We start from the raw sequence: 46298 nt of genomic DNA, 5'->3' as shown, positions 1-46298 counted from the left end.
ACGAAGCTTATCGGTGATCATCACCCGCGGCGATCGTCCCTGGCCCTTCAAGAGCTTGCGCATCAGGCGCTTGGCCGCGCGCGTGACCCGGCGCGGCGGGAAAGCCTGTGTGGCGACATGGCGTAGACCGCCGGGCGGCGGTCCGTTCATGGTCATGGCGCAAGCGCTACGCTTGGTGTTTCCCGAGATGCGACCGCCTGCGCCTCCCGAGGGGTTTCTCCTGCTTTCCGAACCCGATCGGTTGGCCAAGGAAATGGCTCACGCCCACCTTTCCGCGATTGACGTCGAAGAGATCGAGACCGTCTGGGAAGGCCCCGCCGGGCACGCTTATCTTGACGAACTTCGTGACTTGCACAGCTATATGGGCGTCTACGCGCAGCTTGATAGCGATCAACGACGGCGTGTCGACGCGGCAATACTTGAGGTGATCGACGGATTGGCAAGCGGCAACACGGTTATCCTCCGCGCAACCGCCGTTCTGGCCGTGGGAACGAAACGATGAAGCGAGTTTGTTTCTCGGCTTGAGTGCGGTGGCCAAGCCGCTTCAGGCTGGCTCCCGATCCGAGGCTGGGCCTGACCTCCAGAGGCCCAGTCTTTGCCTAAACGTCCGATCAATCTCTCCATGAGTGCTCCAGCTACCTGGTAATACTGATGCAGCTGAAACCTGAATGCCTGCCGGCGGTCGTGGCTGTAAGATCGTAAGTGGCAAAAGCACACCCGATGCAATCTGTCCGGAGGTAAAATGGCAGGGAGATCGGCTTCTTCACCCCCCCTCCACCTCGTTGGTCGCGATCGCCATTGTATGCCTGCCACGAGGCAATCTCGCAGATTCGAGCCGATACTCTTTTGTCCACCCGGAAGATGCCATGCCTCCGCGCCGGGAATAAAGCCGGGTGGGCATGCGGATCCTCTTGTAAATGGCGTTCCCCATTTTGCGACAGAGCTTCCCAGGATCGAGCACTATCGCATGACCGGCTGTGGTGCCACTCTCAGACTGTCGGTGGCCGTGCACCCGTGGAGAAAGAAGCTCTGCGCTAAAAATCTTTCAAAGGACCCATAATGGAAATCGGTATCGACAGTTTTGCAGCTATCCTTCCAGATCCGACGACGGGTCAGGTTCCCTCGGCCACCATCCGTATGGCAGAACTGATCGAGGAAGTCGAAGTGGCGGACCGCGTTGGACTGGACGTGTTCGGTATCGGTGAACATCACCGCGCAGAGTTTCTCGACTCCGCGCCGACGATCATACTGGCTGCCGCTGCGGCACGGACCAGCCAGATCAGATTGACGAGCGCGGTAACAATTATAAGTGCCGCCGACCCCGTGCGGGTTTTTCAGGAATTCGCAACCCTCGATCTGATTTCCAGGGGTCGAGCGGAAATCGTTGTAGGTCGCGGGTCCTTCGTCGAAGCTTACCCACTGTTTGGCTTGGACACGCGTGACTACGACGATCTTTTTGCGGAAAAGCTCGATTTGTTGCTTGCTCTGCAAGAGTCGACGAATGTGAGCTGGGAAGGGCGTTTCCGACCGCCGCTCCGCGGACAAGGCGTCTATCCCCGTCCTCATCAACAACGACTTCCGACATGGATCGGTGTCGGCGGCACGCCGCAGTCGTTCGCGCGCGCCGGTGCGCTTGGTCTTCCCTTGATGATCGCCATCATAGGCGGAAGCTTTGAGCGCTTTCGTCCGCTCGTCGATCTCTATCGGGAAGCTGGTAAACGCGCAGGGCACAGCCCCGAGGTGCTCAAGATCGGTGTTCATGCGATGGGCTTCGTCGGCGAAAGCAATGCTGCAGCCAGGGATGCCTTTTTCCCTGGCTGGGCGCATCTGACAGCGAATATCGGTCGCGAGCGCGGCTGGTCGCCGCCGACGCGTCAGCAGTTCGAGACCATGGCGGGACCCGAAGGGGCATTCCTGGTTGGTGATCCAGCGACGGTGGCAGCCAAAATGCTGCGGGCCAGTGAAACACTGGCTGGCGTATCACGCATCACCTTCCAGATGAGCACAGCCGCTCTCGATACTTCAGCAATGAAACGATCAATAGAACTGCTGGGCAATGAAGTGGCGCCGGTGGTCAGAGCAGCACAACACGCTTGACAGCTAGGCTTGATCGCAAAACGGGGACACAAAATGGACATCGAAGATCTGCGGACCTTTGTCGAAGTTGCAGATTCCGGAGGTGTATCGCCGGCGGCGCGCCGGTTAGGGGTTTCCAAGTCGATGGTCAGTCGGCGGCTCGCCCGACTCGAGGTGGAACTCGGTGTTCAACTTCTTGCGCGCACAACCCGGGGTGCGGGCCTCACTGAGGCGGGCGTTACGTTTCGCGATTTCGCGGCAAAGACCTGCAGCGAAATAGACATTGCACGCGAAACGATTTTGCCCGAAGGCGACCTTCGTGGACGCTTGAGAGTTTCCGTTCCGCTGACATCGGGCCCAATGCACTTCGCCTCCGTGCTTGCAGAAATGGCGCGCCGCCACCCGCAGCTTCAGATCCACGCCGAATATAGCGACCACTGTGTCGATCTGGTTGCAGAAGGGTTCGACTGCGCGATTCGAGTCGGCGCGTTGCGTGACTCCAACGTGATCGCGAAGCGCGTAGGCGAGATTTATTTCAAGCTCGTCGCCAGCCCCGACTATATCAGGGTTCATGGCTCACCTGAATCGCCAGACGAAATCGCGACCCATCAAGCTTTGCTAGGTATCGAGGCGTGGCGGTTCCTGGAAGGCGACAGGATCATCACCGTGCAGGCACAGGGTCGCTTCAGCTCCAACAACGGCGCGGCGATAGCCAAAGCCGCAGCTGAGGGGCTTGGCATTGCATGGCTTCCGGACTGTGTCACCCATAAATATCTTGCCTCAGGCGCTCTCGTCCCAATCATGACCCGCTTTCCGCTGCCCGTCGGGGATGTTCATGTTGTCAGGCCATCCAGCATCCATCCACCGCGCAAGGTGCGTATCCTTTCCGAATATCTCATCGCATCTTTCGAAAAACTTCGCGGGGCGTCGGGTGCGGATAACCGATCACCCAATCCTGATCACGAGCTCACATCTCTCAATAGTACGTCGGGCGCGGAACTCCGCCTGAAGAGAAATAACTCCGTCTCAGATGATGCCTTCAGAGAACAGCAGCAACCAATTCACTCCGCGATGTAAATCGCCTAACAGATAAGAAAGGTTTCCTCACATGAGCTGGAACCCCGCAATTGAACCAGGCTGTCCGGACGAGGTCGGAATTGACGCGATCGAAACGCTGATCATTCCGCGCGCCCGCGACCTTGGCGGCTTCGAGGTTCGGCGCGCCCTGCCTGCCCCGAAGCGACAGATGGTTGGACCATTTATCTTCTTCGATCAGGCAGGACCGGCCGAGCTCCTGACAGGCCAGGGCATCGATGTCCGGCCCCACCCGCATATCGGGCTTGGCACGGTCACATACCTCTATCGCGGCGACTTTCATCACCGCGACAGCACGGGAGCGGATCAGATCATCCGTCCCGGTGCGTTGAACTGGATGGTCGCCGGCCGCGGTGTTTCCCATTCGGAGCGTACGACGGCCACGGCCCGAACCGGGCCGAACAGCCTGTTTGGCATCCAGACCTGGCTCGCCCTACCGGAAAAGAATGAAGACATGGCGCCGACGTTCAACCACTACGGCGAGGAGATGCTACCAGTCATCGAGGATCAAGGGGTGTCGGTTAGGCTCATTCTCGGCAACGCCTACGGCAAGACCGCTCCAGCAACCATGTTCTCCGAGACATTCTACGCCGATGTCACACTGGGTCCGAGTGCTCGCCTGCCGATGCCGGACAATCACGAAGACAGAGGCATCTACATCGTCGAAGGCTCGATCTCGATCGCCGGCCAGGAGTTTGAGGCACCGCAGATGATGGTCTTCCGCCCCGGCGACAGGATCACGGTTGCAGCCGGCCAAAAAGGCGCTCGCCTGATGATCCTCGGCGGCGCTACGTTATCTGGACCTCGCTACATCTGGTGGAATTTCGTCGCCTCGTCGAAGGAGCGCATCGAGGAAGCCAAGGCCGAATGGCAGGCGCAGAAATGGGGCGAGGGCCTGTTCGACTTGCCGATCGACGATCGCGACGAGCATATACCGCTTCCGGAATGACGACAGTAGCGTGATCGCCTGGGCGGTCGATCAAACCGAAACAGCATTCACCGCCTCGTCGTGTTTCGGCAGAAAATGGAGTAAATAAAATGAGCAATCAATGGCCACGCCTCGACTACCTCAGCTGGCGTGAAACGTGTTCCGCTCTGCACCTCTACCTGCAGATTGTCGGCAAATACCGGCTGGCTCATACACCCTGGCTCAACCATTCCTGGAACGCGACTTTCTACGTTACCCCTTCCGGCCTGACGTCCTCTCCGATCCCTGATGGCCCTGGCATCGAGATTGTGTTCGACTTTCATGAACATGCAGTCATTGGTTCGAATGGTGACGGACGGCGAGCCTCGTTTGCGTTGGGGACATCTACCGTCGCAGGTTTCCATGCCAATTTCACCCGTCTGATCTCCGAACTCGGCGGCAATCCCGACTTCCATGGCCAGCCAAATGAAGTGGCGGACCTCGTGCCGTTCGATGAGGACCATCGGGAACGCTCGTATGACCGCGACGCCGTCCGGAAGTTTCATGAGGCACTGATGGCGATAGACCGGGTATTCAAAGCGTTCCGGACATCCTTCATCGGAAAATCCAGTCCTGTGCATCTTTTCTGGGGCAGCTTCGATCTGGCCGTTACCCGGTTTTCGGGACGGCAGGCGCCAATCCATCCTGGCGGCGTACCGGCACTGCCGGACAACGTGGCGCAGGAGGCCTACGACCGCGAGGTTTCTTCGGCAGGCTTTTGGCCGGGAGGTGGCGGCATCGATTATCCCGCATTCTATGCCTATGCCTATCCCGCACCGAGCGGTTTCAGGGCTGCGTCTGTCCGGCCTGATACGGCATTCTGGCATGAGGGCCTGTCGGAGTTCATCCTGCCTTATGAGGCGGTTCAGGCTGCGGCCGATCCTGACGAAGGGCTCATGGCGTTTCTCGTCTCAACTTACGAAGCTGCCGCCGATCTTGGACATTGGGATCGAGACCAGCTCGAGTGCACGCACGGTCAGCGCGGCAAAGTTCGGGAACTGAGTGCGAAGGTCCCGGAGAAGGCTACTTCTTCAGTCAGCGAGGAGGTGGAACGGGAAGATGGGGCGTCGAAAGGGCGCTACCGGATCGTGGTTGAGGGCGTCGAAGCGGAGATGACCTACAGTCGAGCTGGTACACAGCTCATCATCATCGACCACACCGACGTCCCCGCGGCTTTACGGGGGAGAAAAGTTGGTGAGAGGCTTGTGCGCCAAGCGGTCGAAGATGCCCGACGCGAGGGTGTTTTTATCATTCCCCTATGCCCGTTTGCGAAAGCCCAGATTGAGCGACATCCTGAATGGCAGGATGTTCTTCGCAAGTGAGCAGAATGCCCGGCGTTGGAGGATAGCATGCAGATAAAAACCGTCCCGATCCTGGAGGCAGATAAGCTCCTGATGGCCGCTGTCGACGAGGCTATCGAAAACGCTACCAGGTCCGCTGGACCTGAACTTCAGGCAGGCGGTTCACGCGTCTCGCCCCGTGATTACTTCGCAGATGGCGTTCTGCGCCACCTGTTCCTGCGTTTGTGCGGAGCCGACCTGAAAACAAACACAGGAGGTGATCCCGACATGGCATGGAAGATTCTGTATGGCGGGCGTAGCGTCGCCCGTCATTGGGAGAGGGAACGCGGCAGCACGGCGACTTTACGGATGAAGAAAGACCGCCCGGAGGATATCGAGAAAGACAAAAGTGAACGACAGCAACTGGCCCTCTCCGCACAAAATTTCGCGTTGGCGACGGTTGTCCGAGCTTTGGTCGATTACGCGCGCGCTTCGGATCCGGAAATCACAGATCGTCTCGAAGCAGTCATCGACGCACGCCACGAGAGGCTTGAGTCTAAATTTTATACCGACCACGAGTTTACCGAAAGAGCAAAAACCTACCTGTCGCTCCTCACCCGCCGGCCGGACTAGGCACAATGCTACGCAGTCGGAACCTCAACAGTTGATGGAGTTAAACATGACAGAACGTTGCACTGTTCTTACCCCCTCTGAAACACAGATCGTCGACGTCATCAAGCGTGCAGACGACGGATTGGCTGCTGCGGTCTCTCTGGCTTTGGAGGAGGCGGTCAAAAAGGCTGCCGAAGACATGAGAGCAATCGGTCAAGAAGAATCCGCGCCGGCGATGCAATATTTTGCGAGCGTCATTCATCAAAGAATGTACTGCCTGATGTGCGGTGCAGATCCGGACACACTCAAAGGCGGCGATCCCGACATCGCCTACCACGTTATCCGCAACAGCCAGAATATCGCCAGGCACTACTGGTCAGCAGATATAGAACCCTACCCATCTAAGTAGGAGGCGGTAGCTCGAAAACCACCGGCGGCGAGGTGTTGAGCATTGATCAGCGCGCCGAACGTGATCTCTATTTTGGAAATTTCGTAGCACTTCTAGGAGGTAAGCCATGGTATCGGACGCGGATCTCACCGGCATCGATTGTGAAGTATTAGACCGGGTAATTCACGTCGGAAAAAACAAATTCCGCGTACTGGAGCAAGGACAAGGGCCAGCAGTTCTTTTCGCCCACGGCTTCCCGGACACGGCCGACACGTGGCGGAGCCAGATGAACGCTGTTGCGGAGGAAGGTTACCGAGCTGTAGCGCTTGACATGCGCGGATTCGGGGAGAGTTATTCACCTTCGGAGGTTGAACAGTACACATCCCCCTACATTGTCGGCGATCTGGTCGGCGTGCTGGACGCGCTGGAAATCCCGAGTTGCACTCTCGTGGGCCATGACTGGGGTGCAGATCACGCCCAGAAGGCAATGCTGATGCGACCTGACCGGTTTACAGCCCTCGTCAGTGTGAGCATCTCCTACGCGCCAAGGGGTGAGACGAGCCTCAACGAAAGCTTGCGTAATCGAGGGCTGGGTGATCGCTATTACGCACTGGCATTTGACAAACCAGATTCAGGCAGGCAGTTCCTGCCTGCGGAGAAGAGCATCGCGAGCGTACTGTACTGGCTTTCGGCGAGCCCGCTGCCGGAGCAGCGCTGGGATCCGATCGACCCGGCAAAGCACATGCTACGCCCTGCACCGGTGGTCGCTCCTGATTGGGCCGGCCCCGACTATGTCGATCGTACGATTGCTGCTTTTGCCCACTCCGGGTTTGAAACAGGTCTGAACTACTACCGCGCCGTTCCCCAAACATTCGAACTCATGTCGGCGTATAATAACGCCGTCATTCGACAGCCCAGTCTCTACATCTGGGGTGCAGCCGATGGGCTTTGCCAGTTCTTCCATCCAGACAACCCAACAGTCATCGACATGCGCGCGAGCCAGCCGGGCTTGGTGGATGTTGTGCGTCTGGAAGACACGGGGCACTGGGTGCAACATGAGGCACCCGATCGCCTGAATGCCGAATTGCTCAAGTTCCTTCGCACCCACGCTCCACGGGAGATCTGAATTGAGCTTGCTTTCTACAATACGCGCCGGCGATCTCGCCGGAGCTAGAGATCTCATTCTATCAGGGGTAGATGTGAATGCCCGTGAAACAGACGGATTTACGCCGCTTATGATTGCTTCCGGGCTGGGACAGCCGCAGATGGTGGAATCGCTGCTGAATGCAGGAGCGAATGTTTTGATCCTTGAGCCGCGCATGGGCACGACGGCGCTTCACAAGGCCGCTCAGTCCGGCAATCGTGACGTAATAGCGCTTCTTCTGGACAGTGGCGCGTTTGTTGATCAGCAGTCACCCGTCTTAGGGAATACAGCATTGATGGATGCCGTCTTACACAAGCAGGAAGATGGTGTGAGGACGTTGCTGTCCTATGGTGCCAAGACTTCAATCCGAAACCACTGGGACCAAACCGCTCTTGACCTCGCCGAGAATGATGGCCTTGATTCAATCGCCTGGCTGATCCGTGATAAAGTCAGCGCTAATGAGGCAAAAGTCCTACGATCTGATCTCGTCCTTGCCGCAAAAGCGGGTGATGTCGTAGAAGTGAAATGGTTGATTGCTGCCGGCGTCAATGTTGATCAGCGGATGGCGATCACCGGGACGCCTGACGACGACTACACTCCACTGGGGATCGCGTCCCGAGAAGGGCACGCCGACATTGTGGGCATACTGAAGGATGCAGGCGCGGACACGCGGCAGGTCGTGGGCCTCATGAAAGGTACACCTTTCCATGAAGCCGCTTATTTCGGACATGCAGATGTAATTGAAATTCTTGCTGAAACCGATTGTATCGGTGCTGCGCAGCCAGAGCTGGATGCGCAGGGGCCCTATAATGGTCTGACAGCACTTCACGACGCTGCGTGGCATGGCCACCTGGATGCTGTACGATCGTTGATCAACGCGCGCGCGCGGCTGGATCTGAAGAGCCATGCAGGCCTGACGCCGAGAAAATTAGCTCTTCTCTACGGATATGACGAAATCGCATCGTTGCTCGCTGAAAGCGAGAATTTTGAAAACACCTGAAACGACGTGGATCCAGCTCCTACCGCTCTTCGTGTCATGCGGTTAGGCTGCTGCCAAAATTACGAGCGTGCAGCTGAACTGGTGAACGATATGCCTTACAACGACAGCCCACTCACAGCGATGATCAGGAAGCACACCCAGACCTATCCATTATCGCCGTCTTCGATATCTGCGTTTGTCCCCGTTCAGGTCGCCGCTCCCAGCAGGGAGTTCGACATTGAGATGCCTGCGGTGGATCGCGAAAAGCGATTGCCGAGAACCGACAGGAACGGTCCTCTTTCCTCTCCAGCGTGAGCGTCCGGTGAGCTGTTTTTGCTGATCGGACAAATCAAGCGATGTTCTGGCATTAGAACGTAAGCGTCCGGCGAGCAGATTTCTCTGATCGGCCAAATCAGGCGATGTTCTGGCATTAGAACCAGCATTAGTGCTGACATTAATTCCAGATCAAAGAGGTTTCATGGCTCGAATTGAGATCATGTCCGGGACTGAGCGCAGACGGCGTTGGTCGGACGAGGCGAAACTGAGGATATTGGCAGAAGCGGATCAACCTGGTGTTCGCATTGGTGATGTGGCTCGCCGGCATGATATCTACCCATCCCAGATCCGTTTGTGGCGGCAGTCCTTCAGCTATGTTGGTCGACCAGCGATGTTTCTTCCGGTGGAAATCACCGAGGAGGTGAACGCTATCCAGGCACCTGATACGCCACCGACGCCAGCGGTCATTGAGATCTCGCTACGAAACGGTCGGGGCTTGAAAGTCCCGATTGATGTTGAGCTGAAGCTGCTTACGTCGCTGGTGGCCTGTCTGGAGGCGGTATGATCGGACCTTCCGGGAATGTGCGGGTCTATCTGGCCTGCGGAGTAACGGACATGCGGCGTGGCATTGATGGTCTATCGGCGCTGGTTGAGACGGCGATTAAGGAGGCACCGGGCTCGGGTGCGATCTTCGGCTTCCGCGGAAAGCGCGCCGATCGGATCAAGCTTCTCTGGTGGGATGGCCAAGGGTTTTGCCTATTTTACAAGGTTCTTGAGCGCGGATACTTTCCATGGCCGACGGCGAAAGAGGGCGTTGTGCACCTGACGCAGGCGCAGCTCTCGATGCTTGTGGAAGGGATTGACTGGCGCCGACCTGCATGGACTTCGGCCCCGGCGAGAACAGGCTAAAACGCTTATTTTGCAGGGAAATCCGGGGCAAAATTCTGGCGCTCCAGGGGCAAATCTGCTACGTTTACGGGCATGGAAACAACGCCTCTGCATAGTCAGGACGAGCTATCTGTTTTGCGCGCACTCGTCGCGGAACAGGCGGCGAAACTTGAGAGCCAGGAAGCCGAAGTCATCAAGCGCGACTCCATTATCGGGCTCCTGCGCGCGCAACTGGAGCTGCTCCGACATCGGCAGCATGGCGCCTCTTCGGAAAAGATCGACCGGAAGATAGAGCAATTCGAACTGATGCTGGAGGAGATCGAGGCCTCCCGTGCCGAGGCTGAAATGCGCTCCGGGAAAACTCCTCTGCCGGAGTTGGACGACGCGCCGGACAAGCCGAAGCGCAAACCATTGCCCGATGGTCTTCCCACCGAAGAGTTGGTCTATGCGGCCCCCTGCAATTGCCCGACCTGCGGTGGCACATCGTTCCTGAAGGCCGCCGACAGGGTGGTCCAGGTGTTGGAGCACGTGCCGGCGTCGGTGAAGATTGTCCGCCATGTCGAAAAGCGCATGATCTGCAGGGAGTGCGATACGACGGTGGCTGGCGAGATGCCGACCCTGCCGATCGAGCGCGGCAAACCCGGACCGGGACTGCTCGCCCATATCATGATCGCCAAATTCGACGATCACATCCCCCTCTACCGCCTGTCCGAGATGTACGATCGGTTGGGGATAGACATCTCCCGATCCGTAATGGCTGACTGGGTCGGCCGCGTATCGGGTCTGCTTGCGCCGCTCGTCTTTGCTATCAGGGCCCATATCGCCGCGCTTGACCGAATACATACGGACGATACCCCCGTCGATGTGCTCGACCCCGGACGGGGCAAGACAAAGACCGGCAGGGTCTGGGTCTATGTCTTCGATGGCAGCGGTTATCAAGATCCCACTCCGGGAGCAATCGCCTACTACTATAGCCCTGACCGAAAGGGCGTGCATCCGGCTGATCACCTCGCAAACTTCAGCGGCGTGATGCATGCCGATGGCTATGGGGGTTACAAGAAGCTCTACGGCAACCAGATCGTCGAGGCCGCCTGCATGGCGCATGTGCGCCGCAAGTTCCATGACGTGATCAAGCTGAAGCCATCGCCGATCGCTGACGAAGCGCTATCGCGCATCGGCGCGCTCTACGATATCGAGGATCGTATCCGCGGCATGCTGCCCGACGAGCGGCGGGCGCTTCGGCAGGAACATGCCAGGCCCGTTCTCGAAGAAATGAAGGTTTGGATTGAAGACACGCTTTCGACGTTGCCGCAGAAGCAGAAGCTGGCCGAGGCGATGCGATATGCCCTCTCTCGTTGGGTGGCGCTGAGCGTTTACATCGATGATGGCCGCGTCGAGATCGACAACAACATAGCTGAGCGAGCGATGCGTCCGCTCGGACTCGGCAGAAAAAACTGGTTATTCGCAGGCTCGGACAAGGGTGGCGATCGCATCGCCAACATCATGACCATCATCGAAACGGTCAAATTGCACGGCCATAATCCGGAGGTCTATCTGACAGATGTCCTGATCCGGATCCAGGATCACCCCAAGGACCGACTTGAAGACCTGTTGCCCTGGAATTGGACACCAGCAAAAGCTCGATGCGAGGCCGCCTGATGGCACGCTCGACCCGCGTATACACGATCAAAGCCGTCGCGGACCTCATCGACGAGGATATGGAGCTGCTCGAAGAGATCACGTATAATTCCGACAACATCGACTACGGCGAGATGATCCACATAGAAGACGGGTCCGAAGATGGCATGACCGGATTTACAGACCGCGGCATCGAATGCATAGAGGAACTCCTGCGCGATGCCCGGAGCTGGAAGGGCGGACTACTAAGCTTCTTGGTCGCGGATCATTGTAACCCGGAAACGATCGAACGCATCATGGCTAAAGAACAGGTTCGAATCGAGGCTCAAAACCGTAAGCAGGCATAAAATCTATTCGCCGGACGCTTACCAGCGATGTTCGACCGTGTTCATCTGTTTGCTTAGGCCTTGACCTGATCGCCTCAGAAAGCAGCGGTCTAGCGAATTCAAAGAAACGCCTGTGCGCTGGGACCCCTTGCTTGAACGAAACAGCATTTGTGCCGGGCATCGGCTCCGAAGTGAGATCGCACCAACCACTGAACCACCGGAATTCAAAAGTTCGACGAAGGCGTAACTCCTTATACTCCGGGCATATTAGGCTCTAAGGCCGGTTCTTTGACATAGACTGGATACCTTGATTTCGCCGCCGCGGTGAGAGTTGTATCGATATCCAGAGTGATCGCTGGCTGTTGGGCAGATGTTACGGCGATCTCGAAGCCGTCGGGATCCACGGTGAAGCCGCCTCCCCCAAACACCAGATTGCTCCCGGGACGAGTTCCGACGCGGTTGGAACTAACGACGCAAGCGCCGCTGGCAATTCCTGCCATGCTGGCAGCAGTCCTCCACATGCGATGGTCGACGCCGGTCGCGCGCGGCACGGCGATCAGATCGGCACCTGCCTTTCCAAGGTGGCGTGCTTTGTCCACGAACATCAACTCGGTGCATATCAACACACCAACCTTGATTCCCGCGATTTTAACCACGTCAAAACCAGGGCGCTGAAGCTCGAACCACAATTCTTCTTCCCATCCTGTTTCTGATGGAAAATAGTGCTTTTGGTGGATGAACTCGTATCGGCCTTCTGTCAGCACAAATCCCTCGTTCACCAGACGTCGGCCGTTAAATACGGGACGCGACGAGATTACTGCCGCGAGCGGTAGACGAGATAAGGTGTCCAAGGCTCGCTCGTGGAGCGCAGCCCATTCACGCGCAGCTTGGACATCGAAAGGACGCCTTGTTGGCTGCCAAAAGCCAAACGGCATCTCATTCGTTATCAGGATGTCATTCCGTGCGTCGACGAATTGCCTGGAGATCTCTTCCCAAGCGGCCTCGCCCGGGAGCAACCCTTCCGGCCATTCAACCGACCATGCCTTAACCATCCAAGCCTCTTTTACAGTTATCGTCGAATAAGTCGTTCAGCGTGAGAGCATTAAGTTGAACTACAACAACCCCACCTATGATTGTGCATCCTCTACCAGGCAAACTTCAGTTCCGCTCGGACGTAGTTGCTGTCACGGCCTCCGGCATTGCGAAGCGTCGAACCGACCTGATAGTGAACTGCTTCTACCGAGCCTGTAAGATTTCGGTTGAACCTGTAGTCGGCCCTCAATTGAACATAGGCGCCCGTCCAAGGATTTCCCCCGCCTGCGGTCCCGGCAACCGGGACGCTCGGCAAGGTATAAACGGCGTCGTCCGTCGTCTGGCGCCAAAGCAGACCGACGCCTGCCAGTAAGGTCAGGTCATCCATCGGCTGAACGGTGATCGAAGGCTTGACGTGGATTAGGTTGGCGTATCCGGTATGCCCGCCGAGCGAGAAATAGAATCCGTTTGGAAACAGCGGATTGAAGGTGCCAAGGGTGCCATCATCCGCATCGCGATCACCTGACGCCATGTCGAACTGCAGACCGATCCTGGGCGACCAGATTACCCCTTCAAAGGTATAGCCGGTCCTCGCCCCCAAGGCCCATCCCACAATGTCGGCCGAACCTACCTGCCCGACCTGACCCATTGCTTCCGCGTCCCAGTCGAAACCGCCATGCGTCCCGGCCAACCGGATATTGAGCACATGCCGTTCCTCCTCGCCCGATGCGGTCAGGAAATTCGCATTATTACGTTGGTAGAGCGCGTAATACGCGGAAGCCTCTGTTGTCGGGGACAGTCGTCGCTCTACCCTGGCGCCGCTGAACCGAAGATCGCTGCTTGATTGATCATCGAAAGGGTCGTCATCCCGATACTGGACGGGATGGCTGACAAGACCATAGAAGCGCCATGTCTCCGTTTCCCACCCGGCCCAGATCGCGTCGAACGACTGGCGGACATTCGGCCCGTCACGGGTCGAGACAAAACGTTCCAGGTCGAACGCGAAGTCCTGCCGACCGATCCTCGCACTGAACGTTCCCGCGTCAGTCTCCTGCGTATATCCGATGAATGCGAGCCGAAGGTCAAATCTGTTTGCATCGTTGGGGCCGACTGCCGTCTTGTCGAAGGCGCGCACATCTTCAAACTGCGTAAACAATTGCCAGTTTTCATTCAGGTGTAGGTCGATATGAAACTGCGCACGCTGCAACCCGTAAGCATCCGTTGGGTTCGACGCTACGGCTCCGAACGCCGGCGCATCGCTGGTTTCAATGATTTCCCGCAGATTGAACCCTAACGAAATATAGCTGTCGGGGTTAGAGGGAAATAACGGGATGTATTTAAGGTGATCCAGCGGTTGCGTCCGCAGTTCTGCATCTGCGAGAGGCGACCAGTCCTCTCTCGAGCGGTCGGGTTTCATCACGGGCCGCTCCGCTGCATTTGCAACGTCGTTGGCGAAGGCAAGCCCGTGCTCCATCTGATAAAGGGTGATGAGAGCCAACGATAAAACAAGCCTCCTTGCCCAGTGCGTGAAGCCAGTGAGGTTCGGCTGCCTCCTCCTGCATCGGTCACCGGCGGCGTGCCATTGGGTGCCTAGGTTTAAGTTGATTAATCCCACGAGGATCGTTTTCGGTAGTTCGATGCGGTACTTTCGGAACGACGAGGATAGATGGATCGTCCGCAGTGTTCCGGTGCCTCCATCGGTTTCCTCGTCATCCCAGCCATCACTAAAGTCCTGCTGGGGCGTTCGTCAGAGGTGTGTGTTAAGCAACTGCTGTTCCCACATGTAGGCGATGCCGCTGCCGGCCATGTGAGATATCAGCACCTCGGTCAGTTCTTCGACATGCTGGGTGCGTGCCCAGTCCCGCTGCCATTCGCTAGCCAAGGCCATCCACGTCATCATGTTGACGCCGGCTGCGATCATGCGCTGTATGGCGACCTGGTGAGACTCGACGGAGCTTCCGCCCGATGCGTCGGTGATTACGGTCACGTCCCAGCCTTCGCCAGCGGCCTGGATTGCAGGCATCGCAACACAGACTTCCGTCCAGAGGCCTGCGATGATGAGTTGCTTACGCCCGGTCGCGTTGACGAGATCCACCACATTCTTGTCTTCCCACGTATTTATCCAAGTCCGGTCGATCACTTCCTGCCCCGGGAAGACATCGGTGATCTGCTTGAAAAGCTTACCGCCGCGATCGGCAATGACACTGGTAAGGATCGTCGGAACATCGAAGGCCTTGGCGACCTTGGCCAGCGCAGTCGTGTTGTTGACGACAGCCTGAGGGTCGTGGCTATTAACGTTGGTCAGCTGATAAGGTTGATGGTCGATAAGTACGAGAACAGAATCTTCGGGACGAAGGAGAGAATCTAGGCCGTTACGAAAGGTCATGGATACATCCTGTATTGCAGGTTAAGAAAGCTTGGTACGAGGACGCCTCGGGAAAGCCATCCACGCGAACCTGCCATTCTCTTTTGTGGCCCGGTAGTCCTCGGTTGTGTCAAGCTGTGTTGCAGGAAGGGGAACTCGAATTGCAAATTGAGGATCTGAGGATATTCGTCGAGGTTGCAGATGCGGGAGGGGTGTCATCAGCGGCCGCGCGGTTGGGCATTTCCAAGTCGATGGTCAGCCGACGGATTACCCAGCTCGAGGCGGAACTTGGCGCACAGTTACTGGCAAGGACGACCCGTGGTATAGCGCTGACAGAAGCAGGTGCTACATTCAGGGAGTACGCGGCCCGGATTTCTGCCGAACTGGATGTGGCGCGGGAAACGATCCTGCCTGCCGGTGAGCTTCGAGGTCGCATGCGCGTAGCCGCACCACTATCATTTGGCCCGACGCATTTTGCTCCGGTCCTCGCCCAGATGGCGCGCCGATACTCGGAACTCCATATCAGCTCGTCCTACACTGACCGCTTTGTAGATCTCGTAGGAGAAGGTTTCGACTGCGCAATTCGGGTTGGCTATTTGCAAGATTCGAATCTCGTCGCAAGACGTGTCGGGCCGCTGTATGGTAGATTCGTTGCGAGTCCAGCCTACATCCAGGCGTACGGCGCTCCCGAACGACCGGAAGATCTTGTGAATCATCAGATCGTGATGCGGGAAGCCGAGACTTGGCAATTCATGGATGGCGAAAGAGTTGTCACGCTGCGCCCTCAGGGACGCTTTGTAGCCGACAACGCGGTATCACTGATGGCAGCTGCTCTCGAGGGCCTCGGGGTGGCCCGTCTGCCGGAACCGCTTGTAGCGGATCATATCTCGTCGGGCGCACTGGTGCCAGTCATTACGGGTTATCCAATCCCACCGGCCGGCATCTTTGTCGTAAGGCCACCTGGCCAGTATTCATCACGAAAAGTGAGAGTCCTCACGGACATGCTCATCGAATGTTTTGGCAACCCGCCTGTTGGCGATGGCGCGCTGAACGTCAGCAGAGAAGACTACCCAACGGCGCAAGGCTAGTGTAAAAAATTCGAAGTCGACCGGTTCGCTTCCGGCTGCTGGCTTGGCGTGTGATTTGCGGCGTCAGCATCGTCGCATATTTGAAGAGCCCGTGATCGGGAGCGGGGCCGTCAGGGTTTCCGAGCGTTTTTCATTGAGCGTACCCCTGCTGAGCTGTGCCACGGGTATTCCAGGATCTTGATGACGCTGACCGCTTGGCATAGGAAAATCCGTCGGAGTACGTCGATAGTCATCCTCGCAGCCTCTGGAGTGCGCATCGACGCCAGCTGATGTAGTCGGAGATGATGCCGAAGTCAGATGCCAGGAACTCCTTAAGTGAGTTCGCGATCACAGCCTGCGTACGTTGCCCGAGCTGATGGACGGCATACGATCGGCTGCTGGCCACGACCACGTCGGACTACACGAAGACCGCTGTCCGACGAGATCGAAATCCAGTTGCCCTACTCTGTGAGCTTATCTGGTGTTACGCGTACCGAGTTACCGAGGAAGTGGGTTCGTCGTCGCGAACGAGTAGCGCGCGATCTTCCACGTGTCGTCATCGCCTTGATGAAATATGAATAGTTCGTGGTTAGCGTCGGGTACGCGCTGTTTGATTGCGTTTACGGTGACGTGCCCGTTCGAGCTCGTCCGGACGAATGCCCATTTCGGAGCGACTTGCACAATCTCCTCGACCGTTAATTCGGTGTCGAAGGTGATCATCTGAAAGATGCCGCTGTAAGCAGCCCGGATTGCATCGTCGCCGACCGCCGAAGGGCTATTAGGAGCCATGAAGACGCCGTCGGGATCGAATACAGTTAGCACCTTGTCAGTATCCGCGGCGTTAAGCGCCAACTCGTAGGTCTGCAATACCTTCTCGATGTCAGCTTGGACTACGTCAGCAGTTTTGCCTGCGGATTTCGCGAGAAATTTCATAAACCTGCATCTCTTTCTTGTTTCAATTGTTTGTTTTGGGCTTCGTATAGCTTCCGGTTTTGCGGGTAATAAGAGGGTCTGAAGCTGTCGCTGTTCCCGCACGCCCTCGTGGGAAGAGCTTAGCGGCACGCAGCCGCGGCGCTTGCCCCGGCCGCGCTAGTGTCGCTTCTCGTGAAACACAGCAATGGAGGAAGAACCTGACAGCTAAATTTACTTCGCCTCGTAGTAGCTGCCAAAGTATTTAATGGGCGACCAAGCAGGAAGAATCTCAGGCAGTTCTGGTGATAGATCGCTATAATCCTGCGCACCGAACACTACCTTGCCGTCCATGATAGTTAGAACAGAAGAAATCCTTTTGATCTGATCTTCCGGCACGGTGAAATAGTCCCGGTCGAGCACAACGAAGTCCGCGAGATTTCCCGGCGCGATTAATCCCATTTCGGATTCTGTATCCATGAACCATGCTGCGCCCCTGGTGAACAGTTTCAGCGCTTCGGCGCGGGAAAGACGATTGTCCTTTGCCAGAACTTCGGATCCCGACACGGACTTCCCGGATACCATCCAGCTAATGCCAACCCAAGGGTTGAACGTGGCCGCACGGAAGGCGTCGGTGCTCATAGCTAGCGGAATGCCACTATCCACGAGCTTACGCAGACGCGGGGTCTGCAAAGCTACATCGCGGCCATGGCTCTTGATAAACGCGTCACCGTGCAGCGCCATTTTCGCATCAAGGGCGATACCGCCGCCCAATTTTTTGACCCTTTCGATATTCTCCGGAGTAATGGTCTCAGCGTGTTCGAGGCTCCATTTAAGGCCATCCAAAGGGATCTCGTCGTTCAATTTCTCCAGAGCGTCGAGAAAAGGGGTGATGTTTTCATTGTAGCTGATGTGTTCGCGGAAGGGGATTCGGTGTTGGACAAGCTTCTTGACATCCTGCTCAACTAGCTGTCGCATCTTCTCAGGCTCGATGACGATGGCCGGACGATCGAAGTTCTCGTGATCGTGCACTTCCGCACTCAAAACTTCCCCTGCTCCTCGATATGCATGTCCATGGGCGAGCGATGGATGCAGGTTTTGCCCGGGACTAATCGGCGCTTTTCTCGTGATCGCTTCGACTTGTGCGTCCACCATGTTCATCGGTTTGCTGCCATCTCCGAGTTCCAGGAGGATGAAGGGCATACGCACGTTTAGACGATTGTCGCGTGCAAGCACCTCGACCGTCGCCTGCGGCTTGGGGTATCCCCATCGGCTGCCCGCATCGATTATTGAGGTAACTCCGAACCGGTTTAAGCCGTGAATGCTGTAGATCAGCGAACTTACTTCTTCTTCGAAATTAAGCTGTGGCACCATGGTTTCGAGGGCAGTAAACGTCCAGGTGTTTCCGTAGACAACGCCGGTATACTGTCCTTGACTATCCTTCTCAAACTCGGTGTCCGGCAACTCAGGAAACCGATCGGTCCCCACACCTAGGACGTCCATCGCGCGTTTGTTCAAGAAGGCATGGTTGTAGGCATATTGAACGATCAACGGACGATTAGGCACGGCCTTTTGCAATTCATCCGGCGTGGGAAGGCGGTTTTCCTCAAATTGATAGGGAGACCAGCCTCCGATCACTTTTACCCATTGTCCATCCGGTGTGCGTTCAGCCTGCTCGCTCAGCATAGGTAACGCCTCACCTAGCCTCGGCACGCCGTCCCACCGTATATTGTAATTATAGCCGCTGTCGTTGAGGACGTGTGTATGAGCATCGCTAATGCCGGGGATGACCCTTCGGCTGCGCGCGTCAATCACCTTGGTCGCTGAATTCTTCAGACTGAGAATTTCTGCATCAGAGCCGACGGAATAGATGCGCCCCTTCGTAACGGCGAGAGCCGAAGCTTCGGGCTGCGCACGGTTGCCGGTGAATATCTTTGCGTTGAAAACGATCAGATCAGCACCGGGCTCGTCCTGGGTCGTTTGTGCTTGAACGGAGGAAAAAGCTGAAACCGTCACAAATGCGATAAGTATTTTTCTGATCATTTTGCCCCTCAAGTGGCTGATTTTTACAAGGTCCGGTCAAGCGGAAGCAGGCGCCTTTCAGCGTGCACCGGGCTAAGAAGTGAGGCGAGGGAGTTACGGAAGGTCACGTAATACATCCTCTGTTGCCCTTCGTCGAAGAGCGCCGCGAAGAGCCCTTTTGAGAAATCCAGCCGCGTTGAGCGTGTCACGCCCCTTAGGTGCCTGGTAGCCCTCATTAGTGCGACGCTGTGTTGCATGAAGAGGAACGCAAATTATTCTGCACGCCCGTCCGATAGCGAGGGCGCGATGAGCCTCAGCCTGTCCCACGTCTGATGGTTTGGACGAGTACGGTCCCGACCTTACCCACGCCAGCTGTGTTCGAACCGATGTTTTACGCAGTCTTGCGCGGGAAAAAGGTATTAATCATGGGTGCCAATCGCTTCGAACTGACGCGAGGTGTTTGCGCGGCATCGTCCTTTGGTCTGCCCTTTATCCATCAACTCACCGACGCTACGCCCGATCTCCCTTACGTCGCGATTAGCCTTCATCTTGATACAACAATGCTTACGCGCGTCATGCTTAATATGCCCAAACACGACGACCGCTGGACCTGCGCGGTTGCGGCGGGAGAATTGAACGGCCTGTTTGGCGATCCACTGGCACGGCTGATTGGGCTCTTGAACAGTCCGGACGACATAGGCGTACTTGCACCGCACTATGAGACTGAATTCTATTACCGCCTGCTCCAGAGTACGATGGGAGATACGCTACGTCAGATCGGTCAGCGGAACGAGCGGTTCCAGCAACTCAAGACGGCGGCGGATTGGCTGGCTTCCAACCACAACGAGCCCGTCAATATCCCCGATTTGGCAGCGTCCGCGGGAATGAGCGTCACTTCTTTTCATCGGCATTTCAAGGGTGTGACGGGATTCAGTCCGCTTGCTTTTCAGCGCCATATCCGCCTTTTGGAAGCTCGAAGGCTATTGGCTTCCGGGTCCGCCAATGTGTCGCGTGTTGCTTATGAGGTCGGTTACGTTAGTCCGTCGCAATTCAGTCGGGAGTACAAGGGCATGTTCGGCAGTCCCCCGGTCACTGACCTACAACGTTAAGCCTCATGAGCCGGAATCTTTCGGAGTTTCCTCAGATCCGCTCTCGAGGACTTCCGCGAAATGCGGATACGTGACACAGGCCGTGAGCGCGACCTCGCCTTCCGTCGTGATGGTCACTGCCTCGCCTTTGGCATATAGACCATCTCGCCCAGCCCGGCGGTCGCCGTTCCCACGCTTGTGGAAACGGTGAGCCTACTTCCAGGACGAACATGACGTCATCGTCCATTGTCTTTGTTAGGCTTTTTCCTGGACCGTAACGACCGTATCCGATGGTTATTGGCACGCCGTCTTTCTCATCGACCAGATTTCGGATTACAATGTCGCCGTCCTCTGCTGGAGATCGCACCAGATTTGCATTAGCGACGTTGAATTTCCGGACCTTCATTGCTTTCGTCGCGTTATCCCAACTGAAGTAAGCGCAGCGACTAGGGTCGCCAATCCCGCTCGAAAATGCTGTCATATGGTGAGCGACCTCGTGGTCCTCAGATGATCTATCATCGCTCTGAAGGCAGGGGCTGTCCTCGCTCTGTTAGGATAGTAAAGACTGAAACCGGGCAGGTCTGGCAGCCAATCCATCAAGACCTGAACCAAGTTTCCCAAATCGATATCGTTGCGCACTTGCGAACGAAACACGTAGGCCAGTCCGAGTCCGTCCAGCGCTGCGGCGCGGATCGCCTCGCCGTCATTGAACACAAGAGTTCCGTCGGTCTCGTACTCGGCTTTCTTTTTGCCCTTCGCCAGCGGCCATTTATAGAGCCTGGTCGAGCTGACAAAACGGTACCCGATACAGGCGTGATGAACGAGGTCCTCCGGATAGGCCGGCACCCCTCGCTTTCCAAGATAGTCGGGTGAGGCGACAATCGAGACAGCGGTGGACGGGGTCAAAGGCACCGAGATCATGTCCTTCTCGATGAGCGTGTTAAACCTAATACCCCCGTCAAAACCTTCGGAAACAATGTCGCTCAAACCTTCGTCGATCGAGACCTCGACCGAGACGTTCGGAAACGTCGCCCTGAACGATTTCAAGGCGGGCCTGAGTATTGTCTCAAAGGCGACAGGGACCATGGTCAGGCGTACCGAACCCGAGATCGTCGCGCGCATCTCCTGAAGACTTGCCAAGCCAGCATCGATGTCCTTGAGGGCAGGCACTAACATATCCAGCAGTCTTTGCCCCGCTTGCGTCAGGGAGACGTTCCGCGTGGTTCGCGCAAGGAGCGCCATGCCGATGCGGCTTTCAAGCTGGCTCACCGCATAGCTGAGAGAGGATTGCGAAATACCGAGTTCTGCGGCCGCGGCGGTGAAGCTCCGGTGTCTCGCGACTGTTTCGAAGACGGCAAGGTCACGAAGGACAAGACGATCCATTTATTCAACCCATCGATATCTTCATGCAAATTGCATGATCTAATAAATAACCACGGCAACGGTTATCTTTCACCCATCATAATCGAAAACACCGAGGCAGAGATGACCATAAAGAAATCCTTGTTCGCCCTCATTGCCGGACTGGCGATCTCCGACCCCGCGTATGCCGATGCGCGGAACGTTGTCCTCGTCCATGGCGCGACCATGGACGGTTCGGGTTGGCGCCAGGTATATGACATCCTGAAAATCAGGGGCCTTTCCGTCAGTGTCGTTCAGTTGCCGCATACGAGCCTAGCCTATGACATTGCGGCGACCCGTTTAGTTTTGAAGCAGCAGATCGGCCCGACTGTGCTGGTCGGGCACAGCTACGGTGGCGCTGTCATCACGGAGGCGGGCAGCGAAGATACCGTGAAGGCGATGGTCTATGTCGCAGCACTTCAACCGGACAAAGGTGAAAATCTCACGGAGCTTTCCCAGCGCTTTCCCATGAAGATCGACATGAAGATGCTCGACAACCAGAGCTTCGTTCCGTCTCCCAACACGTACCACGATAGTATAGGTTCGGACTTGCCCACAGACGTCACTGACTTTATGTCCGCGTCGGCAAAGGCAATGACACTTGAACCCTACCTAACGAGGTTTCAGCATGCCGCCTGGCATGCGAAGCCCACGTTTGGCATCGTGACGACGCAGGACAAAGTGATTCCACCGGCTCTGTTGCGTTGGATGTACAAGCGCGCCGGTACGGAAACAACAGATATTGTGTCGAGCCACATGGTTTACATGTCCCATCCCAAAGAGACGGCAGACGTTATTCTCAAAGCGGTGGCCTCGGTTGATTAACGGGCGAAATGCATGAGAAATGCCTGTCCATGAATTTATTGATCACGTTCGTCTTGGTCACAACCGGCCCCACGGCGCAAACGCGACTTGGACTTGCAATGTCAAGTATAGCCCGGGATAGCACCTTTACCGAAGTCCTGAGCCTAGCTAGGGGTGAGCTGACGAGATCTAACTTGGCTCATGACGGGAGCCGGTTTTACCTCTCCTGCCAGCGACGCAGATGCCAACCCACGGCAAGCACGTAATTTCTACGTAACTATGAAATCCCATAAGCTTACAGCGGGATTGCGTTTCGCTCTCGCAATCGAATGACTTATCTAAATAGAAGGTACATGAAATGAGCAAAGCCTCACCAGATCACGTCTTCATGCGACGCCTGTGCGCCGGAACGATGTTCGCAGGCCTCCTCATCCTGACCGGTTGCCAGACACCTGAACAGGAACGCTACGCCGACCAAGATACCTGCGCTGGAATGGGCGCGCGATACGGATCATCATCTCATACCGGATGCATGCTCCAACAGCAGCAGCGTCGCGACGACGCGCAATTGCGGACCCTTGAATCGGCAAGGTTAAGCCAAATCATGGCGGAAGATGCGCGCCGACAGCACGAGCGCATGAGGAGAGAGAGGCAGCGGGACTAGGTTGAAGTTCGGTGGGAGGCTCGAGCAGATCAAGGCCGACTTAATTGACCAGCCGTCGGGTGATGAAGCCAGTCCTCAGACGTATTGTGCGCCAGCCTCTCACCAATGCTGCCAAACCTCTACTCAGCAAGCGATCACAGCCAAAAATCGGGAGCTCACTCCTCATGTCCAATCCATTGCGCCATGCGTTAAGTCTCATCCGGCGCCATAGGAAAGAGTTCATCGTCGTCAACGCAGCATTTTTTGGCCTGTTTGCAGCAACCATGACGGTGACGCTGCTGAACCCGGAAATCCAGCCAGCCATATTGGATACGGTTGCAGGGATAGTGCGCACCGACCTTGCCGTGAAGGCCTATCTCAGCGGAAACCTCTTCTATGCAGTATCAGCAACATTGGCGGTCAATCTCGGGGTCGCAGTGATGCTCATTTCGATCCCTTCGTTTCTTGTGCCTTTTTTCGGCGTCGTGTTCGCGATGGTGTTTGCTGCCGCTTATGGTGTCACGCTGGCGCCGATTGGTCCTTATGCGGCTGCGATGGTGCCTCACTCCATCACGGTCCTTATCGAGTTCCAGGCCTACATCATCGCTGCCTTCGGCGCCTACCTAACAGGTCGCGCCATTTTCCTGCCTGCGGGAGGCGAAAAGCGGTCCGTCAGCCAAAGATACACGACGGCAGCCGCGCGTGTCGTCTCGCTTTACGCGCTGGTAGTCCCGCTTCTTCTTTTGGGCGCGGTATATGAAGCCTTTGAAATCATCTATCTCGTAGGGTACTTTATTTAGCGACATGAAAATCCTGCTGGTCGAAGACGATCCCGAAATGACTGACGCGCTTCGGACAGCGCTTTCGAGGCATGATTTCGTACTGGCGGCGGTGGCGGGTCTCGCCATGGCGCGAGAAGCGATAGCCATCGAACGATACGATGTAGTTCTCATTGATCGCCAGCTTCCCGACGGTGACGGCAGCACTTTGCTCGCCGAGATCCGGCAAACTGTCAATCCACCGCGCTCGATAATCATCTCCGCGATGGGATCCACAAAAGACAGGATTGCCGGCCTTAACGGGGGTGCCGATGACTATCTGCCCAAACCGTTCGAGGTCGATGAATTGGTCGCCCGCCTCAATGCAGTGGCACGCCGAACGTCTGAGACCAAGGCAGACGTTATCAAGACCGGCAATGTTCGTTATCATCAGGTAACAAGAGACCTGTACGTCGACGGCATCCGGCAGGAACTTGCTCGACGAGAACTACTGATCATTGAGTCGCTTCTCAAAAACCTCGGACGAACGGTGCTGCGATCTTCGTTGGAGGAAAGCGTTTACACCTTCGACGACGAGATCCAGTCAAATTCGCTGGAAGCCAACATGTCGCGCCTGCGGCGCAAACTGGCGGATGCTGGTGCGGATATTGTCATCCGTAACATTCGCGGCGTCGGATACTTCCTCCACGAGCAGAAATAACATGTCTCACCATTCTCTCCGCTGGCGCTTCACACTCGGCTTCATCACGCTTCAGCTCCTCACCATCATCGTCTCGTTCGGGCTCGTTCTATACATCGCGATGTTGAGTGCGCCCCGTGGCGCGGTTCCATCGACGTGGTACCCGCAGGAAATCGCAAAATCCGTCACGATTGACCAAAATGGTGTCGTCGCGGTCAGCCCCACGCAGGCCCTCCGAACCGTGATGGCTGAGCGGCCTACATCGTGGTTTGCGGTTCGTCTTGCAGATGGCACGACCCTCACACACGGAGAGATCCCGACGGATATCGGCGATAACGCTGCTTTCCTAGATAATTTTCGCAGCGTCGAACTCCGTGGTTACGTCGATGCCCCCGATCGACAGGCCACAATTGATAAAATCGAGACAGCAGCTGGTGAAGCAACGGTTATGGCTGGTGGTGTGTCGATGTCTCTTTACCAGCTCGTATTTGTGGTAGGGCAAATAACAATCGGCGTCCCCGCCCTCATACTTCTCCTGGTCACCCTGGTCGGTGTCCCGTGGGTGACAAAATGGTCGCTTCGCTCCCTAAGGAAGCTCACCGACCGATTGAACAATGTCGATTTCGAAGCCCGTGGGGGTGTGGTGGACGAAAATGGACTGCCCAAAGAGCTGTTGCGGGTCGTCAGGGAGCTCAATCTGGCTCTCAATCGGCTCGACGCCGGGTTCGAGAAAACAGAGCGCTTTTTCGTTAACGCTGCCCACGAGCTGCGCACCCCCATCGCCATCTTACAGGTTCGTGCTGACACGTTGCCGCAAAGCGAAGAAAAGCTTCACATTCAGAAAAGCATCAGACGGCTGACGGCTATCACGAACCAGCTGCTGGATATCGAGCGATATCGACAGAATCCGCCGATATCGAAGGAAATCGAATTAATCCATCTCCTGTCAAAAGTCGTTGCCGAACTCGCGCCATTGGCGATTTCCGAGGGCTATGAAATCTCATTCGACACCGACGTTTCCAAAGTATTCATGGAAGGTGACGATGAAGCCTTGGACCGCGCCTTTTCCAATCTCTTGCGTAATGCCATTCAATATGGAGGCGGGCGCGGCGACATCGCAGTCAAGGTGGAGACCGATGGATCCGTCCTTATCTCCGATCAAGGCATTGGCGTAGCGGGCGAACTTCATTCACGCATTTTCGAGGTGTTTTATCGCGTGAATCCGCATGGATCCGGGGCTGGTCTCGGTTTGAGCATGGTCAACGAGATTATTGAAAAGCATGATGGCTTCATAGAGCTCAGCTCAACACCCGGCCAAGGAAGCGTCTTCGCTATTCGCTGGCGCAATGCGTTGCGGGTCCAAAGTGATCGTGAGAGCACTAGACCCGGCCTTTCGTGACGGACGGTACAGGACATCCCCTTGGCTGCGCAAAGTCTCCGAGCTCAAGGCCTCCCGGATAATGGCCGCTCCGGCGCAGTTATGGACAACCCAGCCAAGGGTGATGATGACAGCCAGAGCCGCACCCATGGAAATCTGAAATCCGGATAATGTCATCATACCTCGCCTTTGTTTTTGAGACATCTGATGTTCCGACGGGCAGCTATTCTGCCGGATTTCTGATCAGGCTTTGACGTCTGTTCAGGCGAAGCCTTCAAGCACGACCTTCCCGATCGTTGACCCGCTTTCGAGTTGCTCGTGAGCCTTCTTCAGGTTTGCCGCATTGATCTGACCACAATTGTTCGTAGCGGTTGTGCTGATCCTTCCATCGTCAACGGCGGCCGATATCTCGTTCAAGATACGTGCCTGCTCGTCCATGTCCGGTGTGCCATAGATGGCGCGCGTGAACATGAGCTCATGGTGGATCGATACGGCTTTGCGCTTGAATGCCATGATGTCAAAGCCCGATGGATCGTCGATGAGGCAGAAACGGCCCTGCGGCGCAATCAGTTCGACAATGTTATCGACATGCTGCGCGGTCTGGGTCGTGGAGAAAACGAACGCCGGAGCGCCGATGCCCAGTGCCGCTATCTGGCTGGCGAGCGGCTTCGAATGATCAACAACATGATGCGCACCGAGCGACTTGACAAATTCCTGCGTTTCCGGACGCGAAGCCGTGGCAATAACGGTCAGGTCGGTGAATTGCCGGGCGATCTGGATGGTGATCGACCCCACTCCGCCGGCACCGCCGATGATCAGGACAGCGGGAGCAGCGCCGGAAACCGGCTTCTTCACATCCAGACGGTCAAAGAAGGCCTCCCAGGCCGTCAGCGATGTCAGCGGCAGCGCCGCGGCTTCGGCCCAGTTTAGCTTGGACGGCTTCTTGCCGACGATGCGCTCGTCAACCAGATGGAATTCGGCATTTGCCCCCGGACGGGTGATAGACCCCGCATACCAGACCTCGTCTCCCACTTGGAAACTGGCGACTTCGTTGCCGACCTCCGCGACGATACCCGTCGCGTCCCAACCAATGACTTTCCAATCAGAACCGTCGTCTGGTGAAGCGCTACGACGAACCTTGTAGTCGACCGGATTGACCGAAACCGCTTTCACCTGGACGAGGATATCCCGACCTTCGGGCTGCGGCTTCGGCAGTTCGATGTCGATGAGCGAATCCCGGTCGGAAATCGGCGAAGGTATCTTGTATCCGATGGCTTTCATGTGTGTCTCCATTTCGGTGTCCTAGGCGTCACTTGTTTGTATTCCTGCGTTCCCGCGCGCACCGGGAGGAGCCGACTAGCCCCTTCCTTGCGCTTCTCTGGAACATGCTTCGTTGCTGGCAGAGCGGACGTCGCCTGGGTCAGGCGGCGGCATCTCCAATTTCATCTTGACTTGGGGCAAACGCGTCGCCGTCGAGATGGTAGACAGTGGGTTCCTCCGAGAAGTATTCCTGTAAGCCTTTCATGAATTCCTCATGATCTTCGCTCGCTTCGAAGCCCGGCGTATGGTCCTCAAGCGAGCGCCATCTAACGATCAGGTTGAAGACGTCCGGCGTTTCGATCCCCTTTGCCAGAACGTGACCGCGATAACCCTGCGCACGCGCGAGCAGAGGAACAACACCCTCGAATGCCTGCCTGAATTCTCTGATCTTGTCCGTGTAGACAGGCAGCACAGCGATCTCATAAATCATGATTGCACCTTTGTGTCGGCCGACGGGTCAACGGCGATCGCGATTTTGCCCCGCAAGCCGTTGTTGGGTTTCTCGAGCAGAGCATGAGCAAGCGGAAGGTCCGCAAGCGAATAGACGGCGCCCACGTGCGGCCGCAGCTGACCGCGTTCCACCAGTGTGCTCAGCTCGTCGAGCTTGCCTTGGTTCTGCCTCGTGAAGACGAAGTGGTAGCTCGCGTTCTTGCCCCATGCCTCGATGAGGTTTTGCGGCTGTGCAATGTCCACGATCGAGACGACGCGGCCAAGTTGCGCGAGTACCTTCGGGCTGTGGGACAATGTATCGCCGCCGAGGGTGTCGAACACGACGTCTACTCCGAGGCCCCCGGTTTCCCGCATGATGGCGTCGACATAATCTTCTTTCCTGTAATCAATGACGACATCCGCTCCGACACTTCGCGCAAACTCGAAGTTTTCTTCGCGCACGGTCGTGAAGACCCTGGCACCGATGGCTTTCGCGATCTGGATAGCCACATGCCCTACCCCTCCCGCGCCGCCATGGATCAGGATGCTTTCTCCCACCCTGAGGGCAGCACGCGAGACAAGGGCTTCCCAGGCTGTTCCGCCGACCAGGCTGAGGCTGGCTGCTTCCAGATGGCTGAGCGCGCTGGGCTTTCTTCCAATGATATTCTGGTCTGCGACATGGTATTCGGCATAACTGCCCGGCCCATCGAATATTTGCGGCGTGTACCAGACTTCGTCTCCGGGAGAGAACGTCGTGACGCCCGGACCGACGGCTTCGACTACGCCGGAAACGTCATGACCGGTAATCACCGGCAACGGCACCAGGTCGCGATAGTCGCCTCGCCGAACCTGGTAGTCCAGGGGATTGATCGAGGTGGCATGGACCCGCACCAGAACCTTTCCCACCTTAGGAACCGGCTTTGGCAGGTCGGAAAGCTCAAAGGCTTCCGGACCACCAAAGGAGTTGAGTGTCATCGCTTTCATTGCAAATCCTCACTTTGTTAAACGGCATATCGTGGCTGTTGAAGCTCGTTCGCGAAATTCATCGGTGTTTTTCCTGTGATTTCCGAAGAGCTGAAAATCGGCTCATCGCCTTCGCGCCCTCTTAGCGATTGCTCAATCTCTGGCGGCGAACGAGCTCCAGCGACCGATCTTCCCTGACTTTGTAGGTTTCTTCGTAATGCGCTCCATCGACATAAAAGCGGTGAGAAAACGTACTTCCTATGGGAGACTTCAGCAGCTTCGTTGTCGGCTGTCCCTCAAACGTGATGCTGCCCGGAATAGGTTCGAGTGCACGTGCTTTCGTAGCAAGTGCCGTCTGGACTGCCAGACCGGCCAGTAAAATGGCGGCGGCAATGGCCTTTCGAGTTGTTGCGGTCATAACACTTTCCTTTCTTGACGTGATACCGCGGCGCTTACCGCCCGGTTTGTGTGTTGATTTACTGAGCAGAGGCAGTTGCCTGCCTAATGCGATGTCGGGATACTGTGCGCATGAGGATGCCAGGACCGCCCAGGCTCTTCCTGACGGTGGCTTCGCGCCTCATGTCGCAGCGATCCTGAAATGCGGAATGACTTCAGTTCCGATCTCATCGAGAACATCGGCGACAGGTCTCTTGCTGAACTTGAGGTTCAGTGCGACGTGGTTGATCCCATTGGAGCGCAGCGCGTCCAATAGGTCGGCCAGCCGCCGCCGCCCGACCCGGTATCCGAGATGGATTGAGCTGGCCGGCGTATCCGGATCTGCGGCCAGATCGACATAGAGCGATTGTGCAATCGGTTTGAATTTTGCTCCGGCTCGATCAAGTGCTTCGCGCCAGCGTTTGGCGACCTGCGATTGCTGACCCATGTCGCGCGGGTAAGTGAGCCAGCCATCGCTACGTTGTGCGATCCAGTCCAGCGATTGCTGGCTCTGCCCGGTGACGAGAGTGGGCAGCCGGGGCGAAAACGGTTTGGGCACGAGGTCGCCACCGCCCGTAAGCCGGCCATAGTGTGTAGACGAGTGGACGGGAAAACGCTTCGTCAGCAGCGCCTCCACATAGTCGAATGCGTCGCGGAAGAGTTCGCCACGCAGGTCGGCATCCCGGCGGTATGCTGGGTACTCGACTGGCCGGTCGCCCGAAGCCACGCCAAACACGAAACGTCCGCCGGATAGGCGATCAAGCGACGCCGCCGCCTTGGCGACATCGATCGGGTGGTGAAGCGGCAGAATGACCGCGCCCGTGCCGAGCGCGATGGTGGATGTGCTCGCCGCGATCGTCGCAAGCCAGACGAAAGGGTCGTAAATCTGGCCCAGATCGCCAAAGGTTGGGTCATTCAGCGGGACATCCCGCGCCCAGAGCGCGGCAAAGCCAAGACGCTCGGCTTGCTGGGCGAGCTCTATCTGGTCGCGCATGGCGGGCTCGGGTCCATCGAAAGACTCGATCGGGAAATAGACGCCGACTGTCAAATTCTCCGGTGCAAACGTGGACGCATAGCTGCGGCCGAAAGGATTCGGACCGACACTTACGGCCGGTGATTTGGTGATTGTCATAGTAATTTCTTTCCCGAAACAGGCCGGCCAGGGTAAGCCCCGACCGGCGGGGTGACCGAATTAGGCCCTCGCCTCGCCCGACACATCGATCACGACCTTGCCGCGCAAGCCTCGCGCAGACCCGTTTTCCAACAGCTCGTGGGCTTCACCGATGCGGGCAAGCGGCAGTGTGGCGCCTATTACGGGCTTGACCAGACCGCGCTCGACCAAGTCCGTGAGCGCGTCGAGCTTGCCGCGATTTTGTCGGGTGAACACAAAATGATAGGCTGCGTTCTTCCCCCAGGCTTCAATGAGATTCTGCGGCTGCGCGATATCGACGAGGCTCACCACGCGTCCGGCATCTGCCAGCGCGAGCGGGCTTCGCGTGAGTGTGTCGCCGCCGATCGTGTCGAAAATCACGTTTACGCCTTCGCCTCCGGTCAGCCGGGCGACCTCCTCCACATAGTCTTCCGTGGTAAAGTCGATCGCCTCGTCGGCGCCGAGCGAGCGCACGAAGTCGTGGTCGCGGGCGAGTGCTGTCGTGATCACTCGTGCGCCCATCGCCTTGGCGACCTGCACCGCAATCGTGCCGACGCCGCCCGCACCACCGTGGATGAGGATAGTTTCGCCGGTCCGCAGCTGCGCGCGCTGGCTGAAGGCTTCCCAAACAGTGCCGCCAACCAGTGTTAGGCTTGCCGCCTCGAGGTGCGTTAGATTACGGGGCTTTCGGCCGATGAGCTCGACGTCGGCGATGTGCTGCTCGGCATACGAACCCGCGCCGCCGAAGATCTTTGGCGTGTAATAGACCTCATCACCGACTGCGAACTCGTGAACGCCGGAGCCCAGCTCCTCGATCACGCCCGAGATGTCATGGCCGGTGATTGCAGGCAAGGGAACGTAGTCTTTGTAGTCGCCGCGGCGGATCTGGTAGTCGAGGGGATTGATGGCGGTGGCATGCACCCGTACCCGCACTTGGCGAGGACCGACTTCCGGCACTTCCACGTCGCGCAGTTCGAATGCGTCCGGGCCGCCGAAACGGGTTAGGACGGCTGCTTTCATGGTCTTGGTCATGGCGATATCCTTTCAACAGTAGCTCTGACGGGCTCACCAACCGTGGTGCCGTCTTGATGGCTCTTATTTGATCTATCGAGATTGCTTTCGGTAGCGCCGGCGTTTTAGGATCAGTTTCAACAAAACTTTGAAAGTCATCATATGGATGTCGACGATCTGAATCTCTTTGTGCGTATCGCCCAGCTGCACAGCATCAGCGCCGCCGCCCGTGACCTTGGCCTCACCCCCGCTGGAGCTAGCGCCAAACTGGCCGCTCTCGAGCGAAAACTCCGCGCCAGGCTCCTCCATCGCACCACAAGGCAAGCGACGTTGACCGAGGACGGTCTAGCCTTCCTGCCGCATGCCGAACATGTTGTGTTCGCGGCGGAGGCCGCCCGAGCAGCGCTTGGGCGAGAGCAAGCTGCGCCTCGCGGCACATTGCGAGTAGCCGCCCCCGCCTCATTCGCGCGAATGCATATTGTGCCGGGTCTGCCTGAGTTCTGTGGTAAATATCCCGACTTGGCGCTTGATTTGCGCATCTCGGACAGCATCGTTGATCTGGTCGAAGGTGCCTTCGATGTGGCGGTTCGTTATACCGAGCTCAGCGACTCGTCCTTCGTCGCGCGCCGACTTGCTCCAGACAATCGGGTGCTGGTCGCGTCACGCGAATATCTCGAGCAACGCGGCCGGCCGAGCACACCCGACGACTTGGTGGAACATACCTGTCTCGTCGTCGGCACGCTGGATCTATGGACGTTTCGAGGGAAAGATGCGGAGGTAATCGAACGACGTGTTACTCCGAGCCTGCGCATCAATGACGGTACTGCAGTGCGCGATGCAGCATCTGGCGGGCTAGGCATCGCTCTGATGGCTACGTGGTGCGCATCGGAAGAGCTGCAATCTGGTACCCTTGTTCCAGTCCTTCCCGAATATCCGCTGATTTCAACGCAGACCCTTTGGGCACTGTATCCAAGTTCTCGCGAACTGGCACCGAAAGTAAGAGTGTTCATCGATTGGCTCATCCATCGGTTTGGTCATCAACCGTACTGGGATCGTGGGCTGGAGAGGATCCTTAGTAACTATCGATGACACGTGGTTTACAACGACATGCGAGTATGGCCTGCAATGCGCGCACTCCCGTCGAAAGAACTCGCAACTTCCCTGTAAACATCTCATAGTCTGTCCCCTTGGCGTGGAAGCCGTGGGAAAAGGTGCTTCCTATAAGAGACTTCACCAGCTTCGTTGCCGGCTTTCCTGAAACCTGATGCCCGTAATAGGTTCGAGTGCAGTGCTTTCGTAGCCAGCGCCGTCCGGAGTGCCAGACCGGCCAGTAAAATGGTGGCGGCAACGGCCCTTTGAGTTGTTACGCTCATAACGCGTTCCTTCCATGACTTGATACCGCGCGGCAACCGGCGGGCTCTTTTCGCCCTGTGGAAACCAGCCCTTGAACATCAGAACATTCTGTTCCCTCGGTGGAGATCGCGAGGGCGACGAGACCGGACGACCGTCGGCTTATCGCGTTAGATCGTCCGAAACTCGTCGTTCTGAATAGATCAGTTAGCCCTCGTGGCTACCGGCGTGTTCAGCAACTGCTGTTCCCACAGGTAGGCGATACCGCTGCCGGCTACGTGCTGCTTGAGCACCTCGGTCAACTCACTAGCGTGCTCGGTGCGAGCCCAATCGCGCTGCCACTCAGATGCCAGTGCAAGCCAAGTCATCATATTTGCCCCAGCAGCAATCATCCGTTGGATCGCGACCTCGTGCGCCTCAACTGACGTGCCGCCAGAGGCATCCGTGATGACGGTAACATCCCAACCTTCACCCAATGCGTGGATCACTGGCATCGCAACGCAGATTTCAGTCCACAGGCCGGCGATAATCAGCTGCTTCCGGCCGGTCGCCTTGACGGCGTCGACGACGTTTTCATCTTCCCACGTGTTGATGAATGTTCTGTCGATCACTTCCTGTCCGGGAAAAACATCGGTGATATGGGGGAAGATGAGACCGCCGCGGTCGGCGACGACACTCGTCAGGATTGTCGGAACGTTGAATGCCTTAGCAGTCTTTGCAAGAGCTGCGGAATTGTTGACCAACGAGTGCGGATCATGGCTGTTGAGGTTTGCGAGCTGATAAGGCTGATGATCAATCAATACCAGAACCGAGTCTTCGGGACGAAGAAGCGAGGAAAGGCCGTTACGAAAAGTCATATGAAACATCCTTTGCTGGGGTTTTGGAAAGCCATCCGCCGAATGCGCTGCCTTCGAGACATACTTTCTCATCGCAATTTGCCAACCGATAGCCGCAGCACGAGCGAAGCTGCGTCGCAATATGCGCGACGCCGATCAGATTGATCTATTAAGGATAATCTATTTGAGAGCGGAACTCAGTATAGTCAGGGGCCGATGGACTGAGGTTATAAATGTTCGTTCTGGTGCTCGCCCGAACGAACGCAGGTCCTTCATTCCGGCGAGAACAGCCTTGGCTGAGCGTGTCGCCGCAAGCGACACAGTTTCGCGATTGGGCCGACTATCGGGTCGCGCTTTGGCCTGACAGTTTTGAGCAGCCATCTGACTATCAAAAAATAGATGGGGTTTTCTCTCAGAAAGGAGCTTGCCCTCATGGTCCGTTTCAACGAAAATTCTACGACTGACGAAGTCCTTAACGGACTCGATCTTAACGGGAAACGGGTGCTTGTCACCGGCGTCTCCGCTGGGTTGGGCCTGGAGACGGCGAGGTCTATGGCCTCGCGCGGAGCACATGTCATCGGCACGGTACGTGATGTGTCCAAAGCCAAGGCAGCGATGCAATCAGTCTGCGGCGATAACCGCCACAATGAGAACGTCGAGCTAATACGGCTTGATCTGGCGTCCTTGGCGAGCGTGCGATCATGCGCAGACTCCCTGGTGGCTGCCGGCCGAACTTTCGACGTCATCATCAATAATGCCGGTGTCGCACACCCGCCGTTCGGTCATACAGCCGACGGCTTTGAGATCCAGATGGGCACCAACCACCTTGGTCACTTCGTCTTCACAAATCGTATCGCGCACCTAATTGCACCAGGCGGACGCGTGGTCATTGTCGCCTCTGCAGCCCACCGCTTTTCCGATATCGATCTCGACGACATGAACTATGAAAACACGACTTACGATCCATTTTCTTCTTATGGCCGGTCTAAGACTGCCTGTATCTTGTTTGGGGTAGAGTTCGACCGTCGTCATAAGGACCGCGGAGTTCGCGCTACGTCGGTGCATCCGGGAGTGATCAGCACCAAACTGACACGTCATATCGGCCAGTCGACCCTCGATGGAATGGTAGAGGGCATCAATTTCGAGAGGTTGTCAGCAGGTAAACCTCTGTTTCACTACAAGACCGTACCGCAGGGAGCGGCCACATCGGTCTGGGCAGGATTCGTTGCCCACGCTGACGAAATAGGCGGTCGTTACTGCGAAAATTGTCATGTTGCTGAGGTTGTTGAGGGACCTCTCGATCCTGTCGAAGAAGGACTTTATGCTTACGCTATCGATCCCACGCGCGCCAAGGCGCTTTGGGAGAAGAGTGAGCGATTAGTAAAAGAACGCTTTTGACATGTATGGCCGCCTTTGCTTTCCGGCAGGGGCGGCCATCCAGACGTTTGGCTAATGCCTCCTATCAGGCGCTGACTGCCTCGCGCATCCATTCCGGTTTTTCCCTCGCAAGCGATTCCGCTAGGAATTCTGAAAGAATGCGCACTTTACGGGCGGGATGCGGGCTGTTGGGTCGAACAACATGAACAACCCCTGCCGGGAGCGGATATCGGGTCATGATTGGCACAAGCTCGCCGGATGCCAAGTACTCGTACGTTACACAGTCAGGCAGGTAGGCAAGGCCCACCCCGGCTGCTGCAGCGCTCGCGAGCGCCTTGCTGTTGTCGGCTTTGAAGCGCCCCTGTGGCTGCACGGTGACGACCTCTTCACCATCCATGAACCTCCACGCTTCATTGCCAATAAGCGCTTGATGGGTCGCGAGTTCGTCCGGTGTTTCGGGCGAGCCGTGCTTGGCGATGTAGCTGGGGCTGGCGACGAGCTTGCCATAGATCATCCCGACGCGTTTCGCGATCAGGTTTGAATCCCGAAGTGCTCCCACGCGTATCGCGCAATCGAAGCCTTCAGCGATCAAATCGATAAAGCGATCGCTGTAGGCGGCATCAATTTGAAGCTGCGGATGGGACTGTGCCATGTCCGCGAGGACCGGTGCGAAATGTATCGGCCCAGAGGAAAGTGGAACCGCGACGCGTAACCGTCCACGCAGCTCGCTCTCATGCAAGATCGTTTCTTCCGCCATCGCAATCTCGGCGCTGGCTCGTGCGGCATGATCTCGCAGAGTGACGCCTGCCTCCGTTAACGAGGCGCCGCGGGTAGAGCGCGCCAACAATTGCACGCCTAGTTCCGCCTCGAGCCGAATGAGCCTACGGCTGACAATGGACTTCGAAAGTCCAAGGCGGAGTGCCGCAGCGGAAATACCACCCGCGTCAGCGACTTCCACAAATGTTCGCAGGTCTTCAATATCCAAAAAGCTTCCCTGACCTCAAAATGATTGTTGCATAGCCCTTAGCGCCTACGGAAACATGACCATTGGTTAGATCCATGTAAAGTGACTGGCGAGCCAAAAACAAGCGGATACAGACTGGGGCTTGAATGAGATGCCGTCAACGTCAGACGGATCATTGATAAGCAGACACGCCCTTTCGGCGCAATCAGTTTGACAATATTGTCGACATGCTGCGCAGTATGGTTGTGGAAAAACGAACGCTGGAAACTGATGCCCAGTGCCAGCATCTGGCTGGCGAGCGGTTCAGAGCACCTAGGGCGCGCGGCCCGATCAACCGAACACTTCCAGAACGTGAAGCAAGTCGGTGTATTCGCGCACCTTTGCGATCTTGCCGTCCCTGATGGTGAACAGAAATGCGTACTCGTTTTCGTACACCTTCCCGGTTTTCGTCGTAGCGTGTGAACGCGTTTCGGCTGCCACGATGTCGCCTTCGCCGATAACGCTGACGATCTGCATATCAAGGCCGTCGGTATAGGCTGAAAACATGTTACGGAACATTTTTGCGGCATCCTCTTTAGTTCTCGTGCCCGACGACGGAAAGAGGTGCGGCTTGCCGTTGACCCACCAGGTGGCATCGTCTGTCATCGCATCGATCAGACCGTTGGCATTCGACTTCTTGAAGTGGTCGCAGAACTCGCGCACGACGCGCTTGTTGTCTTCAACGCTCATTTCGTTTCCCAATGTTAGGTGGAGTTGATTTATGAGTTTAAGCAACGGTCGGCCGGCGGCGAGAATTGCGGCGAGGCCGGGCTTTTTGACTAGGCGGGATAAGATTTCCCGATGTCGGCATAAAGGTTTGTCAAAGCCCAAACTGACGCTTACCGCCGCGCCATCCCGAGGTTTGAAGGAACTTTTCCCAGGAGAGCGTCTCCGGGTCCAAGCGCCGGCTCCATTCCAAATCGTGTTCCTTGCCAAAGTAACCATATTCTACGGCATATTCGACCATTCCGATCAGTTCCTGCCCGAGGAGATCGTTGGCACCGAAACCAGGAAAGTAATGCAGGAGTTCCTCACGCTTGAAGGCGCTGCGGTATTCGGCCCTGATGCCCGTTACTCGCTGAAACGTTTCAACCATTTCGCGAGGTGAAATGATGTCACCCACGATCGGAAGTGTCTTACCCTTGAACGTGTCCGGGTCAGACAATACAGCGAGCACAGCTGGTCCCGTCGCCGTCGTCGGATCGACAAACGGTGCACGGCAGTCTTCCGGGAGGTAAATTGGCATCAGGAGCGTGTCCCCTTCCATCTGGGGAACGTAATACTCGAGTAGGTTCGTGTAGAAGAATGCAAGCGATACGAACGAATGCGTAACAGGCAAAGTGCGAATGTACTCAGCAACCAGCGCCTTGTCGGTGAAGTGCGGCGTAAATTTTTTACCTGCGGTAATTCTGTCGACATTCTCTAGAGTGGAAAAAACAATGTGGCCTACGCCGGCCTCGACTGCTGCATCGGCAAGCTGTTTGCCAAGCGCAAGTTCGGCATTGTCTTGAGGTACCAGCTGGGGAGTCATCAGATAAGCACCGTCGGCACCGTGAAATGCCGTAACCAGTTCCTTCTGATGCCCGAGACCGAGTGGCGCGACAACGATTTCCGCCCCCAGATCAGCCAGACGACGGGCTGCCGCCGAAGCGGGGTTTCTGGTCAGAGCGCGGACCCGATATTGGTTGCTTTTGAGGAGCGTCATCGCAACGCTTCGGCCCTGTTTGCTGGTTGCGCCGACAACCGAAATTAGCGGTTTTTGTTCTTGAGGCATCAATACTCAGTTCCTTGTGTAGGTTCAGCCATTGGAAACAGGCACTCTGGTTTCGGTGCATCCGTCTTTCCAAGTGAACTACATAAAGGTAAGCTGCTTGCTCAGTAAGTACGTACAAAGAGAGCATGTAGTATCATGAATGATAGTACCCCCATGAAGCGGACGCGCCGCGCAGCATCGAAAACGGGATGCGCTGTAGAGGCGACGATCTCGGTCATCGGTGGCATCTGGAAGCCCGTCATTCTGTTTCATTTGCTCGACGGCAAAATGAGATTTAACGCAATCTGTCGTCTCACTCCTGCAGCGACGCCGCGAATGATCACGCTTCAATTGAGGGAGTTAGAGGCCGACGGCATCATCAGCCGAACTATTTACCCCGAAGTGCCGCCCAAGGTAGAGTACGAACTCACGGAGCTCGGGTTCTCATTGGAGCCGCTACTGGTTAGCATGTGCGGATGGGGCGAGAGGCTTCAGGCGTTGCATGGCATTACCTGCGACACGGGAAACTGCAGACCTCGGTCCCAGAAGGAGGTTTTGGCGGGTGGGCCTAATCGCTGGACCTCCGCGAAAGATGAGCCGCCTCTGACCTAGGGGCCATGATTTGCGGGCTTGACGCGGTGCGTTCGCGCCAACCAGCTCGTGCTGGCGGCTATGCGCTTCGCAAATCTTGCGCCTTGAGGGGAGCCGAACCAACGACCCGCCATTTCGAAATCTCAACCAATTGAAAACACCCTACAATCCCAGTCACCGGCAGCTTCGGTGCAGAATTGGTACCATAAGCGAACGACTTCGACCATTCGCTACGGGATTGCGCGCTGTGGGGGCCTCGGCTGCAGGCGTGTTCGAACCTGATCGTAGAGGCGCAACTCACCCGGCATTTCAAGTGAAACCGCCAACCCGAAAGGCACTTCCTCATCGACAGAAGCACCTTGGTCGGGATCGCGCTGAACCTGGAGTGTTATCGTCATGCCGTCTGTCACTACGGCCGCTCGATCGCCGCTCCACTGGCGGGTGAAGACGGTTCCACGATTGGTCTGGTTCATGTCGGGCTGCGTACCATGACCTGCGACAGCCAGTCCATCAAGTTGCCCGGGCTCGAGTATCTTCATCCTGACGGACCGGTAAGACTTGCGTCCGGGTAGAACTGGCGTGAACCACGCAAGTGTCGCAGAGATGGAATGGGGTCGGGCCTGCCCACCCATTGCAACTGGTATCGGCACCACCACATCGACAACACGTTCTCGACCCAGATTTCCCACACACCAGAAGGTCGCGCGGTCAGCTGCACAAGCGACCGCGTCATCAGCCTCATAGACGCCGTACCCAAAGAACCTTCGGATGTTATCTTTTTGGCGAGGAGCTTGCCCCTTTCCGACTGGTCCGAGCAATCTCTTCACCAGAACGGCAGCTTCAGAGGGCCAACGGGCGGGATGCACGAGCAATGCTTTGATCAAAACAGCGCGATGCACACCTTGCAACTGCAAGAACTCTTGGCCGTAAGCCTGCTCAAGAGCATCGTGGATGCGATGAGCTGTGCGAGAAGCAAGCGCAGTTGCCGCACTCGTCCCGTTCGTGAAAGCCTCAGCTCCTTCGATGCCTGGCCGTGGTGGTGCCGCGACCTTCAGGCCAGCACCCCGCGCCGGACCAGCAGGACTGACGGTGACACCTCCGCCGCCGCCAATGACACGAAGATGTTCGCGCGCGGCCGGCATGAGTATGTCTGGCTTCACCGAATCGGCAAAACCCGGACCAAGGGCGCTTGAAGGGTTGGCCGTATCAAGGTCTGTGAATGGGTTAACGTTTGCTCTCGCCGACGCGCGGTCGGCCTGCGAAACCCAATCGAGATTTCGTCCACCAATCGTCAGCCCGTTGATTGTCTCCGACGGTGAGAGAAGCCGCCTGTCGGCTACGATTGCTGCAAGGGCATTGACAACGCCCTCTGCTCGCGCAGCGGCGGTTGCGTCCTCGAACGCTATGCGATTGTCGAAGGCAGGAACATGAAAACTCCCGATCACATTGCCCGCGCTTACCAGGAAAAGGAGGCCGAAACGATAAGCGAGACGATCAAGCAGTCGCGCCCAGGGCGATAGTTGACCGTGAAAAGGACGCCGCAGATTTCCGAGCGAGATATTGACGATAATGACCCACGGCGCCGACGGCTGGGCTCCTCCACGCATTTGCAAAACTGCCTGATAGATCAAATCAACGATCAACCGGTCCGGAGGAAATCTGTCAGAGTTACCCATGACAGGTATGCAGTGAACCTGTCGCGGCAGAGGAGGCTCAGGGCGGTTCCTGTCTCCATGAACGATCAGGGAAGCCATTGCGGAACCATGCACACGTTGAGCAACCAGCGCGTCGGGTTCTAGACCGAAATGGTCCTCGACGTTCAAATGCCTCCGTAGTAGTGGATGGGCGGCGACTGGAACCCCATCGAGCAATGCCAGGATCGCGGCGTCGCTTACAGGAGGTTCAGAAGCCGGCGAGGAAGGAGCGAGACTGTCGTTCGCCTCGATGCCGGTTACTACGCTCTGCGGGCGAATATGCATGATCGGTTCAACATACGCCAGGCTTCCGGGCACACCAGCGATCAACATGCGGATCGAGGCAGCTGGAATTCGAGCAAGAACTGCATGATAGGCGATGTCGTCTATGCGAGCGCGATGTACGGCAACGCCGCCTACTTGAGCGATCGCATGTACTACAGCATTCTCGGCCGCGACTCCCACGCTGGCATGAGCACGATAGATAAGCTCTATCTCGACAGTGACGAGATCGGCGTCATTGAGGCCGTCGACTTCATCCTCAAGAATTCCGGCATCCAGTGGCTGTACTCGGTCAGCTGGTCCCCACACCCTGAGATCTCTCAGGCAGGCAAAGACATCGCGCCATGGCGCATACCCTTCCGCTAGTTCTCCAACTGAAACCCAGGTGCCCCATAGTGACAGAATCTGACGAAGTGCGGTGAGGTCTGGTACGAGGAGATATGCGAAGGGAGCCTTATCCTCGTCACTCGGCAGCTCTTCCTCGTCGATCAACTCCAGGCCGGGAACACGATTTACCGCGCGGGCGAAGTTGGCAACGTCACCTTTCACTTCAAAAACAAGAAGACGCTCAGGCGCAAGGGCAGTAGGATCGGCGCGCAGCGATAATCCGGTCGGGTCACGCTGGAGAAGCTGTGCTAACCGCGTGAACTTGGGCGTAAACTCCTGTTCCTGCCTCTGCTTTGGAAAGGGCTCAGGTCTTTGGATGTTTGCCTGTCTGCCTGGTTGTCTTTGGGCGGGCGCGCTTGGGCGCAGCCTCAGCATCGGTCTGTTCGGATCGCTCGCCATTCAAAATTTCCGGTCCCACACGTGTTGCCCAGAGGTCAAGTTCTGAACGCAATGCGTCATCAACCGACATTTCTCCCAAGCCGAGTATTTGCCTTCTTCGCACGTTCTGGCAGAAATCCAAAGCCTCAGCGAAGCTAACGGGGCCTAGTTTTCCACTTATAGTCTTCGACGTCGCTTTAGGAAGATCAGGCCATTGTGCGATAATCTTATTGAGAAAGCCTTCGATACGCTGGCGATCAGGCGCAGGAAAGCTCAGACGCATCTGAAAGCGGCGCCAAACTGCGCGGTCAAGGAGCTCGGCATGATTGGTCGCAGCGATCACGACCACATAGCTCGGGAGCTGATCGAGCTGCATAAGGAGGAAAGAGACGACACGTTTAATTTCCCCAGTTTCGTGGGTATCGCCGCGCTCCTTACCGATAGAGTCGAATTCATCAAAAAATAGGACGCTCGGTCGCGTGCGTACATAGTCAAAAAGCTTCCGCAGACGAGCATTCGTTTCGCCAAGATAGCTGCCAATCAGCGCGTCATATCTGACGACAAAAAAGGGAAGCCCAAGACCTTCAGCAACAGCTTCGGCAAAGGATGTTTTTCCGTTACCAGGTGGGCCGGAAAGCAGGACCCGATGACGCGGCTCGTAGCCATGCGCCCTCAAGACATCCGAGCGCATATGCTCTTCGATTAGCTGCCGCCCACCTTGATCGACGGGAAGTGGCAACATCAACTGTTCCAGCGTGGTGCGTGGCTCAAGCTCGAGGATCGTGTCCTTGCCGGATCCGGACTGGGTAGAACTCGAAGTTAATGCAGGCGGGGTCACGTTTACCGCTGCCAGTGCTCTTTCCAGGCGGTCGGCGACACTGTGATGGTTTTTCGCACGCTCATCCGCGACCAAAGCTTCGGTCGTCGACTTCAAAGTCGCCCGGTCACCGGCGGCGCCGGCTCTTACCAGTGATATTAGAAGATCGCTGCGTGCCATAACTTTTGGTGCTTCTGCGTTTCCTGTTTGTTCACATCTCGAATCTTACCGTAGATAGTTTACAAAGTCTCTAAGCGCTAGTGCAGCATCCACGAAACTCGAGCGGTTATACATGAATTCGCTGCCCTGGCAGCGAGGATGAAACCCACCAAACGTGATGCCGTTCCTCCTATAATCCGAGTTGTCCCGCGTAAACCGAACCGGCGATTCTCAAACTTAAGGGGTCTGCCTCACTTTGTGTGGTTAACAGATCGTTAGCAGGCCCTTCGCTATTGGCGGGCATGAGAACAAAATCAAAATGGTCGCCCGGTCCGGGCATCAAGGTGCAAAGCATCGCAACCAACGGCGACGGTGACTGGGTTGTGTCGGCTTGCGGACCGTCCTCGGGCATTTGTCCAGATTGCCGGAGGCATAGCACTAGTCGGCACGGCTGGTCGTACCGCAGTCTTCAGGACCTGCCAATCCAAGGCAATGAAGTTACAGTAAGGCTTCGGTTGAGCCGCTGGCGTTGCACATATCGGCAGTGCAAACGACGAACATTCTCGGGCCCGATCCCGGATATTGCCTCGCCCTACGCGCGCAGGACAGCGAGGGTCACAAAGATAGTGGCCCTGCTGGGTCACGGCACAGGCGGACGCCCGGGAGAGCGCTTGATGAACCAGCTCGGGATGCCGGTCAGCGACGACACCATCCTTCGGCACTTGAAGCGGAGTGCTTCACGGGCCGACGACGAACCTCCTGCAAGGATCATTGGCATTGATGACTGGAGTTGGAGGAAATCGTGGCGCTACGGCACGATCATCGTTGATCTCGAGCGCCGAAAGGTCATGGACATTCTCGAAGATCGTAGCGTGGCGAGCGTTACACAATGGTTGAAGCGGCATCCCGCCATTGAGGTGGTCAGTCGAGATCGATGCGGGCTATATGCGCAGGCTGCTCGTGAAGGTGCCCCGCAAGCGTCTCAGGTGGCTGACCGCTTTCATCTCTTCCAGAACCTGCGTCTTGCGATCGAGGAACAGATGAGCCTCTCCGGCCGAGCTACAGGCAGAGCACTGCTGCCAGACGAGGACATCGAAACTGATCATGACGATCGAGCTTTGCATGAGGAGGCGCCTGAAAAGCGGTTGCGCAATCAGCTTCGACGGACACATAGGCAGTCCCGGAAGGAGGTGTTCGAGACGGTGCACGCCTTGAGCAAAGAAGGCCTGACCTGCTCGGAGATTGCGCGTCGCACAGGATACGGCCGTCGCAGCATCGCGAAATGGCTGACGTTTGAAACGCCACCCGACCGACGCAGGGGAGCGCTGCAGCCGACATCTCCTCTGTATTTCGAAGCCTTTCTCACCCAGTGTTGGAAGGACGGCAACCGCCGTGGGCGGCATCTGTTTCATGACATCAAGCACCGCGGGTACACCGGCAGCTTTTCCAATCTTGAACGTCTCCTGGCAACCTGGCGCCGGTCGGAGAGGCCGGAAGCGGATGAGGATGAGGATAAAGGTGATGCGGCGCCGGCTCGGACTGGCCTCGTCGATTGCGTATATGACAATGCGCCTGTGCGTGATCCCCACACTGGTCACTGGATCTCACCGGTTGTCGCCGCTGCTCTTTGCATCAAGCCGCGCGGGGCGCTGACCGTCAATCAAGAGCGGAAAGTGGACGCCCTTAAACAAGGCTCCCAGACGTTCGCCACCTTGCGCAGCTTCTCCATGCGGTTTCGCGGAATATTTCGTAGCCGAAAGTCGGCAAGGCTCGAAGAATGGATTGATGATGCCGTTCATTCTGGCCTGGTTTTCCTGGCCCGCTTTGCCCGCGTCCTCCGCCGCGATATCGACGCTGTCTGTAACGCCATCGACCTGCCCTGGAGCAATGGTCAAGCGGAAGGTCAGATCAACCGACTGAAGACGATCAAGCGCGCCATGTATGGCCGGGCGGGTGCAGAGCTTCTCAGAGCGCGGATGATGCCCGTGCAATTGGCCGATCTCCACACAAAGTGAGGCAGACCCCTTTGAAGCGAGAGCAGACTCAAAACCGATCACATCAAGCACGACTTCCTTGTGATCGGTATCAACGTCCAGGCCCTTCTGCGTATTTATAACGACACTGATCGCATGACTGTTCATCATAAGGTCGACGTCGAAGAGAGACGCAACAGGCCCAAGATACGGAAGCGGAAGATCCGCTCCCTCAAGCTCCTCAACATACATCCCGACGCGAACCTGATGCAGCCGTATCCTCTTCTTCATCCTTGCCCCCAAGGTTCCCTACCGAGATAGGAGCAGAGTCATTGGAATATGTTACCAAATTCCCAATACCGCAGTGCAACAAAAAGCGGGTATGTCACGCGGGCGTCAGTTGGAGCTTGTTTACCAAGGGTGGTCTCGTCCGGTGGTCCAACATCAATGCAGAGACATTGCGTTCGGTGTCTCGGACCGTCCAACATGCCTTACTTATGGACTCTGGATTGACGCTGGTCCGGCGGTCAATCCCAGCGAACTCATCCATGAACAGCTTCGAACGCTGCCCGGAAAATGGGGCCTGCCAGCGCGGTAGATACCTAGGCTACGGCTATCCCTCATGGTCGCGATGACGCGGCCGTGGTCGTACGGTTTGCTGAAAAACTTGCCCTCAACCGGTAAAAGCTCATCGCTCAATTGACGGTGGCCAGAAGCCACGATGATCTTGACAGGCGGCCACCTGTCACGAACTGCAGCAGCCAGCTTCAGACCGTCCATGCTGCCCGGCATGTCGATATCGGTGAACATCAAGCGGATTTCGGGATGGGCGTTCAGAATGTCGATGGCGTCGTCTGCATTTGAGGCCTCGAGCACAATGAACCCCTCGTCCTCGAGCGACATAACCATATCCAGTCTTACAAGCGCCTCGTCTTCAACGACAACGACAGTGATCCCCTTTTGCGTCATCCCTCAAACTCTCCGCAATTGACGCTTCACATGTGTCTTTTCGACTATGCGAACCTGATGAACGCGCTGGACGACAGATTGATCCGAGGAGAACTATTTTATCTTTCAGCAAGTTACAGCCGAAGGTTATTTCAATCCATGATTGAGGATATGCGTGATCTATTTTTGCGCCGACATGCGCGACAGAGACCCGCTCACTGACAAACGAAAGCCGCCTGGAGCGAAGATGATTTCCGGAACCGTGCCGAATAACGATCCCAGCGCGGAGCGCACATAGCGCGTACCATAACCCTGCCGCGTCGGTTCTTGGACAGCCGGTCCCCCGATTTCCGTCCAGCTCAGAGAGAGTTCTGAACTGCCGTTTGCGGCAACAGACCACAAGAGGTCAACATGCCCGTACGGATGCGAAAGCGCGCCATACTTTATGGCGTTCGTGATCAGCTCGTGCAGGCACAGCGCGATCGCTGTGCCTGCGTCCCGGCTGACAACGATATCCGGCCCGCTGACATGAATGCGGCTCACGCCGGCGCTGTTGTAGGGAGAAACCGTCAGGTCAATCACGGCTGAAAGCGAAACCTCTTCGCCGCCGGCTTCAAAGACGGCGCTGTGGACGTTGGATAGCGCCTGAAGCCGACCGGCAAAATCGCTTGTCAAGCCCTCAACGGACGTGGCGCCGCGCCGGGTCATCTGGAAGATCGACGTAACACTCGCCAGGATATTCTTGACCCGGTGATTGAGCTCTAGACGCAGTTCTCGCTCCCGCTCGATGGAATCCCGGACCTGGCGTTGGCGCAGCCGCACCAACAGGTTCGACTGTATGCCGTTTACAAGCTCCAATGGCGCGATGGGACGCGTGTAAAACAAAAGACGCGAGCCCGGCCATGAAGTCAGCAATTGGTTGCGGATCCGTTCAATCGGCGCTGTCCGCTCCAAAAGGACAATAATCGGGACTTCCGACCAGTCGGGCTGCTCCGCGAGATGCGTTGTAATCCGTACGATAACCTGTGGGTTGAGGGCCTCGTGGGTGATTACGATGATGCCAGGAGATAAAGCCAGATGTTCGACCAGCTCCCCGTCTACCTTGGCGGCCTTGACCTCGATCTTCTGCTCTCGAAGGAAAGCAGCGACGTAATCGGCATCCTTGCGAAACGGAGCAAGGACGAGCACCCAGTCCAGCTCGCTATCGACCGGGAAATCATTCATTTCGGGTCCGGGAGAGGATTGTAAGCGACGACGCTGACGCCTCCGCTTTCTATGATCAGCTCACGGATATTGAGATCGTGGGGACCGTGACGCTTCTTGACCACGGTGATGTTTCGGCGAAGGCGCCCTTCGTGCTCCATGATGCGCAGCAGGAGTACGGTATCACCAAGGAAACTCACATCCACATCGATGCCGACATTTTGGCCGATCAGACCGTGCTGAGCAACAATCAGCATCGTCAGGACCCCAGAGCGGGCGAGGTACTTCAGCAGCGACTGGATGTCGCGAACCGCTTTCTCACGATGCGGCAAAGAGTTCAGATAGCCTGTCAGACTGTCGATGACCACGACCCGTGATTTGTTCTGCGTGACGGCGTCTTGAA

Annotated in this window: 43 protein-coding genes and 3 pseudogenes (1 of these 46 running past the window's edge); 23 read left to right on the top strand and 23 right to left on the bottom strand. The window is 56.7% G+C overall.

Annotated elements, in window-relative coordinates; genetic code table 11:
• Window positions 1–93, bottom strand: a pseudogene (locus tag GAO09_RS07395) (IS6 family transposase); the annotation flags it as partial.
• Between the two features lie 55 nt (window positions 94–148).
• On the opposite strand from GAO09_RS07395, the gene GAO09_RS07390 reads away from it, so the two are divergent.
• The 13 genes from GAO09_RS07390 (at window position 149) to GAO09_RS07330 (ending at window position 11690) form a co-directional block, all read left to right on the top strand.
• The gene (locus tag GAO09_RS07390; protein WP_153353384.1) at window positions 149–502 is read left to right on the top strand and encodes a hypothetical protein; all 354 of its coding nucleotides are present in this window, start codon (window positions 149–151) and stop codon (window positions 500–502) included.
• A 557-nt stretch (window positions 503–1059) separates the two neighbouring features.
• Window positions 1060–2097, top strand: coding sequence for an LLM class flavin-dependent oxidoreductase (locus GAO09_RS07385; RefSeq protein WP_153353383.1), 1038 nt, complete (start codon window positions 1060–1062; stop codon window positions 2095–2097).
• 33 nt (window positions 2098–2130) lie between these two features.
• Entirely contained in the window at window positions 2131–3153 is a 1023-nt protein-coding gene (locus GAO09_RS07380) for a LysR family transcriptional regulator (protein ID WP_153353382.1), read from the top strand.
• Window positions 3154–3184: 31 nt separating this feature from the next.
• Window positions 3185–4120: a pirin family protein gene (locus GAO09_RS07375; protein ID WP_153353381.1), complete on the top strand. Its 936-nt coding sequence runs from the start codon at window positions 3185–3187 to the stop codon at window positions 4118–4120.
• Between the two features lie 89 nt (window positions 4121–4209).
• Window positions 4210–5460 (top strand): DUF5996 family protein, encoded by a 1251-nt coding sequence (locus tag GAO09_RS07370; RefSeq protein WP_153353380.1) that lies wholly within the window; start codon window positions 4210–4212, stop codon window positions 5458–5460.
• Between the two features lie 27 nt (window positions 5461–5487).
• Window positions 5488–6051: a hypothetical protein gene (locus tag GAO09_RS07365; RefSeq protein WP_153353379.1), complete on the top strand. Its 564-nt coding sequence runs from the start codon at window positions 5488–5490 to the stop codon at window positions 6049–6051.
• A 46-nt stretch (window positions 6052–6097) separates the two neighbouring features.
• Window positions 6098–6439, top strand: coding sequence for a hypothetical protein (locus GAO09_RS07360; RefSeq protein ID WP_153353378.1), 342 nt, complete (start codon window positions 6098–6100; stop codon window positions 6437–6439).
• A 106-nt stretch (window positions 6440–6545) separates the two neighbouring features.
• Window positions 6546–7544, top strand: coding sequence for an alpha/beta fold hydrolase (locus GAO09_RS07355; protein ID WP_153353377.1), 999 nt, complete (start codon window positions 6546–6548; stop codon window positions 7542–7544).
• A gap of 1 nt (window position 7545) precedes the next feature.
• Window positions 7546–8562: an ankyrin repeat domain-containing protein gene (locus tag GAO09_RS07350; protein WP_235937965.1), complete on the top strand. Its 1017-nt coding sequence runs from the start codon at window positions 7546–7548 to the stop codon at window positions 8560–8562.
• A gap of 457 nt (window positions 8563–9019) precedes the next feature.
• Window positions 9020–9382 carry an IS66-like element accessory protein TnpA gene (gene tnpA / locus GAO09_RS07345; RefSeq protein ID WP_153353375.1) on the top strand — a complete coding sequence of 121 codons (363 nt, stop codon included), beginning with the start codon at window positions 9020–9022 and terminating at the stop codon, window positions 9380–9382.
• Window positions 9379–9726, top strand: coding sequence for an IS66 family insertion sequence element accessory protein TnpB (gene tnpB, locus GAO09_RS07340; RefSeq protein ID WP_153353374.1), 348 nt, complete (start codon window positions 9379–9381; stop codon window positions 9724–9726). The genes tnpA and tnpB overlap by 4 nt, the downstream gene beginning before the upstream one ends.
• A gap of 72 nt (window positions 9727–9798) precedes the next feature.
• On the top strand, window positions 9799–11364 hold the full coding sequence (gene tnpC / locus GAO09_RS07335; RefSeq protein WP_153353373.1) for an IS66 family transposase: 1566 nt from the start codon (window positions 9799–9801) through the stop codon (window positions 11362–11364).
• Window positions 11364–11690 (top strand): hypothetical protein, encoded by a 327-nt coding sequence (locus tag GAO09_RS07330; protein ID WP_153353372.1) that lies wholly within the window; start codon window positions 11364–11366, stop codon window positions 11688–11690. The genes tnpC and GAO09_RS07330 overlap by 1 nt, the downstream gene beginning before the upstream one ends.
• Before the next feature lie 230 nt (window positions 11691–11920).
• On the opposite strand, the gene GAO09_RS07325 is transcribed toward GAO09_RS07330, so the two are convergent.
• The 3 genes from GAO09_RS07325 to GAO09_RS07315 all read right to left on the bottom strand — a co-directional run bounded on the left by GAO09_RS07325 (window position 11921) and on the right by GAO09_RS07315 (window position 15087).
• Window positions 11921–12721 (bottom strand): carbon-nitrogen hydrolase family protein, encoded by an 801-nt coding sequence (locus tag GAO09_RS07325; RefSeq protein ID WP_153353371.1) that lies wholly within the window; start codon window positions 12719–12721, stop codon window positions 11921–11923.
• A gap of 92 nt (window positions 12722–12813) precedes the next feature.
• A complete protein-coding gene (locus GAO09_RS07320) occupies window positions 12814–14175 on the bottom strand; it encodes an alginate export family protein (RefSeq protein WP_235937968.1) in 1362 nt (453 codons plus the stop codon).
• 273 nt (window positions 14176–14448) lie between these two features.
• Entirely contained in the window at window positions 14449–15087 is a 639-nt protein-coding gene (locus GAO09_RS07315) for a hydrolase (protein WP_153353369.1), read from the bottom strand.
• Window positions 15088–15227: 140 nt separating this feature from the next.
• Between GAO09_RS07315 and GAO09_RS07310 the strand changes: the two genes are divergently transcribed.
• Window positions 15228–16154, top strand: a complete 927-nt coding sequence (locus GAO09_RS07310) for a LysR family transcriptional regulator (protein WP_153353368.1) — start codon at window positions 15228–15230, stop codon at window positions 16152–16154.
• Window positions 16155–16631: 477 nt separating this feature from the next.
• Here GAO09_RS07310 and GAO09_RS07305 read toward each other — a convergent pair whose 3' ends face one another.
• Together GAO09_RS07305 and GAO09_RS07300 are read right to left on the bottom strand one after the other, a co-directional pair.
• Entirely contained in the window at window positions 16632–17066 is a 435-nt protein-coding gene (locus GAO09_RS07305) for a YybH family protein (protein ID WP_153353367.1), read from the bottom strand.
• Between the two features lie 210 nt (window positions 17067–17276).
• Complete coding sequence (locus tag GAO09_RS07300; protein ID WP_153353366.1) at window positions 17277–19085, bottom strand: amidohydrolase; 1809 nt, start codon at window positions 19083–19085, stop codon at window positions 17277–17279.
• 308 nt (window positions 19086–19393) lie between these two features.
• On the opposite strand from GAO09_RS07300, the gene GAO09_RS07295 reads away from it, so the two are divergent.
• Window positions 19394–20173: an AraC family transcriptional regulator gene (locus GAO09_RS07295; protein WP_274379754.1), complete on the top strand. Its 780-nt coding sequence runs from the start codon at window positions 19394–19396 to the stop codon at window positions 20171–20173.
• Between the two features lie 3 nt (window positions 20174–20176).
• Here the strand turns inward: GAO09_RS07295 and GAO09_RS29925 are convergent.
• Both GAO09_RS29925 and GAO09_RS07290 read right to left on the bottom strand, forming a co-directional pair.
• Window positions 20177–20558 (bottom strand): annotated as a pseudogene (locus GAO09_RS29925) (ethanolamine utilization protein).
• A 71-nt stretch (window positions 20559–20629) separates the two neighbouring features.
• On the bottom strand, window positions 20630–21535 hold the full coding sequence (locus GAO09_RS07290; protein ID WP_153353364.1) for a LysR family transcriptional regulator: 906 nt from the start codon (window positions 21533–21535) through the stop codon (window positions 20630–20632).
• A gap of 102 nt (window positions 21536–21637) precedes the next feature.
• Here GAO09_RS07290 and GAO09_RS07285 point away from each other — a divergent pair, with 102 nt between their 5' ends.
• The 4 genes from GAO09_RS07285 (at window position 21638) to GAO09_RS07265 (ending at window position 25857) form a co-directional block, all read left to right on the top strand.
• Window positions 21638–22378 carry an alpha/beta fold hydrolase gene (locus GAO09_RS07285; protein WP_153353363.1) on the top strand — a complete coding sequence of 247 codons (741 nt, stop codon included), beginning with the start codon at window positions 21638–21640 and terminating at the stop codon, window positions 22376–22378.
• An 807-nt stretch (window positions 22379–23185) separates the two neighbouring features.
• Window positions 23186–23800: a stage II sporulation protein M gene (locus tag GAO09_RS07275; protein WP_153353361.1), complete on the top strand. Its 615-nt coding sequence runs from the start codon at window positions 23186–23188 to the stop codon at window positions 23798–23800.
• A gap of 4 nt (window positions 23801–23804) precedes the next feature.
• Window positions 23805–24479 carry a response regulator transcription factor gene (locus GAO09_RS07270; protein WP_153353360.1) on the top strand — a complete coding sequence of 225 codons (675 nt, stop codon included), beginning with the start codon at window positions 23805–23807 and terminating at the stop codon, window positions 24477–24479.
• Window position 24480: 1 nt separating this feature from the next.
• A complete protein-coding gene (locus GAO09_RS07265; protein WP_153353359.1) occupies window positions 24481–25857 on the top strand; it encodes a sensor histidine kinase in 1377 nt (458 codons plus the stop codon).
• Window positions 25858–26097: 240 nt separating this feature from the next.
• On the opposite strand, the gene GAO09_RS07260 is transcribed toward GAO09_RS07265, so the two are convergent.
• The 6 genes from GAO09_RS07260 to GAO09_RS07235 form a co-directional block, all read right to left on the bottom strand.
• Window positions 26098–27117 carry a zinc-binding alcohol dehydrogenase family protein gene (locus GAO09_RS07260; protein ID WP_153353358.1) on the bottom strand — a complete coding sequence of 340 codons (1020 nt, stop codon included), beginning with the start codon at window positions 27115–27117 and terminating at the stop codon, window positions 26098–26100.
• Window positions 27118–27256: 139 nt separating this feature from the next.
• Window positions 27257–27586, bottom strand: a complete 330-nt coding sequence (locus tag GAO09_RS07255; RefSeq protein ID WP_153353357.1) for an antibiotic biosynthesis monooxygenase family protein — start codon at window positions 27584–27586, stop codon at window positions 27257–27259.
• Window positions 27583–28569: a zinc-dependent alcohol dehydrogenase family protein gene (locus tag GAO09_RS07250; protein WP_153353356.1), complete on the bottom strand. Its 987-nt coding sequence runs from the start codon at window positions 28567–28569 to the stop codon at window positions 27583–27585. The genes GAO09_RS07255 and GAO09_RS07250 overlap by 4 nt, the downstream gene beginning before the upstream one ends.
• Before the next feature lie 121 nt (window positions 28570–28690).
• Window positions 28691–28966, bottom strand: a complete 276-nt coding sequence (locus GAO09_RS07245) for a hypothetical protein (RefSeq protein ID WP_153353355.1) — start codon at window positions 28964–28966, stop codon at window positions 28691–28693.
• A gap of 159 nt (window positions 28967–29125) precedes the next feature.
• The gene (locus GAO09_RS07240; RefSeq protein ID WP_153353354.1) at window positions 29126–30115 is read right to left on the bottom strand and encodes an LLM class oxidoreductase; all 990 of its coding nucleotides are present in this window, start codon (window positions 30113–30115) and stop codon (window positions 29126–29128) included.
• A gap of 60 nt (window positions 30116–30175) precedes the next feature.
• Window positions 30176–31165: a zinc-dependent alcohol dehydrogenase family protein gene (locus tag GAO09_RS07235; RefSeq protein ID WP_153353353.1), complete on the bottom strand. Its 990-nt coding sequence runs from the start codon at window positions 31163–31165 to the stop codon at window positions 30176–30178.
• Window positions 31166–31306: 141 nt separating this feature from the next.
• Between GAO09_RS07235 and GAO09_RS07230 the strand changes: the two genes are divergently transcribed.
• Window positions 31307–32233, top strand: coding sequence for a LysR family transcriptional regulator (locus tag GAO09_RS07230; protein ID WP_153353352.1), 927 nt, complete (start codon window positions 31307–31309; stop codon window positions 32231–32233).
• Window positions 32234–32697: 464 nt separating this feature from the next.
• On the opposite strand, the gene GAO09_RS07225 is transcribed toward GAO09_RS07230, so the two are convergent.
• Window positions 32698–33351: a hydrolase gene (locus GAO09_RS07225; RefSeq protein ID WP_153353351.1), complete on the bottom strand. Its 654-nt coding sequence runs from the start codon at window positions 33349–33351 to the stop codon at window positions 32698–32700.
• A gap of 411 nt (window positions 33352–33762) precedes the next feature.
• On the opposite strand from GAO09_RS07225, the gene GAO09_RS07220 reads away from it, so the two are divergent.
• Complete coding sequence (locus tag GAO09_RS07220) at window positions 33763–34728, top strand: SDR family NAD(P)-dependent oxidoreductase (protein ID WP_153353350.1); 966 nt, start codon at window positions 33763–33765, stop codon at window positions 34726–34728.
• Window positions 34729–34792: 64 nt separating this feature from the next.
• On the opposite strand, the gene GAO09_RS07215 is transcribed toward GAO09_RS07220, so the two are convergent.
• From GAO09_RS07215 to GAO09_RS07205, 3 genes are all read right to left on the bottom strand, one after another.
• Complete coding sequence (locus GAO09_RS07215) at window positions 34793–35692, bottom strand: LysR family transcriptional regulator (RefSeq protein ID WP_153353349.1); 900 nt, start codon at window positions 35690–35692, stop codon at window positions 34793–34795.
• 309 nt (window positions 35693–36001) lie between these two features.
• On the bottom strand, window positions 36002–36400 hold the full coding sequence (locus GAO09_RS07210) for a nuclear transport factor 2 family protein (RefSeq protein ID WP_153353348.1): 399 nt from the start codon (window positions 36398–36400) through the stop codon (window positions 36002–36004).
• Window positions 36401–36530: 130 nt separating this feature from the next.
• On the bottom strand, window positions 36531–37484 hold the full coding sequence (locus GAO09_RS07205; RefSeq protein WP_153353347.1) for an NmrA/HSCARG family protein: 954 nt from the start codon (window positions 37482–37484) through the stop codon (window positions 36531–36533).
• Between the two features lie 135 nt (window positions 37485–37619).
• Between GAO09_RS07205 and GAO09_RS07200 the strand changes: the two genes are divergently transcribed.
• Window positions 37620–38075, top strand: a complete 456-nt coding sequence (locus tag GAO09_RS07200) for a winged helix-turn-helix transcriptional regulator (protein WP_153353346.1) — start codon at window positions 37620–37622, stop codon at window positions 38073–38075.
• A gap of 209 nt (window positions 38076–38284) precedes the next feature.
• Here the strand turns inward: GAO09_RS07200 and GAO09_RS07195 are convergent, their stop codons facing one another.
• Together GAO09_RS07195 and GAO09_RS07190 are read right to left on the bottom strand one after the other, a co-directional pair.
• The gene (locus GAO09_RS07195) at window positions 38285–40816 is read right to left on the bottom strand and encodes a S8 family peptidase (protein ID WP_235937963.1); all 2532 of its coding nucleotides are present in this window, start codon (window positions 40814–40816) and stop codon (window positions 38285–38287) included.
• Window positions 40722–41792, bottom strand: a complete 1071-nt coding sequence (locus GAO09_RS07190) for an AAA family ATPase (RefSeq protein ID WP_235937962.1) — start codon at window positions 41790–41792, stop codon at window positions 40722–40724. Before GAO09_RS07190 ends, GAO09_RS07195 begins: the two co-directional genes overlap by 95 nt.
• Window positions 41793–42073: 281 nt before the next feature.
• On the opposite strand from GAO09_RS07190, the gene GAO09_RS07185 reads away from it, so the two are divergent.
• Window positions 42074–43786 (top strand): ISL3 family transposase, encoded by a 1713-nt coding sequence (locus GAO09_RS07185; protein WP_153353345.1) that lies wholly within the window; start codon window positions 42074–42076, stop codon window positions 43784–43786.
• A 573-nt stretch (window positions 43787–44359) separates the two neighbouring features.
• On the opposite strand, the pseudogene GAO09_RS07180 reads toward GAO09_RS07185, so the two are convergent.
• From GAO09_RS07180 to GAO09_RS07170, 3 genes and pseudogenes are all read right to left on the bottom strand, one after another.
• A pseudogene (locus GAO09_RS07180) lies at window positions 44360–44713 on the bottom strand (response regulator); the annotation flags it as partial.
• A gap of 159 nt (window positions 44714–44872) precedes the next feature.
• Window positions 44873–45916, bottom strand: a complete 1044-nt coding sequence (locus GAO09_RS07175) for a sensor histidine kinase (RefSeq protein WP_153353344.1) — start codon at window positions 45914–45916, stop codon at window positions 44873–44875.
• On the bottom strand, window positions 45913–46298 hold the 3' portion of the coding sequence (locus tag GAO09_RS07170; protein ID WP_153353343.1) for a DUF7125 family protein. It continues 1057 nt past the right edge of the window; only the last 386 of its 1443 coding nucleotides appear in the window; the start codon falls outside the window, past its right edge — the gene reads right to left on this strand; its stop codon occupies window positions 45913–45915. The genes GAO09_RS07175 and GAO09_RS07170 overlap by 4 nt, the downstream gene beginning before the upstream one ends.

The organism is Endobacterium cereale (genome assembly GCF_009617585.1).
Classification (GTDB): Bacteria; Pseudomonadota; Alphaproteobacteria; order Rhizobiales; family Rhizobiaceae; genus Neorhizobium; species Neorhizobium cereale.
The sequence above is the reverse complement of the archived record's forward strand: the minus strand, read 5'-3'. Positions and strand labels throughout refer to the sequence as shown.

What these genes read in the sequence shown, in the direction of transcription:
- GAO09_RS07185 (WP_153353345.1), top strand. Translation starts at nt 42,074, where the DNA reads ATGAGAACAAAATCAAAATGGTCGCCCGGTCCGGGCATCAAGGTGCAA.
- GAO09_RS07275 (WP_153353361.1), top strand. Translation starts at nt 23,186, where the DNA reads ATGTCCAATCCATTGCGCCATGCGTTAAGTCTCATCCGGCGCCATAGG.
- tnpA (WP_153353375.1), top strand. Translation starts at nt 9,020, where the DNA reads ATGGCTCGAATTGAGATCATGTCCGGGACTGAGCGCAGACGGCGTTGG.
- GAO09_RS07315 (WP_153353369.1), bottom strand. Translation starts at nt 15,087, where the DNA reads ATGACCTTTCGTAACGGCCTAGATTCTCTCCTTCGTCCCGAAGATTCT.
- GAO09_RS07265 (WP_153353359.1), top strand. Translation starts at nt 24,481, where the DNA reads ATGTCTCACCATTCTCTCCGCTGGCGCTTCACACTCGGCTTCATCACG.
- GAO09_RS07380 (WP_153353382.1), top strand. Translation starts at nt 2,131, where the DNA reads ATGGACATCGAAGATCTGCGGACCTTTGTCGAAGTTGCAGATTCCGGA.
- GAO09_RS07330 (WP_153353372.1), top strand. Translation starts at nt 11,364, where the DNA reads ATGGCACGCTCGACCCGCGTATACACGATCAAAGCCGTCGCGGACCTC.
- GAO09_RS07300 (WP_153353366.1), bottom strand. Translation starts at nt 19,085, where the DNA reads ATGATCAGAAAAATACTTATCGCATTTGTGACGGTTTCAGCTTTTTCC.
- GAO09_RS07290 (WP_153353364.1), bottom strand. Translation starts at nt 21,535, where the DNA reads ATGGATCGTCTTGTCCTTCGTGACCTTGCCGTCTTCGAAACAGTCGCG.
- GAO09_RS07230 (WP_153353352.1), top strand. Translation starts at nt 31,307, where the DNA reads ATGGATGTCGACGATCTGAATCTCTTTGTGCGTATCGCCCAGCTGCAC.
- tnpC (WP_153353373.1), top strand. Translation starts at nt 9,799, where the DNA reads ATGGAAACAACGCCTCTGCATAGTCAGGACGAGCTATCTGTTTTGCGC.
- GAO09_RS07260 (WP_153353358.1), bottom strand. Translation starts at nt 27,117, where the DNA reads ATGAAAGCCATCGGATACAAGATACCTTCGCCGATTTCCGACCGGGAT.
- GAO09_RS07370 (WP_153353380.1), top strand. Translation starts at nt 4,210, where the DNA reads ATGAGCAATCAATGGCCACGCCTCGACTACCTCAGCTGGCGTGAAACG.
- GAO09_RS07320 (WP_235937968.1), bottom strand. Translation starts at nt 14,175, where the DNA reads ATGGAGCACGGGCTTGCCTTCGCCAACGACGTTGCAAATGCAGCGGAG.
- GAO09_RS07190 (WP_235937962.1), bottom strand. Translation starts at nt 41,792, where the DNA reads ATGGCACGCAGCGATCTTCTAATATCACTGGTAAGAGCCGGCGCCGCC.
- GAO09_RS07285 (WP_153353363.1), top strand. Translation starts at nt 21,638, where the DNA reads ATGACCATAAAGAAATCCTTGTTCGCCCTCATTGCCGGACTGGCGATC.
- GAO09_RS07235 (WP_153353353.1), bottom strand. Translation starts at nt 31,165, where the DNA reads ATGACCAAGACCATGAAAGCAGCCGTCCTAACCCGTTTCGGCGGCCCG.
- GAO09_RS07385 (WP_153353383.1), top strand. Translation starts at nt 1,060, where the DNA reads ATGGAAATCGGTATCGACAGTTTTGCAGCTATCCTTCCAGATCCGACG.
- GAO09_RS07360 (WP_153353378.1), top strand. Translation starts at nt 6,098, where the DNA reads ATGACAGAACGTTGCACTGTTCTTACCCCCTCTGAAACACAGATCGTC.
- GAO09_RS07375 (WP_153353381.1), top strand. Translation starts at nt 3,185, where the DNA reads ATGAGCTGGAACCCCGCAATTGAACCAGGCTGTCCGGACGAGGTCGGA.
- GAO09_RS07325 (WP_153353371.1), bottom strand. Translation starts at nt 12,721, where the DNA reads ATGGTTAAGGCATGGTCGGTTGAATGGCCGGAAGGGTTGCTCCCGGGC.
- GAO09_RS07210 (WP_153353348.1), bottom strand. Translation starts at nt 36,400, where the DNA reads ATGAGCGTTGAAGACAACAAGCGCGTCGTGCGCGAGTTCTGCGACCAC.
- GAO09_RS07200 (WP_153353346.1), top strand. Translation starts at nt 37,620, where the DNA reads ATGAATGATAGTACCCCCATGAAGCGGACGCGCCGCGCAGCATCGAAA.
- GAO09_RS07225 (WP_153353351.1), bottom strand. Translation starts at nt 33,351, where the DNA reads ATGACTTTTCGTAACGGCCTTTCCTCGCTTCTTCGTCCCGAAGACTCG.
- GAO09_RS07355 (WP_153353377.1), top strand. Translation starts at nt 6,546, where the DNA reads ATGGTATCGGACGCGGATCTCACCGGCATCGATTGTGAAGTATTAGAC.
- GAO09_RS07255 (WP_153353357.1), bottom strand. Translation starts at nt 27,586, where the DNA reads ATGATTTATGAGATCGCTGTGCTGCCTGTCTACACGGACAAGATCAGA.
- GAO09_RS07390 (WP_153353384.1), top strand. Translation starts at nt 149, where the DNA reads ATGGTCATGGCGCAAGCGCTACGCTTGGTGTTTCCCGAGATGCGACCG.
- GAO09_RS07245 (WP_153353355.1), bottom strand. Translation starts at nt 28,966, where the DNA reads ATGACCGCAACAACTCGAAAGGCCATTGCCGCCGCCATTTTACTGGCC.
- GAO09_RS07305 (WP_153353367.1), bottom strand. Translation starts at nt 17,066, where the DNA reads ATGAAATTTCTCGCGAAATCCGCAGGCAAAACTGCTGACGTAGTCCAA.
- GAO09_RS07240 (WP_153353354.1), bottom strand. Translation starts at nt 30,115, where the DNA reads ATGACAATCACCAAATCACCGGCCGTAAGTGTCGGTCCGAATCCTTTC.
- GAO09_RS07175 (WP_153353344.1), bottom strand. Translation starts at nt 45,916, where the DNA reads ATGAATGATTTCCCGGTCGATAGCGAGCTGGACTGGGTGCTCGTCCTT.
- GAO09_RS07220 (WP_153353350.1), top strand. Translation starts at nt 33,763, where the DNA reads ATGGTCCGTTTCAACGAAAATTCTACGACTGACGAAGTCCTTAACGGA.
- GAO09_RS07270 (WP_153353360.1), top strand. Translation starts at nt 23,805, where the DNA reads ATGAAAATCCTGCTGGTCGAAGACGATCCCGAAATGACTGACGCGCTT.
- GAO09_RS07365 (WP_153353379.1), top strand. Translation starts at nt 5,488, where the DNA reads ATGCAGATAAAAACCGTCCCGATCCTGGAGGCAGATAAGCTCCTGATG.
- GAO09_RS07195 (WP_235937963.1), bottom strand. Translation starts at nt 40,816, where the DNA reads ATGGCGAGCGATCCGAACAGACCGATGCTGAGGCTGCGCCCAAGCGCG.
- GAO09_RS07205 (WP_153353347.1), bottom strand. Translation starts at nt 37,484, where the DNA reads ATGCCTCAAGAACAAAAACCGCTAATTTCGGTTGTCGGCGCAACCAGC.
- tnpB (WP_153353374.1), top strand. Translation starts at nt 9,379, where the DNA reads ATGATCGGACCTTCCGGGAATGTGCGGGTCTATCTGGCCTGCGGAGTA.
- GAO09_RS07250 (WP_153353356.1), bottom strand. Translation starts at nt 28,569, where the DNA reads ATGAAAGCGATGACACTCAACTCCTTTGGTGGTCCGGAAGCCTTTGAG.